This is a genomic window from Polaromonas sp. P3_A5, assembly GCF_056403055.1.
The window spans coordinates 1567506-1624136 of the sequence record NZ_JBFUGF010000001.1; the positions used below are offsets into that span (position 1 = coordinate 1567506).

Genomic DNA, 56631 nt, shown 5'->3' on the forward strand with positions numbered 1-56631 from the left:
GCAAAAAGCTTTAACTTCAGCGAGGCCCCCGGGCACTTGATCCGCCGGGCACAACAACTCGCGGTCGCGATCTTCATGGAGGAGACGGCCGGGTTTGATGCGACGCCCGTGCAGTTCGCCATCCTGAATGCGCTGATGGACGACCCGGGCGAAGACCAGATCACTCTGTCGGGCCGCGTTGCCTTTGACCCGGCCACTTTCGGGTCGGTGATCGGGCGGCTGGAGGCCAAAGGCTGGGTCAAGCGGGAGGCTGACCCATCCGACAAGCGCCGCAAACTGCTGTGGACGACGCCCGAAGGGGAAAAAGTTGCACTGCAGATGAAGCGTGCTGTCAGCAAGGCACAGCAGCGCATCGTGAGCCCGCTGGATGATGACGAGCGGGTGCAGCTCGGCCTGTTGCTTGGTAAGCTGATCAGCGGCCACGAAAACGCGGCCAGGTAGCCGGCATCAGAACTGCGCGCAGACAAAAAAACGGGGCCGTCAGCCCCGTTTTTTATTGTCTGCCTGTTTGCCAGGCCCTGGCTCAAGGCTCAGGCTGACTTGGCCACCAGGTCGAAATGCTCCACCGTGGGCGGGCCGGCAAAGAAGGGCCCGACGATGGCACGCCAGTCGGCAAAGGCGGGCGACTGACGAAAGTCGACGGTGTGGTTTTCCAGTCTGTCCCAGAAGATCTGCAGGATGTAGCGTTCGGGGCTTTCAATGCCCTTGTTGACCTTGAAGCCCTGAAAGCCCTTGGCTTTGGAAATGACTTCGCGGATGCCGCGCTGGATGGCTTCGTCAAAGGCTGCTTGCTGGCCCGGGTGAATGCGGATGTCGGCGAGTTCGAGAATCATGAACAACTTTCTGAGGTAATTAATACTGGGTAGAAGGCAACTCTACCGTCAATCCGTCGAGCGCGGGCGTGAGCTTGATCTGGCAACTGAGCCGGCTGTTGGGAAGGCGCGGCGCGGCGGTAAATGCCAGCATGCCGAGCTCTTCGCCATCAGGTGGCGGCAGGGTTTGCGTGTCCGAGGAAAAAGGTTCCTGCACGTGTACATGGCAGGTGGCGCAAGTCAGCAGGCCGCCGCAGTCGGCGGCAATGCCGTCAATGCCTGCGGCCACTGCGGCTTCCATCAGGCTTTTGCCGACTTTGCCTTTTACCGGCGTGGAGCGGCCGCCCGATTCGATGAAATGGATGGTGATCATGGTTATTTTTTATGCGGGCCGCGGCGGTTAGATCCGGCTGAAGTATTCACGTCTTTGCCAGTCGTCCTGGTCCTGGGCCTCGGCATGGCGGGTGATTTCGGCCTGTTTGACCCGCGTGAGGTAAGCGATGAACGCGCTGCCGAATGCCTCCGCCAGCGTCGTGTCGCCTTGCAAGGCTTGCAGCGCCTCTTCGAGGCTGGTGGGCAATCTTTTGGCGGTGTCACCATAAGGCGCGTCGGTGGCTGGGGGGGCTTTCAGGCGGCGCGCGATGCCGTCCAGCCCGGCGTGGATTTGCGAGGCCAGATAGAGATAAGGGTTCGCGGCGGGTTCGCCGAGGCGGTTCTCGATACGTGTGCCGTTGTCGTTGCATTGGCCAACCACGCGCAGCATGGCACCGCGGTTGTCCCGGCCCCACAAAATCGATTGGGGCGCCAGCGCATTCGGCCGAAAGCGGCCGAAACCATTGATGGTGGGCGTGCAGAAGGCCGTCATGCCGCGCGCATGCGCGAGCAACCCGGCGAGGTAGTGTTCGCCGGTTTCGGTCAGCGTGTACTGCGCGTGCGCGGGTGTGCTTCCGTCCGCGGGGCTTTGGCGTTTGAAGGCGTTGGCACCGGTTTTCAGGTGCACCAGTGACTGGTGCAGGTGCCAGCCGCTGGACATGATGTTGGGAAAGGGCGGGCGGCACATGAAGGTGGCGTGGTAACCGGCACGCCGCAAGGCCTGTTTCACCGCACTGCGAAACAGCACCATGTTGTCGGCGGCTGTCAGCGCATCGGTGGCTTCAAATACCGCCTCGACCTGGCTGGGCCCCAGCTCGATTTCCAGCGACAGCAGGGGCAGCCCCAGCGCCTGCGCCGTGCGCTGTACGATGCGAAGCGGCTCCTCGGCCATGTCCACCCATTGCTCTGACAGCAGGTGGTAGCCGGGATGGATCATGGTCACCTCTGGCGGCAAGCCCGGCCAGTCGGCCCGCGTCGGGTCAAGCTGGGGAACGCTGCCACCCTCGGCAATCCGGTAAATGTGGAACTCGATTTCCAGCCCACACTTCATGCCGTAGCCGGCTTCGGCCAGGTTGGCGAGGGCGCTTTGCAGCACGCGGCGAGTGTCGAACTCCACGGGGCTGCCGTCGGGGAACCACGGCTGGCACTGCACCCAGCCGGTCTTCTCCGCCCAGGGCAATTCTTTCAGGCTCGCCGGGTCGGCCAGCAGCATCACATTGCCGCCAAATTCAAAGCCCGGCAGTTCAGCGGCGCCGCCAGCCTCGAACACTTTGTAGGCGGTGCGGTCGGCCGTGTCCTTGAGCAGCAGCGTGCTCACCATGCCCACGCCTTCGGTCATGGCCTGTGCGGCAGTTGCGGCCACCAGTGTCTTGCCGCGCAACATGCCATGCAGGTCGCACCAGGCAAAGCGCACCAGCTCAAGGCCGCCCGCCTCGATGCGCCGCGTGGCATCGGCCAGCGCAGCCTGCCTTGCCGCGTCTTGCACGCCGCATTGCGCCGCAAAGCTGCTCATGGCTGAGTGACGGTGCTGGGTGAGTCGGAGGTGGCTCTGGCGCCCAGCCACGGCGCACTCTCGCGTTTGGTGCGCGCGGTTTGCTGCCACCACTGAGACCATTCGCCCGCCGGCGCAATGCCATCCACCGTGTCCGGGCCGGTGATCGCTGCGGCCAGCGCAGGGTCGGCGATGCCGGGCGCCACGCCGCCGTTTTGCACGGTCTCAATCGCCTTGAGCAGCACGCGCCGGTTGGCCATGATGACCTTGTCGGAGGTGCCCAGGTGTTCGCGTGTGCGATCCTGGATCTCGCCCATGCTTTCCACGGCCCATTGGTCGTGCACATTGATGTCTTCTTCGCCCATGCCCAGGTAGGTGGTGCTCATCTGCTCTTCGGCGTTGAAGCCCCAGTTGTTGTGGCGGCCCGCTTTGGGAATGTAATCGGGCAGGGCAATGAACTGCTGGCGCTGCGCGCGCATGCTCTCGCGGTCCAGCGGGGCGCCAAAGCTGGTGAAGAAGGTGTACCAGTAGGTGTTCGTGTCGTCTACCGGCACATGCATCTGCGTGATGGTCATGGTTTCCGACAGCGGAATCACAAACGTGGCCGGAAAGATGGCGTTGGTCACGCGCACATGCGTGAGCTTGTCGGTCATGGCGCGCAGTGCGGTCAGCTGCATGCCCCAGGGCTTGTTTTCAAAGCTGATGTCGGGCTGGGCGAACTCGCGCATGATGCGCGTCATCGGCCACTGCTCGCCGTCCTTTGTGCCGGCGCTGGCGCTGCGAAACTGCTTGCCGGCCGGGTTTTCGCCGATTTCGTCGAGCGGATCGTCCTGCAAAAAGCGATGCAGGAAAGACGGGTGCGCCGGGTCGATGCCCACTTCAAAAGCCTGCAGCCAGTTGGCGTTCCACAAACCCTTGAAGGCAAAGCTGTGCGTGGCCGGTGCGGTAAAGCAATCAAAAGCGGGAAAGGGCGGCGGTGTGCTGCCCTCGTCGCCCATCCAGGCAAACAGCACGCCGGCTTTTTCAATCACGGGGTAGCTGCGCTGGCGTATGCGTTCACACAACTTGCTGCCCGTGGGCTCGGCCGGTGTTTCCAGGCAGCGGCCGTCGGTGGCGAACTTCCAGCCGTGAAAAGGGCAGCGCAGGCCGCCGCCTTGCGCGGCGCTTTCGCGGCGGCCAAACGACAGGTCGGCGCCGCGGTGCGCGCAGTCGCGGTCCAGCAGGCCCCATGCGCCGGAGGTGTCCTTGAACAGCACCAGATTCTGGCCGAACAGTTTGAGCGCCTTGACCGGGCGGATCTCCATACGCGGGTCCAGCGCCGGGTTGAACTCATCGACCAGCGCCGCAGGTTGCCAGTACTGGCGCAGCAGCTTGCCGCAGGGCGTGCCCGCGGTGATGCGGGTGAGCAGTTCGTTCTGTTCAGCGTTCATGGAGACCTCAAAACGGTATACCGAAATTAAAATTCAGTGTACATTCTCGGGCATGAACTTGCAAGAAACCGTTTTGATGCAGTTGCGCGACCTGATCTTGCGCGGCGAGTTTGAGCCGGGCCAGCGCCTGGCCGAGCAGCAACTGGCCGAGCGCCTGGGCGCCTCGCGCACACCGGTGCGGGCCGCGCTGGTCACGCTGGAGCAGGAAGGGCTGGTCGAGGCCAATGACACCGGCAAATACCTGGTGCGCCAGTTCACCCCGCGCGAGGTGGCCGATGCCATTGCGGTACGCGGCCATCTGGAGGGCATGGCGGCGCGGCTGGTAGCTGAGCACGGTGTGTCACGCCAGTTGCAACTTGATTTGCAGTCCTGCCTGGACGAAGGCGACCGCGCACTGGCCGCCAACCCGCTGGGCTATGACAACTACGCGGCCTATGCGGCCATGAACGACCGCTTCCACGCGCTTATCCTGGAGGCCAGTGGCAACCGCGCACTGCAACGCGCGATCGAATTGAACGACAAGCTCCCCTTCGCGTCAGCCTCGGCCATGCTGCCCATGCAGTCCACGCTGGAGCAGGACCGCGACTGGATGCACTACGCGCACCGCCAGCACCACATGCTGTTTGCAGCGCTCAAGGCCGGGGAGGGGGCGCGTGCCCAGGCGCTGGCAGTCGAACACACGGAAGTCGCACAGATGAACATGCGCATGGCGCTGCAGCGGCGCGCCGAAACCGAAAGCCTGATGCCTGGTTTGCGCCTTGTGGTGGGCGGCTAGCGCCTGCCCGCGGTCTAGCGCTCTCCCATTAATAACTTCAGGTCGATGGATTCAGCAACCGCCTTATTGCCGGCATCACCCAGGTGCAGGTGGTCGCCCGAGTCATAGGCGGGCAGGATGCGCAGCGGGTTCTGCGGATCGCGCGCCACCGCATCAAAATCCAGCACCGCATCGAATTCGCCGCTGTCGCGTATCCATGCGTTGACGCGCTGGCGCACCGCGTCTTTTGCGGGGCTGTAGTAATTGGCAATCGGTGAGCCCGGCATTGTCAGCGCGCCCTCGAATGGGGTCAGCGTGGCGCCGACGATGCGCACGCCGCGGCTCCTGGCGCGAGCAATCAGCTGCCGGTAGCCGGCGATCAGTGCGTCAGTCTGTGTGGCGGGCTCCTTGGGTTCAAGGGTGCTGCCAGGCCAGCTGATGTCGTTGATGCCCATGAGCAGCACTACGGTGGCAATACCGGGCTGACCCAGCACGTCGCGCTCGAACCGGGCCAGTGCATTCATGCCCATGTGGTTCTTGAGCACCCGTCCGCCCGAAATACCCGCGTTGAGCACGGCCACGTTTTGACTGGCCAGGCGGCGCGCCAGAAAATCCGGCCAGCGCTGGTCGGCGCCCGGCGTGGACGCCGCGCCGTCGGTGATGGAGTCGCCAAAGGCCACCACGCTGCGTGTGCCCGGTGCGGCGTCGACCAACACCGCGCTGAGAAAGAGGCGGCTGTTCACCGTGGCATCTGCCTTGAGGACGCTCGCGTTCACGGCATTGCCTGCCGCAATCTGCGCGGGCTGAAGGCCGTCCCAGTGAATGGTGGTGAGTGGTGTCGTTTGTGGAAAGTAGAGGCTGACCGACAGGTGGGCCAACGGTGCGACGCGCGTCTCGATCGGGTCGCTCATCACGACGGCGCTTGCCGGCACGGTAACGGCCTGTTGCCCCCCAAAGGTCACTGCCTTTCCGGCTTCGCCGGCAGGCGCTATCTGGGCCGCGCCTACCTGCAAGGCTTGTGAGCCATATTCGTTGGACAGCACGATGCGCACGCGTGAGCCGCCCACGCTGGCCCGGACGGTCTGGCGCACGGTCTGGTCGTGAAGCGTGGCGGGAAGGCCCAGCGGCAGCACAAAGTCATTGCTCCAGGTGGGTTGGGGGCTTGCCGTCCAGCTTGGCATCCACACGCCGGCACCAGCTGCCTGCGCCTGCGGTAAAGCACTGGCAAACAGCAGCGCGAATGAAAGAACGGCTTGAAATACGCGCCGCTTTGAAAGGAAAAATGTGTTCATGGTGTGGTTCTCTCAGCAAGTGACGGGGATGGCGCGCGGCTCGGCCTTGTCGCGCGACAGGCTGTACAGAGTGACCGCGATGCCGGCCACCGTGATCAGCGCAGCCAGCCAGCTCAAGCCGCCCAGCCCGAAGGAACTGTTGACGACCAGGCCGCCCAGCCACGCGCCCAGCGCATTGCCCACATTGAAGGCACCGATGTTGAGGCTGGCCGCCAGGTTCTGGCCTGCGCCGTGCGCCTGCTGCAGCACGCGCATCTGCAGCGGCGCCACCGTGGCAAAAGAGGCCGCGCCCAGCAGCCCGATAAACACCACCGTGGCCACCGGCGAATGCAGCACAAAGCCCATCACGCCCAGCACCAGCGCGAGCGCGCCCAGTGTGAGCAGCAGCGACATCCGCAGCCCGCGGTCGGCCAGGCGTCCACCCAGCAGATTGCCCACAAAGAAGCCACCGCCAAACACCAGCAGGATGGGCGACACCGCCGCTTCGCTGAAGCCGGTGATCTGCGTGAGGATGGGCTGGATGTAGGTGAAGATCGCAAACAGGCCGGCGAAGCCGAGCACCGTCATCAAGAGGCCCAGCAGTACTTGCGGGCGGGCCAGGCCGGCCAGCTCTTGCCGGATGGTCGAGGTACCGTTTTCAGCCGCGCTGCGCGGCACAAAAATGGCCAGCACCACAAAGGCGAGCAAGCCGATCAGCGTCACCACCCAGAAAGTGGAACGCCAGCCGTAGTGCAGGCCCAGCCAGGCGCCAGCGGGCACGCCGAGCAGGGTGGCCAGCGACAGCCCGCTGAACATGATGGCGATGGCCGAGGCCTTGCGCTCGGGCGCGACCAGGCCGGTGGCCACGATGGAGCCCACGCCGAAGAAGGTGCCGTGCGCCATCGAGGTAATGACGCGGGCGGCCATGAGGCTGCCGTAGTCCGGCGCCAGCGCGCAGGCCAGGTTGCCCAGCGTGAAGATGGCCATGAGGGCCAGCAGCACGGTTTTGCGCGGCAGCTTGCGCGTGGCCAGCGTCAGCACCGGCGCGCCCACCGCCACGCCCAGCGCGTAGCCTGAAATCAGCAACCCCGCCGACGCGATGGTCACGCCCAGGTCGGCGGAAACCTGCAGCAGCAGGCCCATGATGACGAATTCGGTCGTGCCGATACCAAAGGAGCCCGCGGTGAGGGCCAGCAGGCCTAACGGAAGTGAAGGGAGTGATTTGCGCGCATCCATGAAAGTCGCCTAAAAAGAGGATGTGCTGAGTGTGAAGACTAAGTTATATCTTGACTAGAATGCCGCAAAGACAATCATTTATGAATTCAATTCACAATAATTCACGAAAAAATACCAGAGCATGCCCCGCATAGACGTCAACCGCTCCGGCGAGATGGAGGCCTTTGTCCAGGTCGTGGACAAGGGCGGTTTTTCGGCCGCCGCCCGGCAGCTGTGCATGACCCCTTCGGCCGTCAGCAAGCTGGTGACGCGGCTGGAGGCGCGGCTGGGTACGCGGCTTGTCAACCGCACTACGCGCAAGTTGCAGCTCACACCCGAAGGCACGACGTTTTACGAGCAGAGCACGCGCGTGCTGGCCGACATGGACGAGGCCGAACGCGGTGCGGCCGCCGGCGCCATGCCGCGCGGGCGCGTCAGCATCAACGCCAGCATGCCCACCGCGCACTGCTTGCTGCTGCCGTTGGTGCCGGCCTTTCACGAGCGCTTTCCGGATATCTCGCTGGACATTACCTTGACAGACCGCGTGGTCGACTTGCTGGACGAGCGCACCGATGTGGCAATCCGCTGGGGTGCACTTGCGTCGTCCCAACTGGTGGCGCGGCGCCTGGGCGATACGGCGCAGGTGATTGTCGGCAGTCCCGGGTACCTCGCCCGGCACGGCACACCGCGCACACTGGAAGAGCTGGAAGTGCACCAGCGCCTGGCCCATACCTTCAAGCGCAATATGCATTACTGGCCGGTACGGGTAGACGGGCAGGTTCAGCAGTTGCCGATCACCGGCTATGCGCGTGCCAGCGACGGCGAGGCGCTGCGCCACCTGGTACTGGCGGGGGCGGGGCTAGCCCGCATGTCGATGTTCCACGTCGGCCGCGACATTGACGCGGGCCGCCTGGTGCCGGTGGCTGAAAGCCTGAACCCGGGCGAGCGCGAACCCATCCATGCAGTATTTGTCGGCCGGGGCGGCCGCTTGCCGGCGCGCGTGCGCGTGCTGCTGGATTTTCTGGTTGAGCAGGTCACGCAGGAGGTTCTTGATGGTGGCGGGCTCGGGCATGACTACCAGCTGCATCAACCCTGACGCCTGAATGCGCCCGCACACAAACAGTGCGTGAGCGCTAAGTACTACCCCCTACATAGGTTCCCTATGGTTGCAGCGAGATAACTTGCCTAGTATTGGTAACAAGTCGTAAGGCTGCAAGGCCGCTCCGGCCATGGAGATTTCTATGCACCGCAATTCTGTTCACACCTTGGGTCTTTCCCTTTTGCTGTTGGCATTGTCCAGCGCAAGTTTTGCGCAGGAGCGTTTCAGCGTATCCGCAGACAACCAGGAAGTCACCGACAGCCGCACCGGCCTGGTCTGGCGGCGTTGCGCGGAGGGCATGGTCTGGAAGGGCAAGACCTGCACCGGGCAACCGGCTTTCCTGAACCATCCCGATGCGGCCGCGCGTGCCAAGGCGGCTTCCGCGCCGGAGGCCCAATGGCGCTTGCCGATTCTCAAAGAACTCTCCAGCATCGTCTCTGCACGAGAGGCTGACGTGGACAAGGCGGCGATAGATCCGAATGCTTTTCCGGGCACGCCCGTGGCGCGCTTCTGGACATCGAGCAGCACCGGCCCGGGCTATTTCACCTTTGTGGGCTTCAGCGACGGCAGTGCCGGTGAAGCCCCGCGTGCCACGGCGGCCGTCGTGCGCCTGGTGCGCAATGCGAAGTAAGCGGCACCCAACGCCGGCAGCAGCCGGCGCATCGGCCCTCAGTCTTTGGCCACCTGCAGCACCAGTTTGCCGAAGTTCTCGCCGTTGAAAAGCTTGAGCAGTGTTTCCGGGAAGGTGTCCAGCCCCACGACGATGTCTTCCTTGCTTTTCATGGTGCCGGCCTTGAGATAGCCGGCCATCTCCGCCACACCGACGTGGTAGCGGTCGGCGTAATCAAATACCACGATGCCTTCCATGCGGGCGCGATTGACCAGCAGCGATAAATAATTGGCGGGGCCCTTCACGGGCGTGGTGTTGTTGTATTGGCTGATGGCGCCGCAGATGATGATGCGGGCACCGCGCGCCAGCCGCGCCAGCACCATGTCCAGGATCTCGCCGCCCACGTTGTCGAAGTAGATGTCGATGCCCTTGGGGCAATGTTCCTTCAATCCGGCACGCACGTCGCCGTTCTTGTAGTCGATGCAGGCGTCAAAGCCCAGTTCCTTGACCACCCAGTCGCACTTGGCCTTGCCCCCGGCAATGCCCACCACCCGGCAACCCTTGAGCTTGGCGATCTGGCCTACTGTCTGGCCCACGGCGCCGGCCGCGCCGGAAACCACGACGGTTTCGCCGGCCTTGGGCAGGCCGACTTCCAGCAGGCCGAAGTAGCCGGTCATGCCGGGCAGGCCCAGCACATTAAGCCAGGATGTGAGGCCCAGGCGCGGGTCGATCTTGAACATGCCGCTGCGCTTGATCTGGTCGGCCGGGATCAGGCAATATTCCTGCACGTCGAGTGCGGCGTTCACGTAGTCGCCCACGGCAAAGGCCGGGTTTTGCGAGGCGATCACTTTGCCCACACCGCCGGCACGCATCACGGCGCCGATTTCCACCGGCGGGATGTAGCTTTTGGCGTCGTTCATCCAGCCGCGCATGGCCGGGTCCAGCGACAGGTAAAGGGTTTTGACGAGCACGCCGCCCGGGCCGGGTTCGGCCACGGGCTCGGTGGTGAAGCTCCAGTTGTCGCGTGTGGGCAAGCCGACGGGGCGGCTTGCCAGGCGAATCTGGTGGTTGGCTAAGGTGGCGATGGCGCTCATGGTGGTCTCCGCTGAATTGGGGAAGGTTGTCGCCAGAATGGTAGCGGCGACCGGGCTTTGCACCAGTCGCGCAGGCGATTCGCGCGGCGGGCTGGCAAGGTTTGGGTTTATGCTTTAGAGATGAAACTCCACAACTATTTCCGCTCTTCTTCGTCGTTTCGTGTACGCATTGCGATGGAGCTCAAGGGCCTGAGCTACGACTACATTCCTGTGCACATTGCCAAAGGGGAGCACAAGCAGTCGCCTTACGCCGCCCTGGCCGCCGACACCCTGGTGCCCCTGCTGGAAGTCGATGGGGAAAAGCTGTCGCAGTCGATGGCCATCATCGAATACCTGGATGAAAAATACCCGGAACCGGCCTTGCTGCCGGCGGATGCATTGGGCCGCGCCAAGGTGCGCGCGCTGGCGCAGTCCATTGCCTGCGAAATCCATCCCGTCAATAACCTGCGCGTCCTGAAATACCTGGTCAAGGAACTCAAGCTCGACGAAGCTGCAAAGAACGCCTGGTATGTGCACTGGTGCCGTGAAGGCCTGGAGGCCTTTGAACGCCAGCTGGCCCAATTGCCGGCATCGACCTATTGCTATGGCGATACACCGACACTGGCTGATTGCTGCCTGGTGCCGCAGATATTCAATGCCAAACGCTTTAACGTGAGTTTTGACGGACTGCCGCGCACCATGGCCGCGTTCGACGCCTGTATGGCGCTGCCGGCCTTCCAGAAAGCCCAGCCTTCGGCCTGCCCCGACAACGAAGCCTAAATATGTGGCCCCCACGTTCCCCACTTCGTGTGGTTCACGAGGCCTTGCAGGCCGCGGCTTGCGAGACGCTACGCCTCTGTCGCCTGTCCAAACCTGCTCAAGCAGGTTCGGAGCCGCAGGCTCCAGCCCCTCAGGGGCCAATTTTCCTGGGGGCGGCCCGTCGGAAAATTACCGGTGCCTGTTTTGCATACTGATTGGCTGATTCCCGACTGGCCGGCGCCTGCCGGCGTGCGTGCAGTGTTCACCACACGTGCCGGTGGCGTGTCGCCCGTTCCCTATGACAGCCTGAACCTGGGTGACCACGTCGGCGACCAGCCGGCCAATGTTGCGGCGAACCGCGATGTGCTGCGGCGGGCAACGGGCAGCCACCCGGTGTTCCTTCAGCAGGTGCATGGCAGCGAGGTGCTGGTGTTGAGCGCCGATGCCGCCGACGGCCAGACAGCCGATGCCTGCGTGACGGATCAGGCGGGACTTGCCTGCACCATCATGGTGGCCGATTGCTTGCCGGTGCTGTTCGCGAGCGAAGAGGGCGCTGTGGTGGCCGCAGCGCATGCGGGCTGGCGCGGGCTGGCAGGAAGCCCGACGGGCCCGCACGGTGTACTTGAGGCAGTTTATGAGTCATTTCGGGCTCTGGCCCAACAAAAACAAGCGCAATCAGCTATCAAAATAATAGCATGGCTCGGACCGTGCATCGGGCCTGCAGCGTTCGAAGTCGGCGCTGAAGTCAAGGCCGCATTCGAAACCGTTCAGTCTGACGCCGGCCGCTGCTTTACGCCGTGCGGCAGCGATAAATACTTGGCCGACTTGCCGGCGCTGGCGCGGTTGCGCCTCAAGGCGATGGGGATTACACAGGTGTACGGCAATGATGGCAGCGATGCATGGTGCACCGTGGGCAATCCGTCAAGGTTCTTTTCCCACCGGCGGGATGCCGGCGTCACTGGTAATGGGTTTGGCGCCACGGGGCGCATGGCCGCCTGTATCTGGCGCGTGTGACGGTGAGGGTTTGTCTGGGGCTGCGTCCGCGTCTGCAGTTTGCTGCAGGCGCTCCTCTGCTGCGCGCTTCTTGATCGCCTTGCTGCGGGCAGGTGCACCCATCAGGTAAACCACCAATGCCACAGGACCCAGTCCATAGAGTACAAAGGTGACCAGTGCCCCCAGAAGTGTGCCGTTGCTGTTGGTGGCTTCGGCAACACTCATCATGAGCACAACGTAAATCCAGGCGATGACAATCAAATACATAAATACGTAGAACTCCGCGGCCCTGGTGAGCAATTTGTAATGCAAATCCTACGATACTGTTGGTGTGCTCAAAAGAGTCACCAGGACTCAACATGGATCGGGGAGACAAGATGAATTTTGACGCAAAGCAGGCCGAAGCGGCCCGGCAGATGCAAGACACCTTTGCGGCAGGCCTGCAGCAGGCCATGAGTGTCATGGCAAACGCCGGATCAAGCGCCGGCTTCAATACTGGTGCAAACAACGGATTTGCGCCAATGGGTGCATTCAGCACAGGCCAGACCCCACCGGCACTCCAGTTCGATCCGGCCAGGCTCCAGGAATTGCAGCAGCGCTATATCGCGGACGCCTCAGCCCTGTGGAACCAGGGGTTGCAGGACGGCGCCGATACGCTGGTGTCTTCTGACCGCAGGTTTTCAAGCGCGGCCTGGAAGACCAACCCCGTCTCGAAATTTTCGGCTTCCACCTATCTGCTGAACGCCCGCACCCTCATGGCCCTGGCCGACGCCGTCGAAGGCGACGCAAAGACCCGCGCACGCGTGCGCTTCGCGGTCGAGCAATGGATGGCGGCCACGGCGCCCAGCAATTTCCTGGCGCTCAATGCAGAGGCACAGCAAAAAGCCATCGAGAGCCAGGGCGAAAGCATCGCCCAGGGTCTCACCAACCTGCTGCACGATCTGAAGCAGGGCCACGTATCCATGACCGACGAGCGTGTGTTCGAAGTCGGTAAAAACGTTGCCACCACCGAAGGCGCGGTGGTGTTTGAAAATGAATTCTTTCAACTGCTGGAGTACAAGCCCCTGACGGCAAAGGTGTACGAAAAGCCTTTCCTGCTGATCCCGCCATGCATCAACAAGTTCTACATCCTTGACCTGCAGCCCGAGAACTCGCTGATCCGCTATGCCGTCAGCCAGGGCCACCGCACCTTCGTGGTGAGCTGGCGCAATCCGGACGAGTCGATGGCCCGGAAGACGTGGGACGACTACATCGAGCACGCCGCCATCAAGGCGATCGAGGTAGTGCAGGAGATCACCGGCGCCAAGACCCTGAACGCACTGGGTTTTTGCGTGGGCGGCACCATCCTCGGAACAGCGCTGTCCGTGCTGGCCGCACAGGGTAGAAAGCCGGTGGCCAGTGCCACGTTGCTCACCTCGTTTCTTGATTTCACCGACACCGGCATCCTTGATATCTTCATCGACGAAACCTCGGTCAAGTACCGTGAGGCCGAGATGGGGGAGGGCGGCTTGCTCAAGGGGCAAGACCTGGCTTCCACCTTCAGCTTCCTGCGACCAAACGACCTTGTCTGGAATTACGTGGTCGGCAATTACCTGAAGGGCGAAACACCGCCTCCGTTTGACCTGCTGTACTGGAACAGCGACTCCACCAACCTGCCGGGCCCGTTTTACGCCTGGTACCTGCGCAATACCTATTTTGAGAACAATCTCATCAAGCCGGGCAAGACCGTGGTGTGCGGCCAGAAAGTAGACTTGCGCAAGGTCAACATTCCTGTGTACATCTACGGCTCGCGTGAAGACCACATCGTGCCGATTGGCGGCGCCTATGCCTCCACGCAGCACTTGCCTGGAAAAAAACGTTTTGTCATGGGTGCTTCCGGCCATATTGCGGGTGTGATCAACCCGCCGGCCAAGAAAAAACGAAGCTACTGGACCCGTGACAAGCTGCCACAGGGGAAGTTTCCCGCGACGCAAGCCGGTTGGCTCGAAGGCGCGACAGAACATCCTGGCAGCTGGTGGACGGATTGGTCGGAATGGCTCAAGGGCCATGCTGGCAAGCAAATTGCTGCACCCAAAACCTATGGCAGCCGCAAGTACAAAGCCATCGAGCCTGCGCCGGGCCGCTATGTCAAGGCAAAAGCCTGACACAGCAAGCCGCGCCTCTCAGACCGCATTCATAAACGCATTCATAAACGCATCCTAAAACTTCAAAAGGGACACATCATGGAAGACATCGTTATCGTTGCTGCCGGCCGCACCGGCGTCGGTAAATTCGGCGGCTCGCTCGCCAAAATACCCGCAACCGAGCTCGGCGCAGCCGTCATCAAGGGTGTGCTGGAGCGTTCCGGCCTCAGCGCAGACCAGCTCGGCGAGGTCATCATGGGCCAGGTTCTGACCGCCGGTGTCGGCCAGAACCCGGCACGCCAGTCGGTCATCAAGGCAGGTTTTCCCAACGGCATTCCGGGCCTGACCATCAATGCGGTCTGCGGCTCCGGCCTCAAAGCCGTCATGCTGGCAGCGCAGGCTGTGGCCACGGGTGACAGCGAAATCGTCATTGCCGGCGGCCAGGAAAACATGAGCGCCGCGCCGCACGTACTCAACGGTTCGCGCGACGGCCAGCGCATGGGCGACTGGAAGATGATCGACTCCATGATCGTCGACGGCCTGTGGGATGTCTACAACCAGTACCACATGGGCATTACCGCCGAAAACGTGGCGAAGAAATACGAGATTAGCCGCGAGGCGCAGGACGCCTTGGCCCTGGGCAGCCAGACCAAGGCCGCGGCCGCGCAGGACGCCGGCAAGTTCAAGGATGAAATCATCTCCATCACCATTCCGCAGAAAAAAGGTGATCCGGTGGTATTTGCCGCGGACGAATTCATCAACCGCAAAACCAGCGCCGAAGGCCTGGCGGGCCTGCGCCCAGCGTTTGACAAGGCTGGTGGTGTGACGGCCGGTAATGCCTCGGGCCTGAATGACGGCGCTGCCGCGGTGATGGTCATGACGGCCAAAAAAGCCGCCGCACTGGGCCTCAAGCCATTGGCGCGCATCGCCAGCTACGCAACCACCGGTCTCGACCCGGCCTACATGGGCATGGGCCCGGTACCCGCGTCGACCAAGGCGCTGCAGCGCGCAGGCTGGAAGGCCCAGGACCTCGACCTGCTCGAAATCAACGAAGCCTTTGCTGCCCAGGCCTGCGCGGTGAACAAGGAGATGGGCTGGGACACCAGCAAGGTCAACGTCAACGGCGGCGCCATCGCGATCGGCCACCCGATTGGCGCGTCCGGCTGCCGCATCCTGGTGACGCTGCTGCACGAAATGGCGCGGCGCGATGCGAAAAAAGGGATTGCCAGCCTCTGCATCGGCGGCGGCATGGGGGTTGCCCTCACACTGGAACGCTGAATATAAGGTAAAAGAGGCTGAGACTGGCTTGCACCGTGCGCAAGCAGCTATTAAATCGATAGCGAATCACGGTGGGCCGTTCGGCAGGGAAGTCATCAGGTAAACGGTTTCGAATAATTCACAAAATCAAGGAGAGCGAAATGGCAAAGAAAGTAGCGTATGTCACGGGCGGTATGGGCGGCATTGGAACTGCCATCTGCCAACGGCTGGACAAGGATGGGTTCACGGTGATCGCCGGATGCGGCCCCACGCGCGACTTCACCAAATGGCTCGACGAGCAAAAAGCCCTGGGCCATACTTTTTATGCTTCCGTGGGAAACGTCGGCGACTGGGATTCCACCGTCACGGCCTTTGACAAGGTCAAGGCCGAGCATGGCCCCGTGGCTGTGCTGGTCAACAACGCCGGCATCACGCGCGATGGCCAGTTCCGCAAGATGAGCAAGGCCGATTGGGATGCCGTGATCTCCACCAACCTCAACAGCATGTTCAACGTGACCAAACAGGTCATCGAGGGCATGATTGAAGCGGGTTTCGGGCGCATCATCAACATCTCGTCGGTCAACGGCCAGAAGGGCCAGTTCGGCCAGGTGAACTATTCCACCGCCAAGGCCGGCCTGCACGGCTTCACGATGGCGCTGGCGCAAGAGGTGGCCGCCAAGGGCGTGACGGTCAACACGGTAAGCCCCGGCTATATCGGCACCGACATGGTCAAAGCCATACGCCCTGACGTGCTGGAGAAAATCGTCGCAGGCGTGCCCGCCAAACGGCTCGGCCAGCCCGAGGAGATTGCCTCCATCATTTCCTGGATCGCGTCCGATGAAGGCGGCTACGCCACCGGCGCCGACTTCTCGCTCAATGGCGGCCTGCACATGGGCTGAGCACCGTCGTCCGGGCGGTTGATCAAAACCCGCTTCGGCGGGTTTTTTAATGTCTGACTGTTTGGCGTAAACAACCTGCGAACGCGTGGGGAATTGGCCATGGGCCATTTCAATCGTCTGTAGTAAATTAAAGAGACATGTTCTACGGGGACAGCCCGTATGCCGGGCTGCGTCGCAGGCTTTCCCTTGAGTCTGAACGGGCTCTTGATCGTTTCCAGAAGGAATCCCTCTCGCATGCCCCATAGCGTTTCCCTGATCAGCACGATTGCCGCCGGCTTGGGTCTGGCCCTGATTTTTGGTTTTCTCGCCGTGCGGCTGCGTTTGCCCGCGCTGGTGGGTTACCTGCTCGCGGGTGTGATCATCGGGCCGTTCACGCCCGGCTTTGTGGCGGATGCGGAGATCGCGAGCCAGCTCGCTGAAATCGGGGTGATGCTGCTGATGTTCGGCGTCGGGCTTCATTTCTCGCTGGACGACCTGCTGGCGGTGCGCAAGATCGCGGTGCCTGGCGCCATCGTGCAGATGACGGTTGCCACCGCGCTCGGCATGGGCCTTGCGCACTGGTGGGGCTGGAACCTCGGCGGGGCGCTGGTGTTTGGCCTGTCGCTGTCGGTCGCCAGTACCGTGGTGCTGCTTCGGGCCCTTGAAAGCCGCGGCATCCTCGACTCGGTCAATGGGCGGATTGCCGTGGGTTGGCTGGTCGTGGAGGACCTGGCCATGGTGCTGGTGCTCGTTCTTCTTCCGCCGCTGGGCGGCTGGCTGTCGGGCAAGGTCGATGCCGATGTCAATGCGCTGTGGAAAACACTGGGCATTACGCTGCTGCAGGTGGGCGGTTTTGTGGCGCTGATGCTGGTGGTGGGGCGCCGCTTCTTCCCCTGGGTGCTGTGGCAGGTGCAGCGCACTGGCTCGCGCGAGCTGTTCACGCTGTGCGTGGTGGCCGCCGCCGTGAGCATCGCGTTCGGCGCGACGGCGCTGTTTGGTGTGTCCTTTGCGCTCGGCGCCTTCTTCGCCGGCATGGTGATGCGCGAATCTGAATTCAGCCACCGGGCTGCTGAAGAGTCGCTGCCATTGCGCGACGCTTTCGCCGTGCTGTTTTTCGTGTCGGTGGGCATGCTGTTCGACCCCTGGGTATTGCTGGAACGGCCACTGCAGGTGCTGGCCGTGGTGGGCATCATCATCGTCGGCAAGACATTGGCGGCCGGCTTGCTGGTGATGGTATTTCGCTATCCGCTGAACACCGCGCTCACCGTCTCGGCCAGCCTCGCGCAGATCGGCGAGTTCTCGTTCATCCTGGTGGGCCTGGGTGCATCGCTGGGCCTGCTGCCCCCCGAAGGGCAAAGCCTGGTGCTGGCGGGTGCGCTGATATCGATTGCACTCAACCAGCTGGTCTTCAAGGCCGTTGAGCCCTTGCAGCAATGGATCCTGGCGAAGTCACCCCTGGCGCGCAAGCTGGAGGCCCGCGATGACCCGACGGCGGAGCTGCCGGCCACGACCGACCCGAAGTATCTGTCGAATCATGTGGTGCTGGTGGGCTATGGACGGGTAGGACGGCGCATCGCCGATGCACTGAAGTCCCATCACATTCCGTTTGTGGTGGCAGAGCAGAATCGCGAGGCAGTGGAACAGCTTCGGGAACAGGGTATTGCGGCCGTGTCTGGCGATGCGGTGGAGGCGGAAGTTCTGGTTCAGGCTCACATCGCGCAGGCGCGCATGCTCGTGATCGCGACGCCCGACACGCTGGACGTCAGACGTATGGTCGCCACTGCGCGTTCACTGAATCCGGCCATTGAAACCGTGGTACGCACCCACAACGAGGCCGAGGCGCGCCTGCTCGACAACGAGAAGGCCGGCAAGGTCTTCCTCGGTGAACAGGAGCTGGCGCAGTCCATGGCGCGCCATGTGCTGGAGCGCGCCGGCACCGCGGGCGCGTCAACCGCAGCGCATTAGGTGCTTGCTTTGGCCCGCAACACGGCGGAGCGCACCAGCGCTAGCCTGTCGTTGCCGAAATACATGTCGTCACCCACAAAGAAGGTGGGTGAACCGAACGCACCGCGCCGGATCGCTTCGTCGGTGTTGGCCTTGAGCTGCTCCTTGATATCGGGTTGTGCAATGCCGGTCAAAAATGCCTCCGCGTTGATGCCGGTCTGTCGGCAGATGGCGGTCAGCACCTCGTCTTGGGAGATGTCTTCCTCACGGGTGAAATACGCCGCGAAGGTGGCTTCGACAAACTCAAGGTAGTGCAGCTCGGCCGTGGCATCCTGTGCAATCCACAGACAGCCGCGCATGGCCTTGACACTGTTGACCGGAAATACCTGGGGTGGAAATGAAATCTTCAGGCCCGCTTGGCGCGCGTTGTCCTGCACGTCCTTGAGCGTATAGCGGTTCTTCGGCGAATTCATGTCTTCCCGCGCGGCATAAATGCCTTTGTTGACGCTGTTGAAGATGCCTCCTACCAGCACCGGCCGCCAGCGAATGGCTTCCCCTAACTCGGCTGCCAGCGGCTGGATGTTGCGAAAAGCGATGTAGGTCCAGGGGCTGGAGCAGTCGAAGAAGAATTCAATCATGGGTATCCCGGTTTTTGAGGAAGGAAAAGGGGGTCAGGAAACCTTGTGCGCGCCGTCCCGTACGCTTTGCGCTGTCTGGCCAAACAGGGCCTTGCGTGCCTCATCGGTCAGCGCCGGTGCGCGCAGTTCCTTGCCCAGGTTCAGCCCGCGTTTGACGGCAGGCCTTTCAAACAGGGCGTCGTACCAGCGTTGTACATGGGGAAATTTTTGCAAGTCAACCTGCTGAGCCTTGTGTGTACGCACCCAGGGAAAGATGGCCATGTCGGCGATGGAGTAAGCAGCACCCGCCACATGCACACCGGTTCGTGCCAGTTGCGCATCGAGCACGCCGTAAAGGCGGTCCACTTCCTTGCTGTAGCGCTCGATCGCATAGGGGATTTTGTCCGGCGCATACAAAAGAAAATGCCCGTTTTGCCCCGCCATGGGACCGAGCCCACCCATCTGCCACATCAGCCACTGCATAGCCTGGTAGCGCTCGCGCAATTCGGCAGGCAGAAAGCGGCCGGTCTTTTCAGCCAGGTACACCAGTATGGCGCCGCTCTCAAACACCGCCACAGGCGCCCCACCGCCGGCAGGCGCGTGGTCGACGATGGCCGGCATGCGGTTGTTGGGGCTGATCGCGAGAAATTCCGGCGTGAACTGCTCACCCTTGCCGATGTTCACCGGGACCAGCCGGTAAGGCAGGCCGCATTCTTCCAGCATGATGGAAATTTTCCAGCCGTTGGGTGTAGGCCAGTAGTGCAGGTCAATCATGGGAAATCCTCGGGGTTTTTGAACTTGTTGAGCGTTAGATCAATGGCGCCAGCTGTGGATGGTCGGCGGCGATTTGCCGGGCTTCGTTGCCGCCCGGCTCCATCATCCGGAAGTCGGAAAAATCAAAGCCCGGACCCACCATGCAGGCCATGAGGGTGTAGCCCATCGCGGCATTCGCCTGTGGCCTGGCTGCCTGCCAAAGGCCGGCCTCTACAACGTGTTGAGGGGTGGTTGCTACGCTGACAGGGCCCAGCGCCGTGCTGCTCAGGCGGTTGTCCTCCGCGTTCCATGTCCAGAGATCGAGTGGTGCGCCCTCCAGATGGACCCACACTTCGTCAGAAAGAACGCGGTGCCAGCGAGAGTGCTGTGTGGCGTCAAGCAGAAAGTAAATAGAGGTCAGTGCGTTGCGCACCGGTCTTCCGTCCTGCGGCGCAACTTGCTGTGTGGAGCGGAACACCTCGCAGTACCAGCCTCCTTCGGGATGCGGTTTCAGCCGCAGCTGTTCAATGAGCTGGCGGGCGCGGGGCGCTGTAGTGAATGGATCTGGCGTGTGGCTGGGCAGGGGCATGAGGCGCAGTGTGCCTTAAACCCGGGCCGGTTTTCAATCTGCCCCGATGGTCCTTGGGCACCTGCGGGACAGGCGTTACTCCAGGTCCTCGATCGCCAGGCTGTGGTACTTCTGCGCATAGGAAAAAGGCACCCTCCGCACGACTTCCATGATGCGCTCCGTGGCGTCTTTGGACGGCACCGGAATCATCAGCGCGTGGTGGCCTTCCCGTGCGAGGTCCACGTACTTGTGAACTGTTGCGCCCTCAGTGCCGACACGCGGCAGGCTCACGTCCGAATGGCCATCCGCCTTGCCGATGTCTTCGAGGATGTCTTCCGGTGTCAGCAGCATGATGCCGTTACTGGCCATTTCCAGTTCATGGGCCACGTGCCTGGCGTCTTCAAGATTCGGGAACATGATGAAGGCGTAGCCGGTGGGGTAAAAGACACCCCCCATACTGAGCATTTTTTTGGTCAGTTCGAAGTTCTTCATGGCGAGTCCTTTCATGCATTGCGTTGGTTCAACGAATCATTAAGGCGCGAAAACTGTAAATTCCCGGTCAGCAATCACATCCTCTTCCTGTCAGACGCAGACGTCAAGTCAGGCCCGAGGCTCACCTCTTATGCCAGCAGGGGCCGCAGGCGCAGCGGCCCCCTCAGGGGGCAGGAAGCTACACGAAGTGAGCGACCGTGGGGGCTACAAGTCCTCTAGCTTGATGGTCGGCTCAGCCATCACACGCACCGTGCTTTGCAGGCCCTGCAGGAGCTGGTTGGCGAAGTAGCTGCTCTGGGTGTCGGGCTCCAGTGCAGCAAACACCAGGTTGCCAAGCGGTTGATTCAGCGGCACGTAGTAGCTGCCGCGAGGCACGTCCACCACGCCGCGTGTCAGGCTGACCTGGACTTTGAGAACGGCCTTGGCGTCGGCGATGGTGCCGCGTACGTCCTGGCGTTCGCCCGAGGTGCTGGAAGTTTCCCGATAGCTGTCGCCGAGCATGGAACCCTGTTCGGCAACGCGCTGTACCTGGACGCCGTGCAGCCGCAGCCGGTCGACGGCCACGGTGGAGGCCGCCGACAGCCAATAGCCGCAGGGGCGTGCGCGAGCTTTAAGGACGCGCAGCGCAAGGGCAGAATCCCAGTCCACGGACACGGTCTTGTCGGCGCCTGTCACGGGGTCGAGCATGAGCAGGTCGTACTGTGCGGAAGTAGGCGCTGCCTCCACGACTGCTTCCTCCTTGCAGGCTTTGGCGCCGACTTCCTTGTCGAGGTAGGGCCGCAGCTGTTGCAGCTCGTTCGCGCGCTGGGCGGTGCTCGCCAGCGCACTGGTGATGGCTGTCACATGGGTGTGAACGCGCCGCTGGATATGCAGGCGGCCAATGCCAACTCCGCGTGTTTCGATCAGCAGGCTGATGGCGTTTTTCAGTCCATAAACATTTCGGCCGGTGTCGGGTTGGGTGCCGCCCATCGAGATTTTTTTGTCGGCCAGGTCGCTTGAGGTGGTGTAGTACCACTCCGTGGTGAGGTTTTGGCCCTTGAGGGCTGCCAGCAGAGGGCGCCGGTACCACTCTTCCGCGGCCTTGGTCAAAAACTCGGGCAGGTTGGCGGTGGTGGCGTACTGGAACAGCGCGTCGAATTTCTGCACGCTGCCGAACTTCTGCAGGAAGCGGCCCACGACCGTGTACTCATGGGCGTCGACTACCACGGTGGGGTGGTAATCGCGGGCGAGCCTGGCAAGCGCCTGGGCTTCCGGCGTGTTGAGCAGCATGTGGTCGCGGTTCATGTCCAGCCCGCCTGTGGTCGCACGTTGCTCATTCGCTGCACCATCAGGATTGGCGCGCGGAACAATCACCACATTGATGCGGTCCAGGGCAGGCTGCAGCAAACCTTGGGCAAGCTCCCGAGCGATGACCAGCAGCGCTTCGCTGCCGGCAGGCTCGTCGCCGTGCTGCTGGCCTACCAGCAGCACCGTGGGCTTGCCTGCTGACTGCATTACCGTGGGGTCCGTGCCGCCGGCGCGGGTCAGGACCAGTGCTTCAAGTGTTTCACCGCGCTGTGACCGGCCAATGGGCAGCACGGCAGCCCTGACCCCGGGCGTGCGGGAAGCTGCGGCGGCCTGCTCGCGCAGCCATGCCTGGATCTCGGCCTGCGTGGTGAACGTGGTGCGGCCGGCTTGAAGCCCTGGCGTGTTGTAAACAACGGAGGGTGCCGGAAAGCGCGCGGCAACCGCGTCGCTATAAGGTGCGGGTTGGCCGACCGTTGCTGTTGGGGGCGCGACGGGCGAGGTCTGGACCGCAGCGGCCACAGGCGCAGGACGTTGCGCGGCGGGCGCTGGGGCTGGTGAGGGCGCAGAAGTCTGCGTGGAGGGTGGCGTCCATGGCGGAAGCGGTACCGAAGTGCAGGCGATTAGCAACGTCAGCGGAAGCAGTGCGACAAGCGGATGTATCCGGAATGTGGGCGGAACGTGTGCGTGTGAGGTGGAGTTGTGCGGCATGGTCGGCGTCATTTGTTCCTGCACTTCAGGGCCTGAACTGTTCGAAGAGGTGTAGCCGCCCATATTACCCGCTTGGCAGCCCGCAGCGCGCGGGTTCGGGCGAATTAGACGGACCTCTGCAGCAAGGCCGCCACGGTTTTCGCTCGGCTCCGCCAGGTTCCTGTATTCCTACAAAAGCGCTCCCGGGTTTCCCACAAATCTCGCGCGAGCGTCGGCCTAAATTGGCTGGGCGATTGGTTTTGCCGGCCGCATTGAATTTCAACCCACAAACAGACTGACCATTAACCCCAAAGAGGATCCCCATGAGCAAAGCACCTCCAAAAAAGCACGATGCTGTAGATCTGCTGGATGCCGACCATATTGCCGTTAAAAAGCTTTTCACCACATTCAGGAAGTTATGCGACAGCCATGCGTCCGGCGAGGAGAAGCGCGAAGTAGCCGACAAGATCTGCCAGGAGCTGACGGTACACGCGCAAATTGAAGAAGAAATCTTCTATCCTCAAGTTCGCGCGGCCATCAACGACGACGCGCTGCTCGACGAGGCGGAAGTGGAGCACGGTACGGCCAAGGACCTGATCGCGCAGATATCGGGAATGGACCCGGAAGACGACCTGTATGACGCCCGCGTGACGGTACTGGGCGAATACATCGACCACCACGTGAAGGAAGAGCGCGAGGAAATGTTCGTCAAAGCCCGCAAGTCCAGGCTGGACCTGGTTGCATTGGCCGACGAGCTGAGCCAGCGCAAAATGGAGCTGATGGACGAATTCAAGACCGCTGAAGTCTGACAGGGTTTCAGCCGGTTGCGCAGGCCAAGACCCTGCGCAGCTGCGGGTGCGTCCTTTCTGGGAAAATGGGGCTATGTCAGCCCTTTTCCCATTTCCCGCTGCGCCTGCATCTGGCGCCTCTGCCGCATTGCCGGGCCATCCCTGGCGGCTGAGCGTGGCGCCGATGATGGACTGGACCGACCGGCATTGCCGCCACTTTCACCGGTTGCTGTCGCGCCACGCCTTGCTTTACACCGAAATGGTGACCACGGGTGCCTTGATCCACGGTGACGTGGAGCGCCACTTGCGCTTCAACGCCGAAGAACATCCCGTGGCGTTACAGCTGGGCGGCAGCGAGCCGGTGGATCTGGCGCGCTGCGCGCAGCTGGGCGAACAATGGGGCTATGACGAAATCAACCTCAACTGCGGGTGTCCCAGCGAGCGCGTGCAGCGCGGGGCTTTCGGTGCCTGCCTGATGGCCGAGCCGCAGCTAGTGGCTGATTGCGTGAAAGCCATGGTCGATGTGGTCGATGTGCCGGTCACGGTGAAGCACCGCATCGGCATCGACAAGGCTGAAAGCTATGAGTTTGTGCGCGACTTTGTGGGTACGGTGAGCGAGGCCGGTTGCAAGGTCTTTATCGTGCATGCGCGCAATGCCTGGCTCAAGGGCCTTTCCCCCAAGGAAAACCGCGAGGTGCCGCCGCTGCGTTATGAGCTCGTGCATCGCCTCAAGCAGGAATTTCCGCACCTTGTCATCTGTATCAATGGTGGCCTGAACACGCTGGAACAGGTGTCACAGCAGCTAAACGTGCTCGACGGCGTGATGATCGGCCGTGAGGCCTATCACAACCCCTGGTGGCTGGCTTCCTGGGACAGCGCCTTCTTCGGCGCTGCCGAATCCCTGCCAACCCGTGAAGCTGTGGAGTCGCAGATGTGTGACTACATGGTGCGCGAGGCTGCCGAGCATGGCACGCCCAAGAGCGCCATTGCGCGCCACATGCTGGGTCTGCGCAACGGCTTGCCTGGTGCGCGGCGTTGGCGCCAGGTCTGGAGCGACCACCGCTTGCGCGACTTGCCGCCGCATGCCGTGATGGCGCTGGCACACGAAATGCCGGCTTTATCGCCATCAGTGCTTGTCGACACCACCACCATGGCCGATGCCTGATTCCGCGCAAAAACAGGCGCGCCAGGCATTGGCCTTGCTCTGGCTGGTACCGGCGCTCTGGACGGTCAACTACATTGTGGCGCGCAAGGCGCCGGGCGTGATAGGCCCCTATCTGCTGGCTTTCGGGCGCTGGGGCCTGGTGGCATTGTTTCTGCTGGTGCTCACGCGGTCCGAGCTGTGGCGCCAGCGCAGCCACATTGCCAAGGTGTGGTGGCAGTACCTGGTGCTGGGCACCCTGGGCATGGTGATTTGTGGCGCTTGGGTCTACCAGGGGGCACGTTCCACTGGTGCGATGAATATCGCGCTTATTTATGCGGCGTCGCCGGTGCTGATAGGTCTGGGGGCGGTGATCTGGCTTGGTGAGCGCCTGGGCCTGCGCCAGGGCTTGGGCGTGGTGCTGGCTATTGCCGGCGTGCTGCATGTGGTGGTCAAAGGCCAGTGGACGGCACTGGCCGGTGTGCAGTTCTCGGCGGGAGACCTGTGGATCGTGGCTGCCACGGTGTCATGGGCGGCCTATGCCTTGCTGCAAAAGCAGTGGCCCAGCCCGCTTGGCGCCACGGCCCGGCTGGCGGCCATCTGCGCAGGCGGTAGCCTGGTGTTGCTTCCCTTGACTGTGTGGGAAATGTCGCGGCCTGATGTCCTGCCGTTAAGCGGCTACGGGCTGTGGCTGATCGTGGTGGCCGCGATTGTGCCGGGACTGGGCGCGTACTGGATTTACGGCTGGGCGCAAAAAATCCTGGGCGCCAGCCGTGTGGCGGTGTCGCTTTACCTGGGCCCCCTCTATGCGGCACTGGCTGCCTGGGTTGTGCTGGGCGAACCGTTGGGCTGGCACCACGCGTTGGGTGCTGCATTGATATTGCCGGGCGTATTTTTTGTAACGGGCGCCGACAAGGGGCTGACTAAAAAACATTCAGGGCCGATACTGACAGAAGGCACTTGAAATTCCTGACACGCATTGGTGACTTCAGCTAGTGGCCTGCTGTTTGTCCATGCAATGCGTGTGTGTGATTTTTGTCTGTTGAATGCGCTCCGGGTTTGAAATGAATCGCGGCCAGCGATTTTGCATTCTTCAACAAAACATTCAAAGCTGCCTGATTGCCTGCGCACTGAGCTATTAAAAAAATAGCAAACTCAACGACCATGAAGACAGACGTGCGATGGTGCCGACATAGTGCACACACGCATACATATCGTCCGCATTCGTTAAAAAATACGCTGTACCTATTCGCGCATTTGGAAAATAATGGAGACGATTGTTCCTTGGAACTTTCCGTTGACGCTGCGATCTATCAATCGCATGGTGTGAGATAACAGTCGATGCATTGCGCGGAATCTGAAGCAGATTTCCATCACGAGTCGGGGTGCTTCGGTTCCCGCGCGCAAAGGAGGCTTTATGGATGTCGTCCGTAATTTTCTGACGCGTTATGAACAGACGCGAGAAGAGGAGCTGTCCATTGAGGACTACCTCGACGCCTGCAAGCGCAGTCCTCTCGTCTACGCCACTGCGGCTGAGCGGATGCTCGCCGCCATTGGCGAGCCTGAACTGCTGGACACCCGGCATGACCAGCGCCTGTCGCGCCTGTTCGGCAACAAGGTCATCAAGATCTACCCGGCGTTCCGCGACTTCTACGGCCTGGAGGATCCCATCGAGCAGGTGGTCTCTTACTTCCGCCATGCCGCGCAGGGCCTGGAAGAGAAAAAGCAAATTCTGTACTTGCTCGGCCCGGTGGGCGGCGGCAAGTCGTCCATCGCCGAGCGGCTCAAACAGCTGATGGAGCAGGTACCTTTTTACGCCTTGAAGGGCTCGCCTGTTAATGAGTCTCCGCTGAGCCTGTTCAATAATGCAGAGGACCTTCCGCTGCTCGAATCCCAGTACGGCATTGCACCGCGTTACCTGCAGCGGGTCATGTCGCCGTGGGCGGTCAAGCGCCTCGAGGAGTACGGTGGCGACATTCGCCGGTTCCGCGTGGTCAAGCGCTTTCCTTCTATCCTGAAGCAGTGCGCCATTTCCAAAACAGAGCCCGGCGACGAGAACAACCAGGACATCTCTTCGCTGGTCGGCAAGATCGACATCCGCAAGCTGGAGACTTACGCCCAGGACGATCCCGACGCATACAGCTATTCCGGCGGCCTGTGCCTGTCCAACCAGGGCCTGCTTGAATTTGTCGAGATGTTCAAGGCGCCCATCAAGGTGCTGCATCCCTTGCTGACCGCCACCCAGGAGGGCAACTTCAAGGGCACGGAGGGCTTTGGCGCCATTCCCTTCGACGGCATTGTGATGGCGCACTCCAACGAAAGCGAGTGGAAGGCTTTCAAGAACAACAGGAACAACGAGGCTTTCCTGGACCGGATCTACATCGTCAAGATTCCGTATTGTCTGCGCGTGTCGGAGGAGGTGAAGATTTATGAAAAGCTGATTCACAACTCCTCGCTGCGCAACGCCATCTGCGCCCCCGGCACCTTGAAGATGATGGCGCAGTTTGCTGTGCTGACGCGCCTGAAGGAGCCCGAGAGCTCCAGCATTTTCAGCAAGCTGCAGGTGTATGACGGTGAAAACCTCAAGGACACCGATCCGAAAGCCAAGAGCTACCAGGAATACCGCGACTATGCGGGCGTCGATGAGGGAATGAATGGGATCTCGACGCGCTTTGCCTTCAAGATTTTGTCCAAGGTGTTCAACTTCGACTCCACCGAAATCGCGGCCAACCCGGTGCATTTGATGTATGTACTGGAGCAGCAGATCGAGCGCGAGCAGTTCCCGCCTGAGACCGAGCAGAAGTACCTGGCCTACATCAAGGAAATCCTGGCCATGCGTTATGCCGAGTTCATCGGCAAGGAAATCCAGACGGCCTACCTGGAGTCCTATTCGGAATATGGGCAGAACATTTTCGACCGTTATGTGACCTACGCCGATTTCTGGATCCAGGACCAGGAATACCGCGATACCGATACCGGTGAAATCTTCGACCGCTCGGCGCTCAATGCCGAGCTCGAGAAAATCGAGAAGCCCGCCGGCATCAGCAACCCGAAAGATTTCCGTAACGAGATTGTCAATTTCGTGTTGCGCGCACGCGCCAACAACGCGGGCAAGAACCCGGTCTGGACCAGCTACGAAAAACTCCGCACCGTGATCGAGAAAAAAATGTTCTCGAACACCGAAGACCTGTTGCCGGTGATTTCGTTCAACGCCAAGGCCAGCGCGGACGAGCAGCAAAAACACGAAGACTTCGTCAACCGCATGGTCGCCAAGGGGTATACCACGCGGCAGGTCCGGTTGCTGTGCGACTGGTACCTGCGGGTACGCAAGAGTTCCTGAGGCCCACGGCGCGCCGTGGCGGCGCGTCCTGTGTCAGGTGTAGTCATGTGTATGTGACCGGAGATCACTGTGCTCCAGCAAGTCATTGACAGGCGGTTGGCGGGAAAGAACAAGTCCATCGGCAACCGCGAGCGCTTCCTGCGCCGATTCCGCGGGCAGATACGTGACGCCGTGCGCCGTGCTGTCGCGGGCCGCAGCATCCATGACATCGAACAGGGCGAAGACGTCACATTGCCGCGGCGCGATGTTTACCAGCCGGTGTTTGGGCACACCGGCGGCACGCGCGAGACCGTGCACCCCGGCAACCGTGAATACGTGCGCGGCGATCACATCGCGCGGCCGCAGGGTGGCAGCGGCGGCGGGTCGGGCGGTGAGGCCAGTCCCGACGGCGCGGGGGAAGACGACTTTGTCTTTCGCATCACACGCGAAGAGTTCATGCAGTACTTCTTTGACGACCTTGCGCTGCCCGATCTCATACGTACCCAGCTTTTGCCCGATGCGCCGGAATGGAAATCCCGCCGTGCCGGCTTCATCTCGGATGGAACGCCAACCAACCTGCACGTGGTGCGTTCGCTGCGGGTCGCGCTCAGCCGGCGCATCGCCATAGGCGGGGAGACGCGGCGGCAGGTGCATGAACTGGAGGCGCAGCTGGCGCTGGCCCTGCGCGACGCGCCGGATTTGCCTGACGAGATTCTTTCCTTGAGGACACAAGTCGACGCGCTTCGCCGGCGCCTCAAGACTATCCCGTTTTTTGATCCCTTCGACCTGCGTTACCGCAACCGGGTCAGAGTGCCGCAGCCCAGTGCCAAGGCGGTCATGTTTTGCCTGATGGATGTATCGGGCTCCATGGACGAAACGCGCAAGGACATCGCCAAACGGTTTTTTATCCTGCTGTACCTGTTCCTCAGGAAGCATTACGAGAAAACCGACGTCATCTTCATTCGCCACCACACCCAGGCCGCCGAGGTGTCCGAAGAGGAGTTCTTCCAGTCCACCGAAACCGGCGGCACCGTGGTGTCCAGCGCACTGGCCTTGATGCACCAGATCATCCAGGAGCGCTACCCTCCCGGCGACTGGAACATCTACGGTGCCCAGGCTTCGGACGGCGATAACTGGCACCAGGACTCGGCCCGCTGCCGCGAGTTGCTGGTCGGCAAGCTGCTGCCGGTGTCGCGGTATTTCGCCTATGTCCAGGTCGGTGAAGAGGACCAGAACCTCTGGGAGGAGTACACCCAGGTGCAAGAGGACAACCGGAATTTCGCGATGCGCAAGGTCGCAGCCGCGGACGAAATTTTCCCGGTGTTCAGGGAGTTGTTCAAAAAAGGCGCCAAGCCATGACAAAGACCGCAAAAAAGCCTGCCGAAGTGGCGGCGCCTGGCTTGTCCGGCACCGGGCGCCGGCATGCCTGCCTGCCCAGCCCATCCGACTGGTCCTTCGAGTTGATCGAGCTCTACCACGGCGAGATTGCGCGAAAGGCAAAGTCCTTCGGCCTGGACACCTACCCGGTTCAACTCGAGGTCATCACGGCCGAGCAGATGATTGATGCCTATGCCTCGGTAGGCATGCCGGTGAACTATCGGCACTGGTCCTTCGGCAAAGAGTTCATCTCGACGGAAAAAAATTACCGACGCGGCCAGATGGGGCTGGCTTACGAAGTCGTGATCAATTCCAACCCCTGCATCGCCTACCTGATGGAAGAAAACACCATGCCCATGCAGGCGCTGGTGATGGCGCATGCCTGCTACGGCCACAACTCCTTCTTCAAGGGCAACTACCTGTTCCAGATGTGGACCGACGCCGGCGCCATCGTCGATTACCTGGTGTACGCACGGGCCTACATTGCCGAGTGCGAAGAGCGCCACGGCTGGGAGGCGGTCGAGCAACTGCTGGATTCCTGCCACGCCCTGATGAGCCACGGCGTGGACCGTTACCAGCGCTCGCAGAAGCTGTCGCTGGCGGAGGAAGAAGCCCGCCGCAAGGACCGCGAGGCTTATCTGCAGCAGCAGCTCAATGACCTGTGGCGCACAGTCCCCAGGTCTGCCGACAAGCCGGCCGAAAAAACCCATCGCCGTTTTCCGCCGGAGCCGCAGGAAAACATCCTGTATTTCATCGAGAAGAACGCGCCCCTGCTGGAGCCATGGCAGCGCGAGGTGATCCGCATCGTGCGCAAGATCGGCCAGTATTTTTACCCACAGCGCCAGACGCAGATCATGAATGAAGGCTGGGCCACCTTCTGGCATTACACGCTGCTCAATTCCCTGTACGACGAGGGCTTGCTGACCGACGGCTTCATGATCGAATGCCTGCGGTCCCACACCAATGTCATTTACCAGCCGCCGGTGACACATCCGGGCTACAACGGCGTCAACCCCTACGCGCTGGGGTTTGCCATGTTCAGCGACCTCAAACGCATTTGCGAGTCTCCCACGGAAGAAGACCGGCAGTGGTTGCCGGACGTTGCCGGCTCCAACTGGCTGGAGACGCTGGACTACGCGATGCGGCATTTCCGCGACGAGAGTTTCATCGGGCAATACCTTTCGCCGCGTCTGATACGCGAATTCCGCCTCTTCTCAGTGGTGGATGACGCGAGCAGGTCCGAGCTTGAAGTGGCGGCCATTCATGACGACGCGGGTTATCGGCATGTACGCGAGGCGCTGTCGCGCCAGCATGACCTGAATTACCGCGAGCCCAACATACAGGTCTGGGACGTTGACGTACGCGGGACCCGCTCCCTGACCTTGCGCCACAGCCGCCACAACGACCGAACGCTCACCGACGATGTCCAGGAGGTGATCAAGCATGTTGCGCGCCTTTGGGGTTTTCCCGTCCTGCTTGAAAGTGTGGACAAACATGGCAAGGTGGTGCAGCACTGGGAGGCGGTGCCGCAGGCCTGATTCCATTCCATTCAGGGGTCGGCCGAAGGCCAGGTTGTCAGGCCGCCGCTTCCAGTCCGTTCCTGAAGTGCTCCCGCATGCGCTGCGCGGTGGCATTCGCGTCGCCTGACGACAGCGCCTGCATGATGGCGCGATGCTCGGCAAGCGACTCTTCAATGCGGCCACTTTTGAGCAGCGAGTTGTGCCGGTTCAGCTTCATCACCTTGCGCAAATCGGCCACCATCTGGTCGCGCCAGCGGTTGTTGGCGATTTCCAGCAGGCGCATGTGAAAGGCTTCGTTGATCTCGAAGAACCGTTCGCGATTGGCAACGGCTTTTTCCAGTTCGTTGTGCAGGCCTTGCAGTTCTTTTAACTGGGCAGGCGTGGCCTGGGTTGCCACAACGCTGGCCGCATCGCTTTCCAGCAGCGCGAGCAAGTGGTACACGTCGGCCAGGTCGCGTTCAGATACTTCGGTCACATAGGCGCCGCGGCGCACTTTCATCGTGACCAGGCCTTCGGTGGCCAGCACTTTCAGGGCTTCGCGCAGCGGCGTTCGGCTGATGCCGTATTCCTCGGCCAGCTTGAGCTCGTCAATCCAGCTGCCCGGCGTCAGCTCGCGGTTGAAGATGCGCTGGCGCAAAAGCTCCGCCACTTCTTCGTAAAGCGCTCGAGGGGTCAGGGACACTGCGGCCATGGGCATAAAGGTGTGTTTTGAATGTGCGAAAGCTTCGAGTGGGCGTTGCTTTCGATCAGCGCTGCACGCGAGTTAGTGGGCATTTTACTTCAAACTGAATTTTGCATCAATAATTATAAATGATGTAAACTTGACCGGATTCATGACTTCCTCTCATGCTGAGCCTATGCTGTTCCCATCGCGACGCCCGGCGTGAAGACCCGTTACGGTAACCCATCCCATGTCCAAGCCCAGCAAAGAACCTGAATTTCCCGCAGCCAGCCTCGAGGTGTGGGCCAGAGCCGCTGCCAAATCAGCGCCCGGCGGCGATGTGGGCGGGTTGAACTGGCAGACGCCTGACGGCATCAGCGTCAAGCCGCTCTACACCGCTGAGGACACCAAAGACCTTCCCCATACCAATACGTTGCCGGGTTTTGAGCCTTTCATTCGGGGGCCGCAGGCCACCATGTATGCGGTGCGTCCCTGGACGATTCGCCAGTACGCCGGCTTTTCCACGGCTGAGGAGTCGAATGCTTTCTATCGCAAGGCGTTGGCCGCGGGAGGGCAGGGCGTGTCGGTGGCGTTCGACCTGGCCACGCACCGCGGTTACGACAGCGACCATCCGCGTGTGACCGGCGACGTGGGCAAGGCCGGTGTGGCGATTGATTCGGTCGAGGACATGAAAATCCTGTTCGACCAGATCCCGCTGGACAAGGTCAGCGTCTCCATGACCATGAACGGTGCGGTGCTGCCGGTTTTAGCCGGCTATGTGGTCGCGGCCGAAGAGCAGGGCGTGAGCCAGGACAAATTGAGCGGAACCATCCAGAACGACATCCTCAAGGAGTTCATGGTCCGCAACACCTACATCTTTCCGCCGCAGCCCAGCATCCGCATCATTGGCGACATCATTGAATACACGGCGCAGAACATGCCGAAGTTCAATTCGATCTCGATCTCGGGTTACCACATGCAGGAAGCCGGTGCCAACCAGGCGCTAGAGCTGGCCTTCACCTTGGCCGATGGAAAAGAGTATGTAAAAACCGCGCTGGGCAAGGGCCTGGACGTGGATGAATTCGCCGGGCGCCTGAGTTTCTTCTGGGCCATCGGCATGAACTTCTACCTTGAAGTCGCCAAGATGCGCGCCGCGCGCCTGCTGTGGTGCCGCATCATGAAAGGCTTCAACGCCAAGAGCCCCAAGAGCCTGATGCTGCGCACGCACTGCCAGACCTCCGGCTGGAGCCTGACCGAGCAGGACCCCTACAACAACGTGGTGCGCACCACCATCGAAGCCATGGCGGCCGTGTTTGGCGGAACGCAAAGCCTGCACACCAATTCGTTTGACGAGGCGATTGCACTGCCCACCGAGTTCAGCGCCCGCATCGCCCGCAACACCCAACTCATCATCCAGGAAGAAACCCATATCCCCCACGTGATCGACCCCTGGGCCGGCAGCTACATGATGGAAAAGCTCACGCAGGACATGGCTGACGCTGCCTGGGCCATCATTGAAGAAGTCGAGGCCATGGGCGGCATGACCAAGGCCGTCGACAGCGGTTGGGCCAAGCTCAAGATCGAAGCGGCTGCCGCTGAAAAGCAGGCGCGCATCGACAGCGGCAAGGACGTCATCGTCGGCGTCAACAAATACAAGCTCAAAACCGAAGACGCCATCGAGTCGCGCGACATCGACAACGTGGCGGTGCGCGACGGGCAGATCACAAGGCTCAAGGCCATCAAGGCCAAGCGGGACAACGCCGCAGTACAGGTTGCGCTGGACGCGCTGACGGCCGCCGCCGAAAATAGCAACGGCAATTTGCTGGACCTCAGCATCAAGGCCGTGCGCCTGCGTGCCACGGTGGGTGAGGTCAGCGATGCCCTCGAGAAAGTCTACGGGCGCCACCGCGCCGATACACAAAAGGTGACCGGTGTGTACGCTGCTGCTTATGACTCCGCCGAAGGCTGGGAAACGCTCAAGACCGAAATCAACGCCTTCGCTGAAGAGCAGGGCCGCCGCCCACGCGTGATGATTTCCAAACTCGGCCAGGACGGCCATGACCGCGGCGCCAAGGTGGTGGCCACGGCGTTTGCCGACCTGGGCTTTGACGTCGATATGGGCCCGCTGTTCCAGACGCCCGAAGAGTGCGCGCGCCAGGCGATTGAGAACGACGTGCATGCGGTGGGCGTCTCCACGCTGGCGGCCGGCCACAAGACACTGGTGCCGGCCATCATCGCCGAGCTCAAGAAGCAGGGCGCCGATGACATCATCGTGTTTGTCGGCGGCGTGATTCCGCGACAGGATTACGAGATGCTGTACGAGGCCGGCGTGAAAGGCATCTACGGCCCGGGTACGCCGATTCCGGCGAGTGCCAAGGACGTGCTGGAACAGATTCGGGCTGCGTTGAAGTGATTTTCAGGGTGTTTTTGAGGCTCAGTCCCATCATGCTGCTTGCCGGTGCGCTCAATGCGTATGCAAACCCGCCGCAAGAGTGGATCAGGACAAGCAAAGCCGATCCAGCGTTGATTTGTAGCGAATTGCAGTCCTCATTCCCTAAAAAGCTAAGCGAGGCTGTGGCTTTGGGTAAGGTGAAAAGCCAGACGGTCGAGTCTGCTGGGGAGTATTGCGAGCCAGAAAATTCCTGCGAGATAAGGACGCTCGATTTTGTGGGCTTGAACGCCAGGTTGCTGGTAACGAAGAAGTCGCAGGACATCAGCGTTTTGACCTTCAAGGTCAATGAACCCCATTGGCATTTTCTCAGGCAAGTTCAAATTGGCGAGACGCTTTCATCTGTGAGCCAGAAATTCGGGGTGCCGATCAGCGCCACGATGCCCTCCCCGATAAAGCTACTGGGGGAATGTGCCGGTCTGCTGCTGGAGCACAGGAGTGGACGGGTCATGAGTATTGATGTTGACTGCCAAGCCTGCTGGTAAAGCAATGAATACCCTGACCGCCCTGCTAGACGGCGATGCGATGGCCCAGCGCCGCGCCATCGCCAAAGTCGTCATGCTGATGGAGTCCATCCGCGTTGATCCTGGCCGGCACCGCGGATGTGCGGGACCAGATTCAAGCCGTTGTTGCGAAAGGAGTGTGCGGTGACAGACATCAGTTCCCGCTTGTCCTTGCAGCCGGTGCTTGCCGGCGACTTCGAGGACATGCTGGCCTTGCGCGTCGACGCCATGCGCCCCAGCCTGGAGCGTGTCGGGCGCTTTGACCTTGCGCGCTCGCGCGAGCGCCTGTTAGCGGGATTCATTCCGCAGCACATGCAACACATCCTGCTCGATGGCGAGCGTGTGGGTTTTTTCACGCTCAAGCCTGAAGGCGAAGCGGCCCTGCGGCTTGATCACCTGTATTTGCGCAGCAGTGCCAGCGGCCAGGGCATAGGCGCATGGGTACTGCGGCTGGTGCTGGCCCAGGCGCGCGAGGGCGGTCTGGTTGTCAGGCTCACCGCGCTGAAAGAAAGTGATGCCAACCGTTTCTATCTGCGCCACGGTTTTGTGCTGCAAGGCGAAGAGGGCGTGGATCTGCACTATGTATGGTCAGTGACGGAGTTGGCGACGTGATGGCCGCGCCCGATTTCCTCCAGGCCATCATGGGCCCGGACCCAATGGTGCAGCGCCGCGCCATCGCCAAGGCCATCACGCTGCTGGAGTCCACCCGCGCCGACCACCGGGCACAAGGCGACGAGTTGCTGACTGCTTTGCTGCCCAATACCGGCAAAGCCATGCGCCTGGGCATCAGCGGCGTGCCCGGCGTGGGCAAGTCCACCTTCATCGAAGTGCTGGGCCTCTACCTGATCGCGCAGGGCCACCGTGTCGCTGTGCTTACCGTCGATCCTTCCTCTTCAGTCTCGGGTGGCTCCATCCTGGGTGACAAGACCCGCATGGAAAAGCTCTCGGTGCATGAGCGTGCCTACATCCGTCCCAGCCCTTCCGGCGGCAACCTGGGCGGTGTGGCCGAGAAGACGCGAGAGGCCATGTTGGTGTGCGAGGCCGCCGGGTACGACGTGGTGATCGTAGAAACTGTCGGTGTGGGGCAGAGCGAAACCGCCGTCGCCAGTATGACCGACATGTTTGTGCTGATGCAACTACCCAATGCCGGCGACGACCTGCAAGCCATCAAAAAAGGCGTGATGGAGCTGGCCGACCTGGTCATCATCAACAAGGCCGACATCGATGCCGACGCGGCGATGCGGGCCGAGGCGCAGATTACTTCCGCCATGCGCCTGTTCGGCCTGGTCAATAACGCGATGAATAGCACGCAGGCCGCCAGCTTCGACAAGAACTGGCACCCGCAAGTCATCCAGCTCAGCGCCCTTCACAACAAGGGCGTGGACGTGTTCTGGAAAGCCGTGACGCAGTTCAAGGCCCTACAGACCGCCAACGGCCAGCTGGCAGCACGCCGCAAGCAGCAGTCGCTGGCCTGGATGTGGGAACGCATAGACGCCGGCCTCAAGCAGGCTTTCCGCCAGGATCCGCAAGTGCGCGAGCGCCTGCCCGGCCTGCTCGCTGAGGTGGCGCGTGGCGAAGTGGCGGCATCGACAGCTGCGAGGAGCTTGTTGGCCCTGGCATCCAAAGAGGGGAACTCATGAAGAAAATCGCCATTCTTTGCGTACTGCTTCTGCAGGCCTGCCTCGCCTGGGCCGGCGGCATGGTCGCCGGCGAGCCGCAGAGTTTTGTCTTCACCGACAAAGGCTATTTCGCGGACAAGCCCGTCACGGTGCATTACTACAAGGCGCACAGCGCTGGTCCGGATGCGCGGGTGATGATGGTGATCCACGGCGCGGAGCGGCAGGGCTCGCGCATGCGCGACAACTGGATGCCCTTTGCGGAGAAAAATAAACTCATCGTGCTGGCCCCGGAGTTTGACGAGGCGCGGTTTTCTTCCAGGTTGTTCAACATGGGCGGCATTGAAAGCCGTGATCGTGCCCAGTGGTCTTTCCAGATCGTCGAGCATCTTTTTGATTTTGTCCGTGCTGGTGAGGGCCTCGCGGCGAGCGACTACCTGCTGTTCGGCCACTCGGCAGGTGGGCAGTTTGTGCACCGCTTCATGCTGCTGACCGAGGCACCCCGCGTTTCAGTCGCCGTGGCGGCCAATGCCGGCAGTTACACCATGCCCCGCTATCCAGGTCTGATGGAAGACAAATTCCCTTACGCGCTTAACGAAAGCATTGTCAGCCCCGACAAACTCAGGCAGGTTTTTGCCCGCAAGCTGATCGTGCTGCTCGGTGAAACTGACATAAAAACCGATGAGGCCAACCTTCCCAAGGCCAGGCAAGCCACCGCCCAGGGCGTGAACCGCTTTGAGCGCGGCACCCACTTCTTCGAGCAGGCCCAGACGCAGGCGCAGAAGCTGGGCACCCCCCTGGCCTGGGAGCGTGTCACCGTGCCGGGCGTGGGGCATGACTCACGCCGTATGAGCCAGGCCGCCGCGCGCCTTTTGTTTGAACCCGTTAAATAAATTTCACCGTCCCACCATTGCGGAATACACCATGCAAGAAATCCTTGAACAACTCGAAAAGAAACGCGCTGCGGCGCGCCTGGGCGGCGGGCAAAAGCGCATCGATGCGCAACACGGCAAAGGCAAGCTGACGGCGCGCGAGCGGCTGGAACTGCTGCTCGACGAAGGCACGTTTGAAGAATGGGACATGTTTGTCGAGCACCGCTGCATCGACTTCGGCATGGAAAACAACAAGGTTCCCGGCGACGGTGTGGTCACTGGCTACGGCATGATCAACGGCCGTTTGGTGTTTGTCTTCAGCCAGGATTTCACCGTGTTCGGCGGTGCCCTGAGCGAAGCCCATGCCGAGAAAATCTGCAAGGTGATGGACCAGGCCATGAAGGTGGGCGCACCTGTTATTGGCCTCAACGACTCGGGCGGCGCCCGCATCCAGGAGGGCGTGGCTTCGCTGGGCGGTTATGCCGATGTGTTTCAGCGCAACGTGATGGCCAGCGGCGTGATTCCGCAGATCAGCATGATCATGGGGCCGAGCGCCGGCGGCGCCGTGTATTCCCCCGCCATGACCGACTTCATCTTCATGGTCAAGGACAGCTCCTACATGTTTGTCACGGGTCCTGAGGTCGTCAAGACCGTGACCCACGAGGAAGTCACGGCCGAGGAGCTGGGCGGCGCCACCACCCACACCACGCGCAGCGGCGTGGCCGACCTGGCATTCGAGAACGACGTCGAGGCGCTTCTGATGCTGCGTCGCCTGTACAACTACCTGCCGCTGAACAACCGCGAAAAGGCTCCGGTGCGCCCCAGCGCCGACCCGGCTGGCCGCATGGACCTCAGCCTGGACACGCTGGTGCCTGAGAACCCGAACAAGCCGTACGACATGAAGGAACTCATCGTCAAGACGGTGGACGACGGCGATTTCTTCGAGATTCAGCCCGAGTACGCGAAGAACATCATCATTGGTTTTGCTCGCATGGAGGGGCAGACGGTGGGCATCGTCGCCAACCAGCCTTTGGTGCTCGCTGGTTGTCTGGACATCAAGAGCTCCATCAAGGCAGCGCGCTTTGTACGCTTTTGCGATGCCTTCAACATCCCGGTCATTACTTTTGTCGACGTGCCCGGCTTCATGCCCGGCACGTCACAGGAATACGGCGGCATCATCAAGCACGGCGCCAAGCTGCTGTATGCCTATGCCGAATGCACGGTACCGAAGATCACTGTCATCACGCGCAAGGCCTATGGCGGCGCTTATGACGTGATGAGCTCCAAACATCTGCGCGGCGACGTCAACTTCGCCTGGCCTAACGCCGAGATTGCCGTGATGGGCGCCAAGGGCGCGGTGGAAATCATCTTTCGTGAAGACAAGGGCGACCCGGCCAAGCTGGCTGCCAAAGAGGCCGAATACAAGGCTCGCTTTGCCAACCCATTCGTCGCGGGCGCGCGTGGGTTTATCGACGACGTGATCTTGCCGCATGAGACGCGCAAGCGCATCTGCCGTTCGTTGGTGATGTTGCGGGACAAGAAGATTGAGAACCCGTGGCGCAAGCACGGCAACATCCCGCTGTGAACGTAGCATGATCAGCCACTATCCCCGATTCCGCGAAGGCGCGGCACCCGGCCTTGTGCCCAAGCTGGGCGGCTTGCCCTGGGGGCTGCCCGCGCATCTTTGGCCCGTTTGCAAGGAGTGCGGGCGGGCCATGAGCCATCTTGCGCAACTGCCGGCCGCTGTTCCTGAACTTCCGCTCGCGGATGGCGAAGTGCTGTTCCTTTTCAAGTGCGAGTGGGACAGTATCTGCAGCTTCTGGGAGTCTGATGCCGGCGCAAACGCCGCCTTCACGGTGCCGCAAAGCCAACTGGGCACGCTTGCAACCGACCCGCCCGCCGCTGCCAGTGACGGGCTGCCGGCTGTGCTGTCCGAGTTGGGCGTCGTGAGCTGGCGCACTGACGACGATGGCGCGCCGCCCGAGCTCGAAGAGGCCTTTTACGATTACACACGCCACTTTGAGCTGCCGCCGGAGCTTGGACACCCCCACGACTGGGAGAGCCCCTGGTGCACCAAAAGTGGAGGCGTTCCCTATTGGACCGCCAACGGTGCGCAGCGGATGCCGCCCGGCCGGCTGTTTCTGCAGATTGACAACTGGGTAGAACTGGAGAGTGGCAGTGCGGCCGAGGTCGCCAACTTCTGCTCGGACGGCATCGCTTACGTGTTTGTCGATCGCTCACAAAATCCACCGATTTACACGATGTTTATCAACCGCTGAGGCGGTTAACGAAGACAGGCTCAATGATGTTTAAAAAAATACTGATCGCAAATCGAGGTGAGATCGCCTGCCGGGTCATCAAGACAGCCCGCAAGATGGGTATCCAGACCGTTGCCGTCTATTCTGACGCCGACAAGGACGCGCGCCATGTCGAACTGGCGGACGAAGCCGTCAACATCGGCCCCGCGCCCAGCCGTGACAGTTATCTGCAGGCCGACAAGATCATCGCGGCCTGTAAGCAGACCGGCGCGCAGGCGGTGCACCCCGGCTACGGCTTCCTGAGCGAGAACGCGGGCTTTGCCAAGCGGGTCGAGGAAGAGGGCATCATCTTTATCGGTCCCAAGCACTATTCGATTGCCGCCATGGGCGACAAGATCGAATCGAAAAAGCTGGCCGGTGCGGCGGGTGTGAATTGCATTCCCGGCGTGAACGATGCGATTGAAACGGCCGAGAAGGCGGTGGAGATTGCCAAGGGCATCGGTTACCCGGTGATGATCAAGGCCTCGGCCGGCGGCGGGGGCAAGGGCTTGCGGGTGGCCTTTAACGACAAGGAAGCATTCGAAGGTTTCACGAGCTGCCGCAATGAAGCGAGGAACAGCTTTGGCGACGACCGCGTCTTTATCGAGAAATTTGTCGAGGAACCTCGCCATATCGAGATTCAGCTGCTGGGTGACAGCCACGGCAATGTGATTTACCTGAACGAACGCGAGTGCTCCATCCAGCGGCGCCACCAAAAGGTGATTGAAGAGGCGCCGTCGCCTTTCATCAGCGACGCGACGCGCAAGGCCATGGGCGAACAGGCGGTGGCCTTGGCCAAGGCCGTGAAGTACCAGAGCGCTGGCACGGTGGAGTTTGTGGTCGGCAAGGACCAGAGCTTTTACTTCCTCGAAATGAACACCCGCCTGCAGGTGGAGCACCCGGTGACGGAATGCATCACGGGGCTGGACCTGGTGGAGCTGATGATTCGCGTGGCGGCTGGCGAGAAACTACCGATTGCGCAGAAGGATGTGCAGCGTAGCGGCTGGGCGATTGAGTGCCGTATCAACGCCGAAGACCCGTTCCGCAGCTTTTTGCCTTCCACCGGACGGCTGGTGCGCTTTCAGCCGCCCAAGGAGACCATGTTTGCGGCCGACATCTCGCAGCTGTACGGTGTGCGTGTTGACACCGGCGTGCAGGATGGCGGCGAGATCCCGATGTTTTATGACTCGATGATTGCCAAGCTCATCGTGCACGGCAAGGATCGCAAGGAGGCGATTGCCAAGATGCGTGAGGCGCTTAATGGTTTTGTGATCCGCGGCATCTCCAGCAACATTCCTTTCCAGGCGGCCTTGCTGGCGCATCCGAAATTTGTGGCGGGTGACTTCAACACGGGCTTTATTGCCGAGAACTACAGCAAAGGCTTTCATGCCGAAGACGTGCCGCATGACGATCCTTCGTTCCTGCTGGCGTTGGCTGCTTACGTCAATCGCCGCATGCTGGGCCGTGCCGCCGGCATCAGCGGACAGCTGCCGGGCCATGGCGTGACGGTGGGGGAAGAGTTCGTTGTGGTGAGCCTGGGCTCTGCGGGGCAGAACACGCAGCACCCTGTAACGGTGCGAAATTATCAAGCCCAATCGGGCTCCGGCACAGTAGATACGGGCGCTGGTAGCTATGAAATTTGTAGCAACTGGCATCTGGGCGGCGCGCGCATACGCGGCACGGTGAATGGGCAGCCTTTCGCCGCGCAGGTGGAGCGCGGTGTGGGCCGCAACCCGCTGGCCATCCGCATTGCGCACAACGGCACACGGCTGGATGCGCTGGTGCTGTCGCCGCGCGCGGCGCAACTGCATGCGCTCATGCCCTACAAGGCGCCGCCGGACATGAGCCGCTATGTGCTCTCGCCCATGCCGGGCTTGCTGGTGGATGTGGCCGTGCAGGTGGGTCAGAAAGTGCAGGCCGGTGAGCGCGTGGCCGTGATTGAGGCGATGAAGATGGAGAACGTGCTGTTTGCCGTAGCCGACGGCGTGGTCGGCAAGGTGCTGGCGGCCAAGGGCGAATCGCTCAGCGTGGACCAGCCGATTGTGGAGTTCCAGGCATGAGTGCCACTCGACCCTTCAAAGTGCTGGGCATCCAGCAGATCGCCATCGGTGCCACCAGCAAAGACCGGCTGCGCACGCTGTGGGTCGACATGCTGGGCCTGGAAGTCACCGGCAACTTTGTCAGCGAACGTGAAAACGTCGATGAAGACATCTGCGCGATCGGCAGCGGCCCGTTCAAGGTCGAAGTTGACCTGATGCAGCCACTGGATGTGGACAAGAAACCCGCGGTGCACACCACGCCGCTCAACCACGTGGGCCTGTGGATAGACGACCTGCCCAAAGCCGTTGAGTGGCTGACGGCCAAGGGGGTGCGCTTTGCACCCGGCGGCATTCGCAAGGGCGCAGCGGGTTTTGACATCTGTTTCCTGCACCCCAAGGCTAACGATGAGTTTCCTGTTTCGGGTGAAGGTGTACTGATTGAATTGGTGCAGGCACCGCCCGAGGTGATCAAGGCTTTCTCTGCCCTGGGCTGAGGGGCTGCTCAGTCTTTTTTGCCGCGTTTTTCGCGCTGCACACGGGCCCGGGCCAGGGCGGCCTCAATCACCATGCGCTTGCGGTCCGCCACGGCGGGGTCGCCCTCGGGGCGTGCAGCTGAAGCTGGTAGCGGGGCCTGTGGCGGGTTTTTCGCTTTCCCTGCGCCTTTGTCCTCCGGGCTTGTGCTGTTCCTGTACCGGTTCTGATGGAATTCATAACGGGCTCTGGCGGTGTCAGCCTCTTGCGGAGACCATGCCGTCCAGCCCGTGCGCTCGCCGGTGACGTTTTCCAGGCTGATGCAGTCGACAGGGCAGACCGGTATGCACAGCTCACAGCCTGTGCACCAGGGCTCGATGACGGTGTGCATCATCTTGTTGCTGCCCATGATGGCGTCGGTCGGACAGGCCTTGATGCACAAGGTGCAGCCTATGCACCAGTCTTCATCGATGAAGGCGACAGCACGTGGGCCTTCGGTACCGTTGGCGGGATTGAGCGGCTGAACGGGCTGACCGGTGATGGCCGACAGCCGCTGCACGCCTTCGGCGCCGCCTGGCGGGCATTGGTTGATGGGGGCCTGACCTGTTGCAATGGCCGTGGCATACGCCGCGCAGTCAGGATAGCCGCAGCGGGTGCACTGGGTTTGGGGCAGTGCGGCGTTGATGCGCTCGAAAAGGCTGGAGTCGGGGGGGGAGGTCACCCGCCTATTGTCCTACCAGTCATGGCCCGCTCTGCCTGCGCTCTACCTTCGCGACCCCGGCCTTGCCGCCGCCCTCAAGCCTTCTTGCTGCGTGCTGCTTTTTTTGCCGCCGGCTTTGCTGCGGCCTTCGGGGCGGCTTTGGCGGCAGGCTTTGCTGCTGCGGTGCGCACCGGTTTTGCTATCGTTTTGGTAGCTGCTGGCGCACGCTTGGATTGGGTTGGAGCCCGATTGTTCTCAAGAATGAAGGCCTTGACCTGCGGGTAGACAATCTCGCGCCAGCGGCGGCCGCTGAAAATCCCGTAGTGGCCCGCGCCCTTGACTTCCAGGTGCTTTTGCAGTGCCTTGGGGATGTTGTGGCAAAGACCGTGTGCTGCCTCGGTCTGGCCGGAGCCCGAGATATCGTCCAGCTCGCCTTCGACCGTGAAGTGGGCTGTGGTCTTGATGTCTTCGGGCCGCACACGCTCAATTTGGCCATCCACGCCCTTGACGTCCCAGGTGCCGTTGACCAGCTTGAATTCCTGGAACACCGTCTTGATGGTGTCAAGGTAGTAGTCGGCGTCCATGTCGAGCACGGCGTTGTACTCGTCGTAGAACTTGCGGTGCGCCTCGGCACTGGCGTCATCACCTTTGAGCAGGTCCTTGAAGTAGTCGTAGTGGCTGCTGGCGTGGCGGTCGGGGTTCATCGCGACGAAGCCGGTGTGCTGCAAAAAGCCGGGGTAGACGCGGCGGCCTGCGCCCGGAAAGTTGCTCGGCACGCGGTAAATCACATTGTTTTCAAACCACTCGTAGCTCTTGTTCATGGCCAGGTTGTTCACGGCCGTAGGCGATTTTCGGGCATCGATCGGGCCGCCCATCATGGTCATGCTCAAGGGCGTCGCTTCGCCGCGTGAGGCCATCAGCGACACGGCAGCGAGCACCGGCACAGTGGGCTGGCAAACGCTGATGACGTGGCAATTGCCGTAAATACCCTGGAGGTGGCGAACGAACTCCTGGACGTAGTTGACGTAGTCGTCCAGGTTGAATGAACCTTCAGAAAGCGGCACGGTGCGCGCATTTTTCCAGTCGGTGATGTAGACCTTGTGGTCTTTGAGCATGGTCTTGACCGTGTCCCGGAGCAAGGTTGCATAGTGGCCCGACAGCGGCGCCACGATCAGCACGGCGGGCTCGCCCTTCAGGCCTGTCAGCGTGGCGGGATCGTCGGTGAAGCGCTTGAAGCGGCGCAGCTCGCAAAAGGGCTTGTCGATTTCCACGCGTTCGTGGATGCTGACCTCGGTGCCGTTGACATCCACCGTCCGGATGTCGAAAGCCGGTTTTTCGTAGTCTTTGCCCAATCGGTAAATCAGGCTGTAGCCGGCGGCTACGCGTTGTGCAAACGGGTTTTGGCCCATGGGCGACAGGGGATTGCCGTAGAGCTTTGCAGCGGCTTGCGCAAAGTCGACAAAGGGCTCCATCAAGGTGCGTTGGGCTTCATAGACTTGGTACAGCATCGGGGTCGACCTTGGGGTTAGGGTTACTTCGGTAAATCGTAATATGTTGCAGTGCAATATAACAGGGGGTTGCCGCACTGATTTGAGGATAACCACCAATACCGGGCGGTTTTCACACTGTTGACGCCAAAAGCACCACGATGGTGCCAGCCTGGCTTGCGAACCGAGAAACCGCCACCACCTGCGGGATTGAAAGAACACTTACCATTCTGCCTGCAGCCGGTGGTCTTTGCCCATCCTGAGCTGCAGCCCTGAACAGGAAAACGACATGCCTCCCCTGATTGACGCCTCCTCGCTGGATCAACTGGCTTCTTTGAAGAAATCAGACCGGATGCCGGTGCTTTTTGTGGGCCACGGCAGCCCGATGAATGCCATCGGCGACAACGAGTACCGGCGCAGCTGGCAGGCGCTGGGCGCCGAGTTTGGGTCGAAATTCCCCAGGCCGCAGCTGATTCTGTGCGTTTCCGCCCATTGGCTGACCGAAGGCTGGTGGCTGACGGCCATGGACAAGCCCAAAACCATCCACGACTTTGGCGGCTTTCCGCAGGAGCTCTTCGACCAGCAATACCCCGCGCCCGGCGACACCGCGGCGGCGCAGGTGATCAGCCAGTTGGTCAGGCAGCGCGCATCGGCGCCGCTCGGCCTCGACGAAGGCGAGTGGGGACTGGACCACGGTGCCTGGTCGGTGCTCAAGCCCATGTTTCCGGATGCGGACATCCCGGTCATCCAGCTCAGCATGGATTACAGCCGGGCTCCCGACGAGCACTATGCGCTGGCAAAGCAGCTGAAGGCGTTGCGGGACCGCGGCGTGCTGATCGTGGCCAGCGGCAATATCGTGCACAACCTGCGCCAGATGCAGCGCGGGGCCGCGGGTAACCAGGCCTACGACTGGGCGCTGGAGTTTGACCAGACTATCGGTGGTTATCTGCAGCAGGGCAATCTGGATGCGCTGCAGAATTTCCAGAAGCTGGGCCAGGTGGCGAAGATGGCGCACCCCACCCACGAGCACTACCTTCCGCTGCTGTATACGGCGGGCGCGGTTGACGCGAAGGAGCCAATACGGTTTTTCAACACCAGCTTCCAGGCTGGCTCCATTTCCATGCGGTCAGTAATTTGGGGATGAATCCGTTGGAGCGGAGTGTCAGATAGCTTTTTGTGCTATTAAATTGATAGCTGCTTGCGCTTGTCAGTCATGGTCTGCAGCCGTTTTTTTTGAAGAGCCTGGCTTTTGCCACTGCCGTGCTGGGGGCCGGTCAGGCCACTTGCGGATGGATAACCTGCAGCCAGCTCCAGCGATCCTGATAAGCCTTCGCCTTTTTCTCGAACAGCGGCAGGTGGTTGCACAGCAGGTTGGGGCTGAGCTTGCCCTGGTACAACTGCGCCAGGCCGTTGGGCGCATAAAGCTCTACATCCGTCCGCTCCGCAGTATTTGCCCTTAAGCCGACACACGTACAGCTCACCAGAAACCGGTCGATGCCATCGCGGGAGCTTTGCAGGGCGGGGTAGGGGAAGCCGAAATACTCCTGATACCAGGTATGGACCCTGGCCTGGTTTTTGGCTTCCACCACAATGCCCCGGCCCGCAAAGCAGGCGCTGACACGTTCATTGACGGCTGCTTCGCCTGCGCCTGAAAGGTCGGCAGGGTCAAAGTAAAACAGGTCGTAGTCTTTGATGTGGGCTTCGGGTGGCTGGCCCGCGTGCAGGTTCCAGATTGTCTGGAAGAGGCATCCCGCCACCAGCCATGCGTCGGGCAGTCCCAGCGCAGGCAGGTGTTCCAGAATGAACCGGTTGTGGCGGTTTTTCAGCGCGTCCCGGATGAATTCATCCGGGAGTACGGCCTCAGACGACCTTGGCAATCGACGCGCAGACGTAGTCGATGTTCTTGCTGTTCAGGGCGGCCACGCACATGCGGCCGGTGTCGGTGCCGTAAACGCCGAATTCATTGCGCAGGCGCACCATCTGGTCCTTGCTGAGGCCCGAGTAGCTGAACATGCCGATCTGGGCGGTGATGAAGCTCATGTCCTGCTTGACGCCGGCGGCCTTCAGGCCGTCCACGAGCTTTTGGCGCATGGCCTTGATGCGCACACGCATTTCGCTCAGCTCTTGCTCCCATTGGGTGCGCAGCGCGGGGGTATTGAGCACCGTGGCCACCACCATGCCGCCATGGATCTGCGGGTTGCTGTAGTTGGTGCGAATGACCAGCTTGAGCTGCGACAGCACGCGGTCGGCTTCGTCCTTGGATTCGCACAGCACCGACAGGGCACCCACGCGTTCGCCGTAGAGGCTGAAGCTCTTGGAAAAGGACGTCGACACGAAAAAGCTCAGGCCGGCAGCCACAAATTTACCGATGACGGCGCCGTCTTCCGCAATGCCGTGGCCAAAGCCCTGGTAGGCCATGTCGAGGAAAGGCGTGAGCTTTCGCGCCTTGACGGCGGCGATCACCTGGTCCCACTGGGCTGCGGTGATGTCGTAGCCGGTCGGGTTGTGGCAGCAGGCGTGCAGCACGACGATGGTGCCTTCGGCGGCTGCATTGAGGGCGGCGAGCATGCCGTCGAAGTTGACGCCGCGCTTGGCTGCATCGTAGTAAGGATAGCTTTCAACCACGAAACCGGCCTGGCTGAAAAGCGCGCGGTGGTTTTCCCAGCTTGGGTCGGAAATCAGCACCTTGGCATTGGGGCTGAGCTTTTTGAGGAAGTCGGCGCCGATCTTCAGGCCGCCCGTGCCGCCAATGCCCTGTGCAGTGGCTACTCGGCCGCTTTTGACAGGTTCGCTGTCGACGCCGAAAACCAGGCCCTTGACGGCCGCATCGTAGGCGGCGATACCGTCAATTGGCAGGTAGCCGCGCGCCTTGGGAGACTCCATCATGAGTTTTTCTGCCGCCTGTACGCATTGCAGCAGGGGGAGCTTGCCGTTGTCGTCGTAGTACACGCCCACGCCCAGGTTGACCTTTGCAGGATTGGTATCGGCATTGAACTGCTCGTTCAGGCCCAGGATGGGGTCACGCGGGGCCATTTCGACAGCGGTAAACAAAGACATGAAATATCCTCAGAGAAGTGAAAAGAAGGCGAAAGCGACGATAGGGGGTTCAGGTCACGGATTTAGGTCACAAGCTGACCGGAAAAAAGGCTACAAGAGGTGTCAAAAGCGATAGCGGGGGCAACTACAAGGCGAATGGGGATTGCAATTTCCATTTTCGGCCGAATGTCGTATTCTGTTTGGTTGCCCTGAATTTTAACGGGGCCTGATCGAGGTTTTATGCCAGAAGCTATGGAAGTCATAACTGATTCAGTCAACACCGACCCCGCTGTGGGCGAGTTCGTGCGTTTCCCGGATTCGCCGTTCGAGCTGTTCCAGCCCTATCCGCCTGCGGGCGACCAGCCCACCGCAATTGACCAGCTGGTCGAGGGCATCAACGACGGCGAGGTGTTCCAGACCCTGCTGGGCGTGACCGGCTCCGGCAAGACTTTTACCATGGCCAATGTGATTGCCCGCCTGGGCCGGCCGGCCATCGTGTTTGCGCCCAACAAGACGCTGGCCGCGCAGCTTTACAGTGAGTTCCGCGAGTTCTTCCCGAAAAACGCGGTCGAGTATTTCGTCAGTTACTACGACTACTACCAGCCTGAAGCCTATGTGCCGCAGCGCGATCTTTTCATCGAGAAAGACTCGGCCATCAACGAGCACATCGAGCAGATGCGCCTGTCGGCCACCAAGAGCGTGCTGGAGCGGCGCGACACCATCATCGTCGGTACGGTCAGCGCTATTTACGGCATAGGTGCGCCTGAGGATTACACACAGATGCGGTTCATTGCGCGCATCGGCGACAAGATGGGCCAGCGCGACGTGATCGCCAGGCTGATCCGCATGCAGTACACGCGCAACGAGCAGGACTTCGCGCGCGGCACGTTCCGGGTGCGCGGGGACGTGATCGACATTTTCCCGGCCGAGCATTCCGAGCTGGCCATACGCATCGAGCTGTTCGACGACGAGATCGAGTCGCTGCAGTTGTTTGACCCACTGACAGGCCGCATACGCCAGAAAATCCCGCGCTTTGTGGTCTACCCCAAGAGCCACTACGTCACGCCGCGCGACAAGGTCATGACGGCGGTGGAGACCATCAAGCTGGAGCTGTCCGAGCGGGTGGCCCAGTTCGTCGCCGACGGCAAACTGGTGGAAGCCCAGCGCATCGAGCAGCGCACCCGGTTCGACCTGGAGATGCTCAGTGAAATCGGCCACTGCAAGGGCATTGAGAACTACACCCGCCACCTGAGCGGTTCGCCGGCGGGATCACCCCCTTCGACGCTGTGCGATTACCTGCCCAAGGATGCCGTGATGTTTCTCGACGAGAGCCACGTCATGATCGGTCAGCTCAACGCCATGTACAACGGCGACCGCGCACGCAAAACCACGTTGGTGGAATACGGTTTTCGCCTGCCGAGCGCGCTGGACAACCGGCCGCTCAAGTTCGAGGAGTTTGAAGCCAAGATGCGGCAGGCCGTTTTTGTCTCGGCCACGCCAGCGAATTATGAGAAAGAGCACGCAGGCAAGGTGGTGGAGCAGGTGGTCAGGCCCACCGGGCTGGTGGATCCGCAGGTGGAAGTGAGGCCGGCTACCCATCAGGTCGACGACGTGCTGCAGGAAATCCGCATCCGGGTCGAGAAGAATGAACGGGTGCTGATCACCACGCTGACCAAACGCATGGCCGAACAGCTGACGGATTATCTGAGCGACAACGGTGTGAAGGTGCGCTACCTGCACAGCGATGTGGACACGGTCGAGCGGGTAGAAATCCTGCGTGACCTGCGGCTGGGCGCGTTTGACGTGTTGGTGGGTATCAACCTGCTGCGTGAGGGGCTCGATATCCCGGAGGTGTCGCTGGTGGCCATTCTGGACGCCGACAAGGAAGGCTTTTTGCGCGCCGAGCGCAGCCTGATCCAGACGATTGGCCGCGCGGCCCGAAACCTGAACGGCCGTGCGATTTTGTATGCAGACCGCATCACCGACTCCATGAAAAAAGCCATGGATGAAACCGAACGCCGGCGTAACAAGCAGATTGCCTTCAACCTGGAGCACGGCATCACGCCGCGCAGCGTGGTCAAACGCATCAGGGACCTGATCGATGGTGTCTACAGCGAGAAATCCGGCAAGGAAGCCGAAAAGATCGAGATGCAGAAGGCATTGGTGGAAGACATGAGCGAGAAGGACATCGCCCGCGAGATCAAGCGGCTGGAAAAGCAGATGATCGAACACGCCAAGAATCTCGAGTTCGAAAAAGCCGCGCGGGTACGGGACCAGTTGCACATCCTCAAGGAGCAGGCTTTTGGCGCGCCTGGCACCGATAATGTCGTACCGCTAAGCGCCGCAGGCCAAACCCGCGCCTAGGCCGATCGACCCGACCACTCACTTTGTGCACGGATATGGTGCATAAAGTGAGTCGAGCTACGGGTTAGCCCTCATGTTTTGAGCACCCTCAGCGGGAAAAACCCTGCTCGTGTTATACTTGACGAAAACAGTCAAGAACAATATCAGAACAACAAAAAAGCCCCCGCGATACCGGTTGACTGACCTGGGCGGCTGGAGGAAGAGTTCCCTGTAAGTCACAAGCTTTCAGGGTGAAAACGACAGTCAAGCCATTTAAAGGAGCTTGTTATGCGCCTCACGACCAAAGGCCGCTTTGCGGTCACCGCGATGATTGATTTGGGATTGCGTCAGAACAACGGCCCGGTCACGTTGGCCGCCATCAGCCAGCGCCAGCAGATTTCCCTGTCCTACCTCGAACAGCTGTTCGGCAAACTGCGCCGTCACGAACTGGTGGAATCCACCCGTGGTCCCGGCGGCGGTTATACGCTGGGCCGCAAGGCTTCCGAGATCACCGTGGCTGACATCATCGTGTCGGTGGACGAGCCGATCGACGCCACCCAGTGTGGCGGTAAGGAAAACTGCCTGGGCGAAGGCGGCCGCTGCATGACGCACGAGCTGTGGGCTTCACTGAACAGCCGCATGGTGGAGTTCCTGGACTCCGTGACCCTGCAAAAACTGGTGGAAGACCAGCTCGCCAAGGGCGTGGTGATCGAGAATACCCCGCAGGTGAAAAAAGCCATTTTCACAGCGCCGGTTGTCAAGCCGATCCGCGTGAATGCACCGAACTCGGTCTTCGCACTGGGCAATGCATTTTCCAAATCCTGATGGAGCGATGCCGGGCGTCTGCCCGGCACCATCCTTTTGTGAACCGACTGCATTGACTTCATTGATCGCGCTGCCAGCCAGCCTGTGAATTTAAAGAGCTAGCCACATGGACACCCCACACTTTCCCATCTACATGGACTACAGTGCCACGAACCCCTGCGATCCGCGGGTGGTGGACGCCATGATTCCCTGGTTGCGCGAGCACTTCGGCAACCCCGCGTCCCGCAGCCACGCCTGGGGCTGGGAAGCGGAAGCCGCTGTCGAGAAGGCACGCGAACAAATTGCCGACCTGATTGGCGCCGATCCGCGCGAGATCGTCTGGACCAGCGGCGCGACCGAGTCCAACAATTTGGCCCTGAAGGGTGCGGCTCATTTCTACAAGACCAAGGGCAAGCACATCATCACGGTCAAGACCGAGCACAAGGCTGTGCTGGACACCTGCCGCGAACTGGAACGCCAGGGTTTTGAAGTGACCTACATGGACGTGCAAGCCGACGGCCTGCTCGACCTGGAGGCGCTCAAGGCCGCTATCCGCCCCGACACGATTCTGGTCAGCGTCATGTTCGTCAACAACGAAATCGGCGTGATCCAGGACATCCCGGCCATTGGCGCCCTGTGCCGTGAAAAAGGCATCATCTTCCACGTGGATGCCGCGCAGGCAACCGGCCGTGTTGACATCGATCTTGCCACCTTGCCGGTCGACCTGATGAGCCTGACCTCGCACAAGACCTATGGCCCCAAGGGCATTGGTGCCCTGTACGTGCGCCGCAAACCGCGTGTACGCCTGGAAGCGCAAATGCACGGCGGTGGCCATGAGCGCGGCATGCGTTCGGGTACTTTGCCCACGCACCAGTGCGTCGGCATGGGCGAGGCCTACCGCATTGCCAAGGCCGAGATGCACGAAGAGAACAAGCGCATCCTTGCCTTGCATGAGCGCATGCTCAACGGGCTCAAGGACGTGGAAGAAGTGTTCCTCAATGGCCACGCCGACAAGCGCGTGCCGCACAACCTGAACATGAGCTTCAACTTCGTCGAAGGCGAATCGCTGATCATGGGCATCAAGGGTCTGGCCGTGTCCAGCGGCTCGGCTTGCACATCGGCCAGCCTGGAGCCCAGCTATGTGCTGCGCGCCCTGGGCCGCAGCGACGAACTGGCGCACAGCAGCCTTCGCATGACGATTGGCCGCTGGAGCACCGAGGAAGAAATCGACTACGCGGTCGCCACCATCAAGGAAAACGTGGCCAAACTGCGCGAACTCTCCCCCCTGTGGGAGATGTTCAAGGATGGTGTTGATTTATCCACCATCCAGTGGGCCGCCCATTAAGGCGAGCCCGCAATTCAAGACAGCTTAAAGAGGTAAACAAAATGGCATACAGCGAAAAAGTGGTAGACCACTATGAAAACCCCCGCAACGTCGGCTCCTTTGAAAAGGGCGACGAAACGGTAGGCACCGGCATGGTCGGCGCGCCTGCTTGCGGCGACGTGATGAAGCTGCAGATCAAGGTCAACCCGGTGACGGGCGTGATTGAAGATGCACGTTTCAAGACCTACGGCTGCGGCTCCGCGATTGCGTCAAGCTCGCTGGTGACCGAGTGGGTCAAGGGCAAGACGCTGGACGAAGCGGCAAGCATCAAGAACAGCGCGATTGCTGAAGAGCTGGCCCTGCCGCCTGTGAAGATTCACTGCTCCATCCTGGCGGAAGACGCCATCAAGGCCGCCGTGAACGATTACAAGCAAAAGCACACGCACTGATCAATCGCATTGCCCGTCACCTGTTTCCTTCGAGTGATTTAAATGTCCGTTACCCTGACTGATGCCGCCGCCCGCCACGTGACCCGCTACATGACCAAACGCGGCAAGGGTGTGGGCGTTCGCCTTGGCGTGAAGACCACCGGCTGCTCCGGCCTGGCTTACAAGCTGGAGTACGCCGACGAGATCGCACCGGAAGATGTCGTGTTTGAAGACAACGGCGTCAAGGTGCTGGTCGACCCTAAAAGCATGGCTTACATCGATGGCACCAAGCTCGACTTTGTGCGCGAAGGCCTGAACGAAGGCTTCAAGTTCATCAACCCCAACGAACGTGACCGTTGCGGCTGTGGCGAAAGCTTCCGGGTTTGACGGGCGAGCGGTCGAACGCGTGCTGCACCCTTATCAAAGCCGCCTCCACTGATTGTGCTGGCGGCTTTTTCTCGGCATGAATCTCCAATCCAACGACTTCGAGCTTTTCGGTGTTCCCCAGCGCTTCGCGCAGGATCGCGCGGCGCTTGACGCGCGCTGGAAGGATTTGCAGCGCGAAGCGCATCCTGACAAATTCGCGGCTAAGGGTACGGCCGCCCAGCGTGTGGCCATGCAGTGGTCGGTGCGCATCAACGAGGCCTACCAGCGGCTGAAAGACCCGCTCAAGCGGGCGAGCTATTTGTGTGAGCTGAACGGTGCGCCCATTAACGCCGAAAACAATACCACGATGCCGCACGACTTCCTGATGCAGCAGATGCAGTGGCGCGAAGCGCTCGACGATGCCGAAACAACTGAAGATTTTGAAGAAATAGCCTCCCAAGCCACAGTTGACGCGCGCAAGCAGCTATCAAAGATAGAGCAACTGCTGGACGTGGACAAGGACTTTCCTGCCGCAGCCCAGCAGGTCAGAAGCCTTATGTTTATTGAGCGCTTTGCCAGTGAGGTTGATGCACGCATCGACCAGCTGGGACAATAGGAACCTGTTCAATGTCTTTTTGGAGTCGCACAAGTACCTTTTCGGGATGGGATGCAAGGCGCGGTGCACCGCCAATAGCTGGGCTATTGGCAAGCGCCGCAACGCCGCAGACCGCCCGACAAGGCACTTGCCCGAAGGGTTGGAGTGAAATCGGGCGATTGGACACCCCGGCCGCTTGCATGGGCATCAGCCCATGCGGCGCATCCGAGGTATCCACTCATCCCGATTGCACTCCAATGCGATCTCCAAAAAGACATTGAACAGGTTCCAAGGCATTACAGAAAAAGTACGACAACCGCGCATGGCACTCCTGCAAATTTCCGAACCCGGCCAGACGCCCGACCCGCACCAGCGACGCATCGCGGTGGGGATTGACCTGGGGACCACACATTCGCTGGTCGCCAGCGTGCGCAGTGGCGTATCCGAATGCCTGCCCGACGAGCAGGGGCGGGTGCTGCTGCCCAGCGTGGTGCGCTACCTTGAGGACGACAAGCGCCAGATCGGCTATGAAGCCCTGGCCGCGCAGGTGGAAGATCCGCGCAACACCATTTCTTCTGTCAAGCGTCTGATGGGCCGCGGCATTGACGACATCGGCAGCCGCGCTCAGTTGCCATACGAGTTGAACGACAAGCCGGGCATGGTCACGCTGCAGACTGTCGCCGGCGAGAAAAGCCCGGTCGAGATCAGCGCGGAGATTCTGGCCACGTTGCGTTACCGCGCCGAAGACACTTTTAATGACGATATTTATGGCGCCGTAATCACGGTGCCGGCCTACTTTGACGACGCCCAGCGCCAAGCAACCAAAGATGCGGCGCAACTGGCCGGCTTGAACGTGTTGCGCCTCCTCAATGAGCCCACGGCCGCCGCGATTGCGTATGGATTGGACAACGGCAGCGAAGGCGTCTACGCCGTCTATGACCTGGGTGGCGGCACCTTTGACATTTCCATCCTGCGCCTCACGCAAGGTGTCTTCGAAGTCGTGGCGACCGGTGGCGATTCCGCATTGGGCGGTGATGACTACGACCGTGCGCTTGTCGACTGGGTGCTGGCCAAGGCCGGGCTTGCGGCGGACACGCTCACGCCGTCCGATAAGGCGGCCTTGCAGCGTACCGCCCGGAACTGCAAGGAGGCGTTGTCGTCTGCGGACCCCGTGCCTTTTTCGGTGCAACTGGCTAAAGCCCTCGTCAATTTCGAAATGAAAGCGGAAGATTTTGAAACTGCTACCGCCCACCTGACACAGCGCACGCTGGCGGCCGTCCGCAAGGCGTTGCGCGATGCCAAACTGGCCAAAGAAGACATCCAGGGCGCGGTGCTGGTTGGGGGTTCCACCCGCATGCCGCAGGTGCGCAAGGCGGTTGCCAGCTTCTTCGGGCGCGAGCCGCTGGTCAACCTCAACCCCGATGAAGTGGTGGCGCTGGGCGCGGCCATTTCAGCCAACCAACTGGCCGGTAACAACATGGGCGCAGACCTGTTGCTGCTCGACGTGATCCCGCTGTCGCTGGGCATCGAGACCATGGGCGGGCTGGTCGAGCGCATCGTGCCGCGCAACCAGACCATCCCCACGGCCATGGCACAGGACTTCACCACCTACCAGGACGGCCAGACCGCCCTGGCGCTGCATGTGGTGCAGGGCGAACGCGACCTGGTGGCCGACTGCCGCAGCCTGGCCCGCTTCGAGCTGCGCGGCATTCCGCCCATGGTGGCGGGCGCTGCCCGCATCCGCGTGACGTTTACCGTCGATGCCGACGGGCTGCTCAGTGTGAATGCGAAAGAACAGGTCAGCGGCGTTGAGGCACGCATCGACGTGAAGCCTTCCTACGGCCTGTCGGACGACGATATTGCGCGCATGCTGCAAGACAGCTTTTCAACCGCGCAACAAGACATGCAGGCCCGTGCCCTGGCCGAAGCCCAGGTCGATGCCGACCGCATGATTCTGGCCACACAAAGCGCCCTGGCAGCGGATGCCGACCTGCTGAGCCCCAATGAACGGGCGCAGATCGACAGCCTGATCGTCGGCCTCGCCGACACGCGTGCCCACGGTGATGCGGCCGCAATCGAAGCGGCCACCCAGGCGCTGGCCAAAGGCACCGAAGGCTTTGCCGCCCAGCGCATGAACCGGGGCATCAAGCAAGCCCTCGCCGGTAAAAACATCGAGGCGGTCTGAACCGACTGACAACCATGCCCATCATCAAAATACTGCCTCATCCCGAATACTGCCCACAGGGCGCTGAAATCAGTGCGCCGGCCGGCACCTCGATTTGCGAAGCCCTGCTCGACAACAAGATCAACATCGAGCACGCCTGCGACCTCAGCTGCGCCTGCACAACCTGCCACGTCGTTGTGCGCGAAGGTTTCAATTCGCTGAATGAGCTCGACGAGAGCGAAGAAGACCTGCTGGACCGCGCCTGGGGCCTGGAACCCAATTCACGGCTGAGTTGCCAGGCCTTCCTGGCCCAGTCGGATGTGACGGTGGAGATACCCAAATACTCCATCAATCACGCAAAGGAAAATCATTAGCCCCCACGCTTGCCACTGCGTGTGCTGCGCTGCCCCCCGAGGGGGCGCATTTTTTCTAGGGGCGGCCCGGCGGAAAAACATCCACTGACCCAGCACAGCGATAATCCAGCCATGCGCCAAATCGTTCTTGACACCGAAACCACCGGTCTTTCCGCTGAAAACGGCGACCGCATCATCGAAATCGGTTGCGTCGAACTGGTAGCCCGCAAGCTCACCGGCAACAACCGCCACTTCTACCTGAACCCCGAACGCGACAGCCACGAGGACGCGCTCAAGGTTCACGGCATCAGCAACGAGTTCCTGAAAGACAAACCCAAGTTCTCGGCCGTGGCCAATGAACTGCTGGAGTACCTGCAGGACGCCGAGATCATCATCCACAACGCGCCTTTTGACGTGAGCTTCCTCAACAAGGAACTCGAACTCATCGGCAAGCCGCCCATCAAGCATTGCGTGGCCAAGGTCACCGACAGCCTGATGATGGCCAAGGAGCTGTTCCCGGGCAAACGCAACTCGCTGGACGCCTTGTGCGACCGGCTGGAAGTCGACAATTCGGGCCGGACCTTGCACGGCGCCTTGCTGGACGCTGAACTGCTGGCCGATGTCTACATCAATCTGACCCGTGGCCAGAATGCGCTGGTGATGGATGTTGGGGACAGCGCCCGGGAAGGCGATAGTGACGTGCCCCAGATGGATCTCAGCGCCTTTGACCTGCCGCTGCTCGCAGCCAACGACCAGGAGATCGCCGACCATGAAAAGCTGCTGGTGGATATTGACAAGGCCAGCAAGGGTAAAACGGTTTGGCGTGTTTTGGCGGCGTAAACAATAAAGCCATCGAAACAGCATATAATCTTAGGCTGACCAATAGGGCGGTTAGCTCAGGGGTAGAGCACTGCATTCACACTGCAGGGGTCGCAAGTTCGAAACTTGCACCGCCCACCAGAATTTGAAGAACAAAAAAGGCCAAGTCTTGCGACTTGGCCTTTTTTCATTTCGGCGCCGTAAACACCGATAGGCGCCAATAAGCGCCGCTTTTTTGCCGTCGTGCTTAGAGCACTTCGCTGGCGAAATCAGCCAGCCGCGAACGTTCGCCGCGCGCCAGCGTGATGTGTCCGCCGTGGGGCCAGCCCTTGAAGCGGTCGACGGCAAAAGTCATGCCCGATGAGCCTTCAGTCAGGTACGGTGTGTCAATCTGCGCCAGGTTGCCCATGCAGATGATCTTGGTTCCGGGACCGGCCCGCGTGATCAGCGTTTTCATCTGTTTGGGCGTCAGGTTTTGTGCTTCGTCGATGATGACGTACTTGTTCAGGAAGGTGCGGCCGCGCATGAAATTCATGCTTTTCACCTTAATGCGCGAGCGGATCAGCTCGTTGGTGGCAGCGCGGCCCCATTCGCCCGAACCGCTGTCGGTCTTGCCCAACACTTCCAGGTTGTCGTCCAGTGCGCCCATCCAGGGGCCCATTTTTTCCTCTTC

General features: G+C 61.2%; 53 protein-coding genes and 1 tRNA gene (2 of these 54 running past the window's edge). 36 read left to right on the forward strand and 18 right to left on the reverse strand.

The window, feature by feature from the left end; genetic code table 11:
- A protein-coding gene (locus tag AC1DU8_RS07515) for a MarR family winged helix-turn-helix transcriptional regulator (protein ID WP_457280374.1) crosses the window boundary here: on the forward strand, positions 1 to 441 show its 3' portion. 3 nt of this gene lie to the left of the window's left edge; the window shows 441 of its 444 coding nt (coding positions 4-444); the start codon falls outside the window, past its left edge; it ends in the stop codon at positions 439 to 441.
- An 89-nt stretch (positions 442 to 530) separates the two neighbouring features.
- Here the strand turns inward: AC1DU8_RS07515 and AC1DU8_RS07520 are convergent, their stop codons facing one another.
- Genes AC1DU8_RS07520 through AC1DU8_RS07535 form a run of 4 tightly spaced genes read right to left on the reverse strand, consistent with a single transcriptional unit; the run spans position 531 to position 4106 of the window.
- Positions 531 to 833, reverse strand: coding sequence for an antibiotic biosynthesis monooxygenase family protein (locus AC1DU8_RS07520; protein WP_477726597.1), 303 nt, complete (start codon positions 831 to 833; stop codon positions 531 to 533).
- Between the two features lie 19 nt (positions 834 to 852).
- Complete coding sequence (locus tag AC1DU8_RS07525) at positions 853 to 1185, reverse strand: 2Fe-2S iron-sulfur cluster-binding protein (RefSeq protein ID WP_457280376.1); 333 nt, start codon at positions 1183 to 1185, stop codon at positions 853 to 855.
- A gap of 27 nt (positions 1186 to 1212) precedes the next feature.
- Positions 1213 to 2697: a glutamine synthetase family protein gene (locus AC1DU8_RS07530; protein ID WP_457280377.1), complete on the reverse strand. Its 1485-nt coding sequence runs from the start codon at positions 2695 to 2697 to the stop codon at positions 1213 to 1215.
- A complete protein-coding gene (locus AC1DU8_RS07535; RefSeq protein WP_477665758.1) occupies positions 2694 to 4106 on the reverse strand; it encodes a Rieske 2Fe-2S domain-containing protein in 1413 nt (470 codons plus the stop codon). The genes AC1DU8_RS07530 and AC1DU8_RS07535 overlap by 4 nt, the downstream gene beginning before the upstream one ends.
- 52 nt (positions 4107 to 4158) lie before the next feature.
- Here AC1DU8_RS07535 and AC1DU8_RS07540 point away from each other — a divergent pair, with 52 nt between their 5' ends.
- Entirely contained in the window at positions 4159 to 4881 is a 723-nt protein-coding gene (locus AC1DU8_RS07540; protein ID WP_457280379.1) for a GntR family transcriptional regulator, read from the forward strand.
- Between the two features lie 14 nt (positions 4882 to 4895).
- On the opposite strand, the gene AC1DU8_RS07545 is transcribed toward AC1DU8_RS07540, so the two are convergent.
- Positions 4896 to 6152: an SGNH/GDSL hydrolase family protein gene (locus AC1DU8_RS07545; RefSeq protein WP_477665759.1), complete on the reverse strand. Its 1257-nt coding sequence runs from the start codon at positions 6150 to 6152 to the stop codon at positions 4896 to 4898.
- Between the two features lie 12 nt (positions 6153 to 6164).
- Positions 6165 to 7367, reverse strand: a complete 1203-nt coding sequence (locus tag AC1DU8_RS07550; RefSeq protein WP_477665760.1) for an MFS transporter — start codon at positions 7365 to 7367, stop codon at positions 6165 to 6167.
- A 121-nt stretch (positions 7368 to 7488) separates the two neighbouring features.
- On the opposite strand from AC1DU8_RS07550, the gene AC1DU8_RS07555 reads away from it, so the two are divergent.
- Positions 7489 to 8442, forward strand: a complete 954-nt coding sequence (locus AC1DU8_RS07555) for a LysR family transcriptional regulator (RefSeq protein ID WP_477665761.1) — start codon at positions 7489 to 7491, stop codon at positions 8440 to 8442.
- A gap of 145 nt (positions 8443 to 8587) precedes the next feature.
- The gene (locus AC1DU8_RS07560) at positions 8588 to 9076 is read left to right on the forward strand and encodes an Lcl C-terminal domain-containing protein (protein WP_457306593.1); all 489 of its coding nucleotides are present in this window, start codon (positions 8588 to 8590) and stop codon (positions 9074 to 9076) included.
- A 38-nt stretch (positions 9077 to 9114) separates the two neighbouring features.
- Here the strand turns inward: AC1DU8_RS07560 and AC1DU8_RS07565 are convergent, their stop codons facing one another.
- Positions 9115 to 10149, reverse strand: coding sequence for an NADP-dependent oxidoreductase (locus tag AC1DU8_RS07565; protein WP_457280384.1), 1035 nt, complete (start codon positions 10147 to 10149; stop codon positions 9115 to 9117).
- A 120-nt stretch (positions 10150 to 10269) separates the two neighbouring features.
- Here AC1DU8_RS07565 and maiA point away from each other — a divergent pair, with 120 nt between their 5' ends.
- From maiA to AC1DU8_RS07595, 6 genes are all read left to right on the forward strand, one after another.
- Complete coding sequence (gene maiA / locus AC1DU8_RS07570) at positions 10270 to 10908, forward strand: maleylacetoacetate isomerase (protein ID WP_477689369.1); 639 nt, start codon at positions 10270 to 10272, stop codon at positions 10906 to 10908.
- Positions 10909 to 11091: 183 nt separating this feature from the next.
- Positions 11092 to 11901, forward strand: coding sequence for a peptidoglycan editing factor PgeF (pgeF, locus tag AC1DU8_RS07575; RefSeq protein WP_477689370.1), 810 nt, complete (start codon positions 11092 to 11094; stop codon positions 11899 to 11901).
- A 356-nt stretch (positions 11902 to 12257) separates the two neighbouring features.
- Positions 12258 to 14024: a class I poly(R)-hydroxyalkanoic acid synthase gene (gene phaC / locus AC1DU8_RS07580; protein ID WP_477726598.1), complete on the forward strand. Its 1767-nt coding sequence runs from the start codon at positions 12258 to 12260 to the stop codon at positions 14022 to 14024.
- A 78-nt stretch (positions 14025 to 14102) separates the two neighbouring features.
- Positions 14103 to 15281 (forward strand): acetyl-CoA C-acetyltransferase, encoded by a 1179-nt coding sequence (locus AC1DU8_RS07585; protein ID WP_457280388.1) that lies wholly within the window; start codon positions 14103 to 14105, stop codon positions 15279 to 15281.
- Between the two features lie 140 nt (positions 15282 to 15421).
- Positions 15422 to 16159 (forward strand): acetoacetyl-CoA reductase, encoded by a 738-nt coding sequence (gene phbB / locus AC1DU8_RS07590; protein WP_457280389.1) that lies wholly within the window; start codon positions 15422 to 15424, stop codon positions 16157 to 16159.
- Positions 16160 to 16393: 234 nt separating this feature from the next.
- A complete protein-coding gene (locus AC1DU8_RS07595; protein ID WP_477665764.1) occupies positions 16394 to 18103 on the forward strand; it encodes a cation:proton antiporter domain-containing protein in 1710 nt (569 codons plus the stop codon).
- On the opposite strand, the gene AC1DU8_RS07600 is transcribed toward AC1DU8_RS07595, so the two are convergent.
- From AC1DU8_RS07600 to AC1DU8_RS07620, 5 genes are all read right to left on the reverse strand, one after another.
- Complete coding sequence (locus AC1DU8_RS07600) at positions 18100 to 18720, reverse strand: DsbA family protein (protein ID WP_477689373.1); 621 nt, start codon at positions 18718 to 18720, stop codon at positions 18100 to 18102. The two genes, AC1DU8_RS07595 and AC1DU8_RS07600, sit on opposite strands and share 4 nt — an antisense overlap.
- Positions 18721 to 18753: 33 nt before the next feature.
- Positions 18754 to 19473 (reverse strand): glutathione binding-like protein, encoded by a 720-nt coding sequence (locus AC1DU8_RS07605; protein WP_457280392.1) that lies wholly within the window; start codon positions 19471 to 19473, stop codon positions 18754 to 18756.
- 34 nt (positions 19474 to 19507) lie between these two features.
- A complete protein-coding gene (locus tag AC1DU8_RS07610) occupies positions 19508 to 20041 on the reverse strand; it encodes a cupin domain-containing protein (protein ID WP_457280393.1) in 534 nt (177 codons plus the stop codon).
- 75 nt (positions 20042 to 20116) lie between these two features.
- Complete coding sequence (locus AC1DU8_RS07615) at positions 20117 to 20512, reverse strand: RNA-binding protein (protein ID WP_457280394.1); 396 nt, start codon at positions 20510 to 20512, stop codon at positions 20117 to 20119.
- 204 nt (positions 20513 to 20716) lie between these two features.
- The gene (locus AC1DU8_RS07620) at positions 20717 to 22507 is read right to left on the reverse strand and encodes a M14 family metallopeptidase (RefSeq protein ID WP_477727040.1); all 1791 of its coding nucleotides are present in this window, start codon (positions 22505 to 22507) and stop codon (positions 20717 to 20719) included.
- A gap of 302 nt (positions 22508 to 22809) precedes the next feature.
- Between AC1DU8_RS07620 and AC1DU8_RS07625 the strand changes: the two genes are divergently transcribed.
- The 6 genes from AC1DU8_RS07625 to AC1DU8_RS07650 all read left to right on the forward strand — a co-directional run bounded on the left by AC1DU8_RS07625 (position 22810) and on the right by AC1DU8_RS07650 (position 30649).
- Entirely contained in the window at positions 22810 to 23295 is a 486-nt protein-coding gene (locus AC1DU8_RS07625; RefSeq protein ID WP_457280395.1) for a hemerythrin domain-containing protein, read from the forward strand.
- A gap of 73 nt (positions 23296 to 23368) precedes the next feature.
- Positions 23369 to 24439, forward strand: a complete 1071-nt coding sequence (gene dusA, locus AC1DU8_RS07630) for a tRNA dihydrouridine(20/20a) synthase DusA (RefSeq protein ID WP_457280396.1) — start codon at positions 23369 to 23371, stop codon at positions 24437 to 24439.
- Entirely contained in the window at positions 24432 to 25379 is a 948-nt protein-coding gene (locus AC1DU8_RS07635) for a DMT family transporter (protein ID WP_457280397.1), read from the forward strand. Before dusA ends, AC1DU8_RS07635 begins: the two co-directional genes overlap by 8 nt.
- Before the next feature lie 453 nt (positions 25380 to 25832).
- Positions 25833 to 27755, forward strand: coding sequence for a PrkA family serine protein kinase (locus AC1DU8_RS07640; RefSeq protein WP_457280398.1), 1923 nt, complete (start codon positions 25833 to 25835; stop codon positions 27753 to 27755).
- 63 nt (positions 27756 to 27818) lie between these two features.
- A complete protein-coding gene (locus tag AC1DU8_RS07645; protein WP_457280971.1) occupies positions 27819 to 29093 on the forward strand; it encodes a YeaH/YhbH family protein in 1275 nt (424 codons plus the stop codon).
- Positions 29090 to 30649, forward strand: a complete 1560-nt coding sequence (locus AC1DU8_RS07650) for a SpoVR family protein (protein ID WP_457280399.1) — start codon at positions 29090 to 29092, stop codon at positions 30647 to 30649. Before AC1DU8_RS07645 ends, AC1DU8_RS07650 begins: the two co-directional genes overlap by 4 nt.
- A 37-nt stretch (positions 30650 to 30686) precedes the next feature.
- Here AC1DU8_RS07650 and AC1DU8_RS07655 read toward each other — a convergent pair whose 3' ends face one another.
- Positions 30687 to 31322 (reverse strand): GntR family transcriptional regulator, encoded by a 636-nt coding sequence (locus AC1DU8_RS07655; RefSeq protein WP_477702564.1) that lies wholly within the window; start codon positions 31320 to 31322, stop codon positions 30687 to 30689.
- A gap of 220 nt (positions 31323 to 31542) precedes the next feature.
- On the opposite strand from AC1DU8_RS07655, the gene scpA reads away from it, so the two are divergent.
- The 9 genes from scpA to AC1DU8_RS07700 all read left to right on the forward strand — a co-directional run bounded on the left by scpA (position 31543) and on the right by AC1DU8_RS07700 (position 41562).
- Positions 31543 to 33705, forward strand: a complete 2163-nt coding sequence (scpA, locus tag AC1DU8_RS07660) for a methylmalonyl-CoA mutase (RefSeq protein ID WP_477707185.1) — start codon at positions 31543 to 31545, stop codon at positions 33703 to 33705.
- A 32-nt stretch (positions 33706 to 33737) separates the two neighbouring features.
- Positions 33738 to 34226: a hypothetical protein gene (locus tag AC1DU8_RS07665; RefSeq protein WP_457280402.1), complete on the forward strand. Its 489-nt coding sequence runs from the start codon at positions 33738 to 33740 to the stop codon at positions 34224 to 34226.
- Between the two features lie 162 nt (positions 34227 to 34388).
- Complete coding sequence (locus AC1DU8_RS07670; RefSeq protein ID WP_457280404.1) at positions 34389 to 34856, forward strand: GNAT family N-acetyltransferase; 468 nt, start codon at positions 34389 to 34391, stop codon at positions 34854 to 34856.
- Positions 34856 to 35884, forward strand: a complete 1029-nt coding sequence (gene meaB, locus AC1DU8_RS07675) for a methylmalonyl Co-A mutase-associated GTPase MeaB (protein ID WP_457280972.1) — start codon at positions 34856 to 34858, stop codon at positions 35882 to 35884. The genes AC1DU8_RS07670 and meaB overlap by 1 nt, the downstream gene beginning before the upstream one ends.
- Positions 35881 to 36753 carry an alpha/beta hydrolase family protein gene (locus tag AC1DU8_RS07680; protein ID WP_457280405.1) on the forward strand — a complete coding sequence of 291 codons (873 nt, stop codon included), beginning with the start codon at positions 35881 to 35883 and terminating at the stop codon, positions 36751 to 36753. The genes meaB and AC1DU8_RS07680 overlap by 4 nt, the downstream gene beginning before the upstream one ends.
- Positions 36754 to 36784: 31 nt before the next feature.
- Entirely contained in the window at positions 36785 to 38317 is a 1533-nt protein-coding gene (locus tag AC1DU8_RS07685; RefSeq protein WP_457280406.1) for an acyl-CoA carboxylase subunit beta, read from the forward strand.
- Between the two features lie 130 nt (positions 38318 to 38447).
- Positions 38448 to 39011: a hypothetical protein gene (locus tag AC1DU8_RS07690; protein ID WP_457306605.1), complete on the forward strand. Its 564-nt coding sequence runs from the start codon at positions 38448 to 38450 to the stop codon at positions 39009 to 39011.
- Positions 39012 to 39037: 26 nt separating this feature from the next.
- A complete protein-coding gene (locus AC1DU8_RS07695) occupies positions 39038 to 41089 on the forward strand; it encodes an acetyl-CoA carboxylase biotin carboxylase subunit (protein WP_477702571.1) in 2052 nt (683 codons plus the stop codon).
- Complete coding sequence (locus tag AC1DU8_RS07700) at positions 41086 to 41562, forward strand: VOC family protein (RefSeq protein WP_457280409.1); 477 nt, start codon at positions 41086 to 41088, stop codon at positions 41560 to 41562. Before AC1DU8_RS07695 ends, AC1DU8_RS07700 begins: the two co-directional genes overlap by 4 nt.
- Positions 41563 to 41570: 8 nt before the next feature.
- Here the strand turns inward: AC1DU8_RS07700 and rsxB are convergent, their stop codons facing one another.
- Entirely contained in the window at positions 41571 to 42260 is a 690-nt protein-coding gene (gene rsxB, locus AC1DU8_RS07705) for an electron transport complex subunit RsxB (RefSeq protein ID WP_477702566.1), read from the reverse strand.
- A gap of 74 nt (positions 42261 to 42334) precedes the next feature.
- Positions 42335 to 43747 (reverse strand): polyhydroxyalkanoate depolymerase, encoded by a 1413-nt coding sequence (locus tag AC1DU8_RS07710; protein ID WP_477702567.1) that lies wholly within the window; start codon positions 43745 to 43747, stop codon positions 42335 to 42337.
- A gap of 268 nt (positions 43748 to 44015) precedes the next feature.
- Here AC1DU8_RS07710 and ygiD point away from each other — a divergent pair, with 268 nt between their 5' ends.
- Positions 44016 to 44870: a 4,5-DOPA-extradiol-dioxygenase gene (ygiD, locus tag AC1DU8_RS07715; protein ID WP_477702568.1), complete on the forward strand. Its 855-nt coding sequence runs from the start codon at positions 44016 to 44018 to the stop codon at positions 44868 to 44870.
- A 130-nt stretch (positions 44871 to 45000) separates the two neighbouring features.
- On the opposite strand, the gene AC1DU8_RS07720 is transcribed toward ygiD, so the two are convergent.
- Together AC1DU8_RS07720 and AC1DU8_RS07725 are read right to left on the reverse strand one after the other, a co-directional pair.
- On the reverse strand, positions 45001 to 45603 hold the full coding sequence (locus AC1DU8_RS07720; protein WP_477665771.1) for a nucleotidyltransferase family protein: 603 nt from the start codon (positions 45601 to 45603) through the stop codon (positions 45001 to 45003).
- Positions 45587 to 46783 (reverse strand): amino acid aminotransferase, encoded by a 1197-nt coding sequence (locus AC1DU8_RS07725; protein WP_477665772.1) that lies wholly within the window; start codon positions 46781 to 46783, stop codon positions 45587 to 45589. The genes AC1DU8_RS07720 and AC1DU8_RS07725 overlap by 17 nt, the downstream gene beginning before the upstream one ends.
- A gap of 219 nt (positions 46784 to 47002) precedes the next feature.
- Between AC1DU8_RS07725 and uvrB the strand changes: the two genes are divergently transcribed.
- The 10 genes from uvrB to AC1DU8_RS07775 all read left to right on the forward strand — a co-directional run bounded on the left by uvrB (position 47003) and on the right by AC1DU8_RS07775 (position 56099).
- Positions 47003 to 49126: an excinuclease ABC subunit UvrB gene (uvrB, locus tag AC1DU8_RS07730; RefSeq protein ID WP_457280415.1), complete on the forward strand. Its 2124-nt coding sequence runs from the start codon at positions 47003 to 47005 to the stop codon at positions 49124 to 49126.
- 267 nt (positions 49127 to 49393) lie between these two features.
- Complete coding sequence (gene iscR / locus AC1DU8_RS07735) at positions 49394 to 49930, forward strand: Fe-S cluster assembly transcriptional regulator IscR (RefSeq protein ID WP_457280416.1); 537 nt, start codon at positions 49394 to 49396, stop codon at positions 49928 to 49930.
- Positions 49931 to 50036: 106 nt separating this feature from the next.
- Positions 50037 to 51254 carry an IscS subfamily cysteine desulfurase gene (locus AC1DU8_RS07740; RefSeq protein ID WP_457280417.1) on the forward strand — a complete coding sequence of 406 codons (1218 nt, stop codon included), beginning with the start codon at positions 50037 to 50039 and terminating at the stop codon, positions 51252 to 51254.
- 41 nt (positions 51255 to 51295) lie between these two features.
- The gene (iscU, locus tag AC1DU8_RS07745) at positions 51296 to 51682 is read left to right on the forward strand and encodes a Fe-S cluster assembly scaffold IscU (protein WP_092128183.1); all 387 of its coding nucleotides are present in this window, start codon (positions 51296 to 51298) and stop codon (positions 51680 to 51682) included.
- Positions 51683 to 51724: 42 nt separating this feature from the next.
- Positions 51725 to 52048: an iron-sulfur cluster assembly protein IscA gene (iscA, locus tag AC1DU8_RS07750; RefSeq protein WP_074575253.1), complete on the forward strand. Its 324-nt coding sequence runs from the start codon at positions 51725 to 51727 to the stop codon at positions 52046 to 52048.
- A 76-nt stretch (positions 52049 to 52124) separates the two neighbouring features.
- A complete protein-coding gene (gene hscB, locus AC1DU8_RS07755; protein WP_477689383.1) occupies positions 52125 to 52643 on the forward strand; it encodes a Fe-S protein assembly co-chaperone HscB in 519 nt (172 codons plus the stop codon).
- A gap of 301 nt (positions 52644 to 52944) precedes the next feature.
- A complete protein-coding gene (hscA, locus tag AC1DU8_RS07760) occupies positions 52945 to 54807 on the forward strand; it encodes a Fe-S protein assembly chaperone HscA (protein ID WP_457280419.1) in 1863 nt (620 codons plus the stop codon).
- 14 nt (positions 54808 to 54821) lie between these two features.
- A complete protein-coding gene (gene fdx / locus AC1DU8_RS07765; RefSeq protein ID WP_436154118.1) occupies positions 54822 to 55160 on the forward strand; it encodes an ISC system 2Fe-2S type ferredoxin in 339 nt (112 codons plus the stop codon).
- Positions 55161 to 55271: 111 nt separating this feature from the next.
- Complete coding sequence (gene dnaQ, locus AC1DU8_RS07770) at positions 55272 to 55979, forward strand: DNA polymerase III subunit epsilon (protein WP_457280421.1); 708 nt, start codon at positions 55272 to 55274, stop codon at positions 55977 to 55979.
- Positions 55980 to 56024: 45 nt separating this feature from the next.
- A tRNA-Val gene (locus tag AC1DU8_RS07775) sits at positions 56025 to 56099 on the forward strand.
- Between the two features lie 106 nt (positions 56100 to 56205).
- Here the strand turns inward: AC1DU8_RS07775 and AC1DU8_RS07780 are convergent.
- Positions 56206 to 56631 carry the final stretch of a PhoH family protein gene (locus AC1DU8_RS07780; protein ID WP_457280422.1) on the reverse strand. It continues 1257 nt past the right edge of the window, so 426 of the gene's 1683 nt are visible here — the last part of the coding sequence; the start codon falls outside the window, past its right edge — the gene reads right to left on this strand; it ends in the stop codon at positions 56206 to 56208.

Coding starts and splice junctions, on each gene's coding strand:
- iscU (WP_092128183.1), top strand. CDS start 51,296: ATGGCATACAGCGAAAAAGTGGTAGACCACTATGAAAACCCCCGCAAC.
- dusA (WP_457280396.1), top strand. CDS start 23,369: ATGTCAGCCCTTTTCCCATTTCCCGCTGCGCCTGCATCTGGCGCCTCT.
- AC1DU8_RS07565 (WP_457280384.1), bottom strand. CDS start 10,149: ATGAGCGCCATCGCCACCTTAGCCAACCACCAGATTCGCCTGGCAAGC.
- AC1DU8_RS07625 (WP_457280395.1), top strand. CDS start 22,810: ATGAGCAAAGCACCTCCAAAAAAGCACGATGCTGTAGATCTGCTGGAT.
- AC1DU8_RS07685 (WP_457280406.1), top strand. CDS start 36,785: ATGCAAGAAATCCTTGAACAACTCGAAAAGAAACGCGCTGCGGCGCGC.
- AC1DU8_RS07620 (WP_477727040.1), bottom strand. CDS start 22,507: ATGCCGCACAACTCCACCTCACACGCACACGTTCCGCCCACATTCCGG.
- AC1DU8_RS07615 (WP_457280394.1), bottom strand. CDS start 20,512: ATGAAGAACTTCGAACTGACCAAAAAAATGCTCAGTATGGGGGGTGTC.
- meaB (WP_457280972.1), top strand. CDS start 34,856: ATGGCCGCGCCCGATTTCCTCCAGGCCATCATGGGCCCGGACCCAATG.
- AC1DU8_RS07585 (WP_457280388.1), top strand. CDS start 14,103: ATGGAAGACATCGTTATCGTTGCTGCCGGCCGCACCGGCGTCGGTAAA.
- AC1DU8_RS07650 (WP_457280399.1), top strand. CDS start 29,090: ATGACAAAGACCGCAAAAAAGCCTGCCGAAGTGGCGGCGCCTGGCTTG.
- AC1DU8_RS07605 (WP_457280392.1), bottom strand. CDS start 19,473: ATGATTGACCTGCACTACTGGCCTACACCCAACGGCTGGAAAATTTCC.
- AC1DU8_RS07640 (WP_457280398.1), top strand. CDS start 25,833: ATGGATGTCGTCCGTAATTTTCTGACGCGTTATGAACAGACGCGAGAA.
- AC1DU8_RS07555 (WP_477665761.1), top strand. CDS start 7,489: ATGCCCCGCATAGACGTCAACCGCTCCGGCGAGATGGAGGCCTTTGTC.
- phbB (WP_457280389.1), top strand. CDS start 15,422: ATGGCAAAGAAAGTAGCGTATGTCACGGGCGGTATGGGCGGCATTGGA.
- AC1DU8_RS07690 (WP_457306605.1), top strand. CDS start 38,448: ATGAGCCATCTTGCGCAACTGCCGGCCGCTGTTCCTGAACTTCCGCTC.
- AC1DU8_RS07600 (WP_477689373.1), bottom strand. CDS start 18,720: ATGATTGAATTCTTCTTCGACTGCTCCAGCCCCTGGACCTACATCGCT.
- hscA (WP_457280419.1), top strand. CDS start 52,945: ATGGCACTCCTGCAAATTTCCGAACCCGGCCAGACGCCCGACCCGCAC.
- AC1DU8_RS07520 (WP_477726597.1), bottom strand. CDS start 833: ATGATTCTCGAACTCGCCGACATCCGCATTCACCCGGGCCAGCAAGCA.
- iscR (WP_457280416.1), top strand. CDS start 49,394: ATGCGCCTCACGACCAAAGGCCGCTTTGCGGTCACCGCGATGATTGAT.
- AC1DU8_RS07545 (WP_477665759.1), bottom strand. CDS start 6,152: ATGAACACATTTTTCCTTTCAAAGCGGCGCGTATTTCAAGCCGTTCTT.
- AC1DU8_RS07740 (WP_457280417.1), top strand. CDS start 50,037: ATGGACACCCCACACTTTCCCATCTACATGGACTACAGTGCCACGAAC.
- AC1DU8_RS07700 (WP_457280409.1), top strand. CDS start 41,086: ATGAGTGCCACTCGACCCTTCAAAGTGCTGGGCATCCAGCAGATCGCC.
- iscA (WP_074575253.1), top strand. CDS start 51,725: ATGTCCGTTACCCTGACTGATGCCGCCGCCCGCCACGTGACCCGCTAC.
- fdx (WP_436154118.1), top strand. CDS start 54,822: ATGCCCATCATCAAAATACTGCCTCATCCCGAATACTGCCCACAGGGC.
- AC1DU8_RS07665 (WP_457280402.1), top strand. CDS start 33,738: ATGCTGCTTGCCGGTGCGCTCAATGCGTATGCAAACCCGCCGCAAGAG.
- AC1DU8_RS07525 (WP_457280376.1), bottom strand. CDS start 1,185: ATGATCACCATCCATTTCATCGAATCGGGCGGCCGCTCCACGCCGGTA.
- AC1DU8_RS07560 (WP_457306593.1), top strand. CDS start 8,588: ATGCACCGCAATTCTGTTCACACCTTGGGTCTTTCCCTTTTGCTGTTG.
- phaC (WP_477726598.1), top strand. CDS start 12,258: ATGAATTTTGACGCAAAGCAGGCCGAAGCGGCCCGGCAGATGCAAGAC.
- AC1DU8_RS07725 (WP_477665772.1), bottom strand. CDS start 46,783: ATGTCTTTGTTTACCGCTGTCGAAATGGCCCCGCGTGACCCCATCCTG.
- AC1DU8_RS07610 (WP_457280393.1), bottom strand. CDS start 20,041: ATGCCCCTGCCCAGCCACACGCCAGATCCATTCACTACAGCGCCCCGC.
- ygiD (WP_477702568.1), top strand. CDS start 44,016: ATGCCTCCCCTGATTGACGCCTCCTCGCTGGATCAACTGGCTTCTTTG.
- AC1DU8_RS07595 (WP_477665764.1), top strand. CDS start 16,394: ATGCCCCATAGCGTTTCCCTGATCAGCACGATTGCCGCCGGCTTGGGT.
- dnaQ (WP_457280421.1), top strand. CDS start 55,272: ATGCGCCAAATCGTTCTTGACACCGAAACCACCGGTCTTTCCGCTGAA.
- AC1DU8_RS07530 (WP_457280377.1), bottom strand. CDS start 2,697: ATGAGCAGCTTTGCGGCGCAATGCGGCGTGCAAGACGCGGCAAGGCAG.
- AC1DU8_RS07550 (WP_477665760.1), bottom strand. CDS start 7,367: ATGGATGCGCGCAAATCACTCCCTTCACTTCCGTTAGGCCTGCTGGCC.
- AC1DU8_RS07695 (WP_477702571.1), top strand. CDS start 39,038: ATGTTTAAAAAAATACTGATCGCAAATCGAGGTGAGATCGCCTGCCGG.
- maiA (WP_477689369.1), top strand. CDS start 10,270: ATGAAACTCCACAACTATTTCCGCTCTTCTTCGTCGTTTCGTGTACGC.
- AC1DU8_RS07710 (WP_477702567.1), bottom strand. CDS start 43,747: ATGCTGTACCAAGTCTATGAAGCCCAACGCACCTTGATGGAGCCCTTT.
- uvrB (WP_457280415.1), top strand. CDS start 47,003: ATGCCAGAAGCTATGGAAGTCATAACTGATTCAGTCAACACCGACCCC.
- AC1DU8_RS07680 (WP_457280405.1), top strand. CDS start 35,881: ATGAAGAAAATCGCCATTCTTTGCGTACTGCTTCTGCAGGCCTGCCTC.
- AC1DU8_RS07655 (WP_477702564.1), bottom strand. CDS start 31,322: ATGGCCGCAGTGTCCCTGACCCCTCGAGCGCTTTACGAAGAAGTGGCG.
- AC1DU8_RS07635 (WP_457280397.1), top strand. CDS start 24,432: ATGCCTGATTCCGCGCAAAAACAGGCGCGCCAGGCATTGGCCTTGCTC.
- AC1DU8_RS07540 (WP_457280379.1), top strand. CDS start 4,159: ATGAACTTGCAAGAAACCGTTTTGATGCAGTTGCGCGACCTGATCTTG.
- scpA (WP_477707185.1), top strand. CDS start 31,543: ATGTCCAAGCCCAGCAAAGAACCTGAATTTCCCGCAGCCAGCCTCGAG.
- AC1DU8_RS07535 (WP_477665758.1), bottom strand. CDS start 4,106: ATGAACGCTGAACAGAACGAACTGCTCACCCGCATCACCGCGGGCACG.
- hscB (WP_477689383.1), top strand. CDS start 52,125: ATGAATCTCCAATCCAACGACTTCGAGCTTTTCGGTGTTCCCCAGCGC.